This is a genomic window from Kitasatospora herbaricolor, from assembly GCF_030813695.1.
Taxonomy (GTDB): domain Bacteria; phylum Actinomycetota; class Actinomycetes; order Streptomycetales; family Streptomycetaceae; genus Kitasatospora; species Kitasatospora herbaricolor.
This window is the reverse complement of sequence record NZ_JAUSVA010000002.1, coordinates 9,003,823-9,061,493: the sequence shown is the minus strand read 5'-3', so window position 1 is coordinate 9,061,493 and position 57,671 is coordinate 9,003,823. Positions and strand designations below refer to the sequence as shown.

Annotated in this window: 29 protein-coding genes (2 of these 29 only partly in view); 13 read left to right on the top strand and 16 right to left on the bottom strand. The window is 75.2% G+C overall.

Features of this window, described 5'->3' with window-relative positions; all coding sequences use genetic code 11:
* The 11 genes from J2S46_RS38960 to J2S46_RS38910 form a co-directional block, all read left to right on the top strand.
* Positions 1-96, top strand: the 3' end of a protein-coding gene (locus J2S46_RS38960) for a copper resistance CopC family protein (protein ID WP_191291008.1). Its footprint begins 510 nt before the window's first position; the window shows 96 of its 606 coding nt (coding positions 511-606); its start codon lies beyond the left edge, outside the window; the stop codon is at positions 94-96.
* A gap of 356 nt (positions 97-452) precedes the next feature.
* Positions 453-2,138, top strand: coding sequence for an amino acid adenylation domain-containing protein (locus J2S46_RS38955; RefSeq protein ID WP_307352652.1), 1,686 nt, complete (start codon positions 453-455; stop codon positions 2,136-2,138).
* Positions 2,135-2,416: a phosphopantetheine-binding protein gene (locus J2S46_RS38950; RefSeq protein WP_191291010.1), complete on the top strand. Its 282-nt coding sequence runs from the start codon at positions 2,135-2,137 to the stop codon at positions 2,414-2,416. Before J2S46_RS38955 ends, J2S46_RS38950 begins: the two co-directional genes overlap by 4 nt.
* The gene (locus tag J2S46_RS38945; RefSeq protein WP_229912863.1) at positions 2,413-3,783 is read left to right on the top strand and encodes a flavin monoamine oxidase family protein; all 1,371 of its coding nucleotides are present in this window, start codon (positions 2,413-2,415) and stop codon (positions 3,781-3,783) included. The genes J2S46_RS38950 and J2S46_RS38945 overlap by 4 nt, the downstream gene beginning before the upstream one ends.
* 298 nt (positions 3,784-4,081) lie before the next feature.
* Positions 4,082-5,788 (top strand): class I adenylate-forming enzyme family protein, encoded by a 1,707-nt coding sequence (locus J2S46_RS38940; protein WP_191291011.1) that lies wholly within the window; start codon positions 4,082-4,084, stop codon positions 5,786-5,788.
* A gap of 8 nt (positions 5,789-5,796) precedes the next feature.
* Positions 5,797-7,194 (top strand): KamA family radical SAM protein, encoded by a 1,398-nt coding sequence (locus tag J2S46_RS38935; protein ID WP_191291012.1) that lies wholly within the window; start codon positions 5,797-5,799, stop codon positions 7,192-7,194.
* A 127-nt stretch (positions 7,195-7,321) separates the two neighbouring features.
* The gene (locus J2S46_RS38930) at positions 7,322-8,392 is read left to right on the top strand and encodes an ATP-grasp domain-containing protein (RefSeq protein ID WP_191291013.1); all 1,071 of its coding nucleotides are present in this window, start codon (positions 7,322-7,324) and stop codon (positions 8,390-8,392) included.
* The gene (locus J2S46_RS38925; RefSeq protein WP_191291014.1) at positions 8,389-9,639 is read left to right on the top strand and encodes an AMP-binding protein; all 1,251 of its coding nucleotides are present in this window, start codon (positions 8,389-8,391) and stop codon (positions 9,637-9,639) included. The genes J2S46_RS38930 and J2S46_RS38925 overlap by 4 nt, the downstream gene beginning before the upstream one ends.
* On the top strand, positions 9,636-10,949 hold the full coding sequence (locus tag J2S46_RS38920; RefSeq protein WP_191291015.1) for an MFS transporter: 1,314 nt from the start codon (positions 9,636-9,638) through the stop codon (positions 10,947-10,949). The genes J2S46_RS38925 and J2S46_RS38920 overlap by 4 nt, the downstream gene beginning before the upstream one ends.
* A complete protein-coding gene (locus tag J2S46_RS38915; protein WP_191291016.1) occupies positions 10,946-11,821 on the top strand; it encodes an SDR family NAD(P)-dependent oxidoreductase in 876 nt (291 codons plus the stop codon). Before J2S46_RS38920 ends, J2S46_RS38915 begins: the two co-directional genes overlap by 4 nt.
* Positions 11,822-11,829: 8 nt before the next feature.
* Positions 11,830-13,086 (top strand): phenylacetate--CoA ligase family protein, encoded by a 1,257-nt coding sequence (locus J2S46_RS38910; RefSeq protein WP_191291017.1) that lies wholly within the window; start codon positions 11,830-11,832, stop codon positions 13,084-13,086.
* Between the two features lie 67 nt (positions 13,087-13,153).
* Here J2S46_RS38910 and J2S46_RS38905 read toward each other — a convergent pair whose 3' ends face one another.
* Both J2S46_RS38905 and J2S46_RS38900 read right to left on the bottom strand, forming a co-directional pair.
* On the bottom strand, positions 13,154-15,541 hold the full coding sequence (locus J2S46_RS38905; protein ID WP_307352647.1) for an ATP-binding protein: 2,388 nt from the start codon (positions 15,539-15,541) through the stop codon (positions 13,154-13,156).
* Between the two features lie 355 nt (positions 15,542-15,896).
* Positions 15,897-18,893, bottom strand: a complete 2,997-nt coding sequence (locus tag J2S46_RS38900; RefSeq protein WP_191291018.1) for an AfsR/SARP family transcriptional regulator — start codon at positions 18,891-18,893, stop codon at positions 15,897-15,899.
* 163 nt (positions 18,894-19,056) lie between these two features.
* On the opposite strand from J2S46_RS38900, the gene J2S46_RS38895 reads away from it, so the two are divergent.
* Positions 19,057-21,948: an AfsR/SARP family transcriptional regulator gene (locus tag J2S46_RS38895; RefSeq protein ID WP_307352645.1), complete on the top strand. Its 2,892-nt coding sequence runs from the start codon at positions 19,057-19,059 to the stop codon at positions 21,946-21,948.
* A gap of 122 nt (positions 21,949-22,070) precedes the next feature.
* Here J2S46_RS38895 and J2S46_RS38890 read toward each other — a convergent pair whose 3' ends face one another.
* Both J2S46_RS38890 and J2S46_RS38885 read right to left on the bottom strand, forming a co-directional pair.
* Complete coding sequence (locus tag J2S46_RS38890) at positions 22,071-22,748, bottom strand: sigma-70 family RNA polymerase sigma factor (RefSeq protein WP_229912865.1); 678 nt, start codon at positions 22,746-22,748, stop codon at positions 22,071-22,073.
* 203 nt (positions 22,749-22,951) lie between these two features.
* Positions 22,952-23,212: a hypothetical protein gene (locus J2S46_RS38885; RefSeq protein WP_191291020.1), complete on the bottom strand. Its 261-nt coding sequence runs from the start codon at positions 23,210-23,212 to the stop codon at positions 22,952-22,954.
* Between the two features lie 1,079 nt (positions 23,213-24,291).
* Between J2S46_RS38885 and J2S46_RS38880 the strand changes: the two genes are divergently transcribed.
* The gene (locus J2S46_RS38880; protein WP_229912866.1) at positions 24,292-25,236 is read left to right on the top strand and encodes a MinD/ParA family ATP-binding protein; all 945 of its coding nucleotides are present in this window, start codon (positions 24,292-24,294) and stop codon (positions 25,234-25,236) included.
* A gap of 142 nt (positions 25,237-25,378) precedes the next feature.
* On the opposite strand, the gene J2S46_RS38875 is transcribed toward J2S46_RS38880, so the two are convergent.
* From J2S46_RS38875 to eccB, 12 genes are all read right to left on the bottom strand, one after another.
* Entirely contained in the window at positions 25,379-26,782 is a 1,404-nt protein-coding gene (locus J2S46_RS38875; protein WP_191291021.1) for a S8 family serine peptidase, read from the bottom strand.
* Positions 26,779-30,156 carry a right-handed parallel beta-helix repeat-containing protein gene (locus J2S46_RS38870; protein ID WP_191291022.1) on the bottom strand — a complete coding sequence of 1,126 codons (3,378 nt, stop codon included), beginning with the start codon at positions 30,154-30,156 and terminating at the stop codon, positions 26,779-26,781. The genes J2S46_RS38875 and J2S46_RS38870 overlap by 4 nt, the downstream gene beginning before the upstream one ends.
* A gap of 70 nt (positions 30,157-30,226) precedes the next feature.
* Positions 30,227-31,465: a hypothetical protein gene (locus J2S46_RS38865; RefSeq protein ID WP_191291023.1), complete on the bottom strand. Its 1,239-nt coding sequence runs from the start codon at positions 31,463-31,465 to the stop codon at positions 30,227-30,229.
* A gap of 409 nt (positions 31,466-31,874) precedes the next feature.
* On the bottom strand, positions 31,875-32,516 hold the full coding sequence (locus J2S46_RS38860) for a type VII secretion system-associated protein (protein WP_191291024.1): 642 nt from the start codon (positions 32,514-32,516) through the stop codon (positions 31,875-31,877).
* 98 nt (positions 32,517-32,614) lie between these two features.
* Positions 32,615-52,744: a scabin-related ADP-ribosyltransferase gene (locus J2S46_RS38855; RefSeq protein ID WP_307352640.1), complete on the bottom strand. Its 20,130-nt coding sequence runs from the start codon at positions 52,742-52,744 to the stop codon at positions 32,615-32,617.
* 73 nt (positions 52,745-52,817) lie between these two features.
* A complete protein-coding gene (locus J2S46_RS38850; protein WP_191291026.1) occupies positions 52,818-53,117 on the bottom strand; it encodes a hypothetical protein in 300 nt (99 codons plus the stop codon).
* Positions 53,110-53,574, bottom strand: a complete 465-nt coding sequence (locus tag J2S46_RS38845) for a YbaB/EbfC family nucleoid-associated protein (RefSeq protein WP_191291027.1) — start codon at positions 53,572-53,574, stop codon at positions 53,110-53,112. Before J2S46_RS38845 ends, J2S46_RS38850 begins: the two co-directional genes overlap by 8 nt.
* A gap of 38 nt (positions 53,575-53,612) precedes the next feature.
* Positions 53,613-55,817, bottom strand: a complete 2,205-nt coding sequence (locus J2S46_RS38840) for a WXG100 family type VII secretion target (RefSeq protein ID WP_191291072.1) — start codon at positions 55,815-55,817, stop codon at positions 53,613-53,615.
* 124 nt (positions 55,818-55,941) lie between these two features.
* On the bottom strand, positions 55,942-56,361 hold the full coding sequence (locus tag J2S46_RS38835; RefSeq protein ID WP_191291028.1) for a hypothetical protein: 420 nt from the start codon (positions 56,359-56,361) through the stop codon (positions 55,942-55,944).
* A gap of 36 nt (positions 56,362-56,397) precedes the next feature.
* On the bottom strand, positions 56,398-56,685 hold the full coding sequence (locus tag J2S46_RS38830) for a hypothetical protein (protein ID WP_191291029.1): 288 nt from the start codon (positions 56,683-56,685) through the stop codon (positions 56,398-56,400).
* 74 nt (positions 56,686-56,759) lie between these two features.
* Positions 56,760-57,086, bottom strand: coding sequence for a hypothetical protein (locus J2S46_RS38825; protein ID WP_191291030.1), 327 nt, complete (start codon positions 57,084-57,086; stop codon positions 56,760-56,762).
* Between the two features lie 206 nt (positions 57,087-57,292).
* Positions 57,293-57,671: the 3' end of a type VII secretion protein EccB gene (gene eccB, locus J2S46_RS38820; RefSeq protein WP_191291031.1), read on the bottom strand. It continues 1,070 nt past the right edge of the window; the window shows 379 of its 1,449 coding nt (coding positions 1,071-1,449); its start codon lies beyond the right edge, outside the window; the stop codon is at positions 57,293-57,295.

The following is a 57,671-nucleotide window of genomic DNA, read 5'->3' as shown; positions in this document are numbered from 1 at the left end:
GGGCCCTGGAACGGCGCCCTGCTGGTGCTGGACGGCGTCCTGGTCGTCGGCGCCGTCCTGCTGATGGTCCGTCGGCCGCGCCGACGGACCGGCTGACCGCGCGACCGGCGACACCCGCACGGGGCGTCGTCGGCGCCGCCGAGGCCCGCCACCGCCCCTTCGGGGGGCGTGGCGGGCCTCGCGCGCGCCCGGGCCACCCGGCGGGGCACCCGGCGGGCCGACCCCCGCCCCGGGGGCTCTCGGCCCCTTCCGGCTCGGATCCGGACTCCAGCCGCCCCCGCGCGGGCCGGTGCGACCACGGGTTTGACGCCCGGCCGTCATGACCGGCGTGAATTTCCCGCCACGGTTCGGAGTCGACCGACCCGGATCTGGCTGGCCCGGCGACTGCGGAGCGTTCACAACCCGGCCACACATTCTCGCGACAACGGCCTCAACGACCATTGTGGCTACGCATGTTCGAAGGTAGAGTCCCGGTTCTCCGAGCACGGACGGGCGCTCGCGTGCATGACCTTGGGGCGGGCATGTCAACGATTCACGGTATCCATGAGGTCTCTTCCGACTTGATTGACGTGTTCACGGAAAGTGCAATTCGTCATCCGCACCGCCCGGCACTGCTCCACCACGGGCGCGTCCTGAGTTACCGCCGGCTCCACGAGCTGGCGAACACCCTGGCCGGCCGCCTGGGCGAGGAGCCCGGCGTGGTCGCCGTGGCGGCCACCCACACACCGGAAACGGTCGTCGGCCTGCTCGGAGTTCTCGCGGCGGGGGGCGTCTACTGTCCCGTCGATCCGGCATTCCCGTTCGAGCGCCAGCAGGCGATGACAACGGCGGCCGGCTGCCGCGCAATGCTCGCCGAGGAATCCGGCCCGGCCACCCGACTCGGCCTGGTTCCGGTCGAGTTAGGACCCTCGTCGGAACTCCCCGCGAACCCGCGGGAAATGGCGCCGACAAGCAATTCCCGGTCGCACCGGGCCGGCCCGCCGGCGGCGGACATCACGCGCTTACCGGCCCCCGGCCGCACCGGGACCGGCCCCGAGGATCCCGCCTACATCCTCTTCACCTCCGGCTCCACCGGGCGGCCGAAACCCGTGGTCACCCCACGGCGGGCGATCGCCGCCACCGTGCACTCGCTGCGCGGCCTCTTCGGCCTGACGCCCGAGGACCGCGTCCTGCAGTTCGCCTCGCTGAACTGGGACACCTGCTTCGAGGAGATCCTGCCGGCGCTCACCGCCGGAGCCGCCCTCGTCCTCGACGCCGAGGCGCACTCGGGATCCTTCCCCCGCTTCCTGCGCATGGTCGAGCGCGAGCGGATCACCGTACTGGACCTGCCCACCGCCTTCTGGCACGAGCTGGTGCTCCACCTGGCCGAGGAAGGGCTGGGACTGCCCGACTGTGTGCGGCTCCTGGTGATCGGCGGCGAAGCGGCGAGCCCGGCCCGGCTGGCCGACTGGAGCAAGCTGGACACCGGCCGGATCCGGCTGGTCAACACCTACGGCTGCACCGAGACCACCCTGATCACGCACGCCGTCGACCTGCACGGCCCCCGGGCCGCCTCCCCCCGCCGGGAGTGGGACGGGCGGACCAAGGCCCCGATCGGCCTCGCCCTCCCGCACGTGGTCGAACGGATCGGCGAGCGAGGCGAGTTGATCATCGGCGGGCCGGCCGTGGCGCTGGGCTACCTCGGACTGCCGGAGGCCACCGCCGACCGCTTCGCCCTCGTCGACGGGGAGCGCTGCTTCCGTACCGGCGACCGGGTGAGCAGCTCGCCGGACGGCGTCCTCACCCACGAGGGCCGGCTCGACGGCGAGATCAAGATCCGCGGCATCCGGGTCGACCCCGCCGAGGTCGAGGCGCACATCGCGGCCCACCCCTGGATCCAGGCGGTCGCCGTGGTGGCCGCGACCCTCGCCGGCCGGTCCGCCCTGATCGCCTACGTGGTGCCGCGCCCGCACGCCAGGGCCGAGGCCCTGGACACCGAAGTCCTGACGTACCTGCGGGGGCGGGTGCCCGGCCATCTCGTGCCCAGCCGGATCACCGTCGTCCCCGAACTGGTCCTCACCGCGAGCGGCAAGGTCGACCGCGCCGGATCGCACCGCCGCCACACGCCCCCTGAGCAGGTCAAAGGAGACCTTCGATGAGCGTTGACACCACCACCTCCGCCGCCTTTGACGGCGCACCCGACGGCCTCAGAACCGACGCCGACACCGAGGCCGTGGTGACGGTCTTCCGTCGCGTGCTGGAGAACCCGGCCGCCGGGGCGGACTCCGACTTCTTCCTGCTCGGCGGCGATTCGCTGATCGCCACCCGGGTGCTGAGCGCGATCGCCCGAGGCCACGGCGTGGAGCTGTCCTTCGAGGACTTCCTGCTCGCGCCCACCCCCCGGGGGCTCGCCGGAAAGATCGCGGCCGCCCGGTGAGCGCCCGGGACAGCGCCGCTCCCGGGCCGGCCGGCGGCAGACCCGTCGCCGGCGCCGTGGTGGTCGGGGCCGGACTCGCCGGGCTGACCGCCGCGAGCGGCCTGGCCGCCCACGGGATCGAGGTCACCGTACTGGAAGCGCGCGACCGGGTCGGCGGCCGCACCCACGGACTCCAGGTCGCCCCCGGGAGCTGGGCCGACGCCGGCGCCGCCTACCTGGGCGACCGCCACACCCGACTCCACGCCCTGATGTCCGAGTTGGGCCTGAAGAGCACCCCCACCACGATGCTGGGCGCCAGCCGGTTCGCGCTCGGCGCCGACCACGCCACCAGGGACGGCAGGTTCCCGCCGCTCAACGCCGTGGCCCTCGGCGACCTGTTCGAGCTGCTGGCCGACCTCACCGACGCCGTACGGCCCGACGCGCCGTGGCTGACCCCGGACGCCGAACGCCTGGACACCCTGACGGCGGCCGACTGGGCCGAGCAGCACCTGAGCCACCCGGACGCCCGGCTCTTCTTCCCGCTCTTCCTGGGCGAGATGATGGCGGCCGACCCGGCCGACGTCTCCGTCCTGCACATGGCGTTCTACCTGCGCTCGGGCGGCGGCCTGCGCTACCTGAACGCCTTCGCGGGCGGCGCCCAGCAGGACCGGGTCGCCGGCGGCGCCCACCAGATCTGCGAACGGCTGGCCGAGCGCCTCGGCGCCCGGGTGCGGCTCGGCGAGCCTGTCCGGGCCGTCCGGCAGGACGCCCACGGCGTCACCGTCCGCTCCGACCTCGGCGAGCACCGGGCCGACGTGGCGGTCCTGGCCCTGCCCCCGCTGCCGGCCGACGCCGTCGAGCAGCACCCCGCACCGCCGGTGCGCCGGACGAGCGGGCGGACCGCCCGCGGCTGCGCGGTCAAGGTTCACCTGGTGCACCCCGCGCCGCTCTGGCGCGACCACGGGCTGTCCGGGTGGTCGGTCAACGCCGAGGGCCCCCTGCTCTCCACCGTGGACGACTCCCCCGCCGAGGGCGGGGCCGGCGTCCTGACCGGATTCGTCACGGGGGCGGAGGCGCACCGCTTCGCGGCGCTCACCCCCGAGCGGCAGCGCGCGGCCGCGGTCGAGCAGGCCGCCAGGCTGTTCCCGATGCTGCCCGAGCCGGCCGGGTTCCATGTCACCGACTGGGTCAACGAGCAGTACAGCCAAGGCTGTTACGCGGCCCTGTTCGGGCCGGGCGACTGGCTCCGGCACGGCCCGACGCTGACCACACCGCACCAGCGGGTGCACTGGGCCGGCACCGAGACCAGCACCGAGTTCTTCGGCCTGATGGAGGGTGCGATCCGCTCCGGACACCGGGTGGTCGCGGAGATCCTCGGCCGGACCTAGCCCCGGCCCCGCGGCCCACCGAACGACCTTCCCCACCGAACTGCCTTCCACCCGAACCGACCGACCACGGACCCGACCGACCCCGGACGGGCTCCGGGCGTGGCGCGGTGATGCCCCCGCGCGACCCGAACGCGGGCCACCGCCCCCGCCCCCACCGGCCCAACCACCGCACCGCCGCACCGCTCGACCCTCACCACTGGACCACCAGTCCACCGTGGGCTGGTTCTGCCTCACCCAGTCAGCCCGACGCCGGTTCCACAAGAACCCGTGCCGGGCGCCGCATCCCCGGGAGACCGCCATGAGCGAACAGAGTTCCATCGCGCCCCTCGCCGCCAGACGGCAGCTGATGACCGAGGCGACCCTCGGTGCCGGCAATTTCCTGGACCACGCCATCGCGGTGAACCCCAACCGCGCCGTGCCGTTCGCCTACAGCCACCACACCGACCACCGCGGCGCCGTGGTGCTGCGAGGGCACAGCCTGCTCGACCTCGCCGCCCTGCGCGACCGCTACGCCACCTGGTACCGGGCGAACGGCGTGCGCCCCGGCGAGCCGGTCGGCGTGGTGGTCGGCGAGGGCCTGGAGCCCGTCCTGCACTTCCTCGCACTCACCGCGCTCGGCGCCGTGCCCGCCCTGGTCAACGACGCCATGCGGCACGACGTGATGGTGCGCTACCTCAACCACGTGGGCGTGGTCGGCATCGTCGCGGACGACCCCACCCGGCTCGCCTCGGCCTACCGCGAGGACCCGAGGCAGCGCCCGCGCTTCATCGCCATGGCGGCCGAGATCCAGGCCTTCGACGCCGGATCGGCGGCGCTGCCCGAGGACTACCCGTACCGGCACGCCGCGGACGACGTGGTCGGGCTGATCCACTCCTCCGGCACCACCGGCACGCCGAAGTCCACCATGCTGGCGCACCGGCAGTTCTGGGACGGCAAGCAGCCGCGGATGGAGCGCTTCCCGGCGGAGCCGTACGACCGGCTGATGTCGCTGATGCCGCACACCCACGCCGGCGGCCTCAGCTACTTCCTCACCGCCGCGCTGATCGGCCTGCCGACCGTGGTGATGTCGGACTGGCGGCGCTCGGTGGTCGAGCCGGTGATGGAGGCCTTCCTGCCCACCATGGTCGCCTCCTTCCCGCGGACCTTCGTCGAGCTGGCCACCGGCGAACTGCCGGCCAAGGGCGCGGCGAAGGTGCACTCCTGGTTCAACACCGGCGACAGCGCGCACTACGGGCACATCCGGCGCCTGGTCCAGCTCGGGGAGCGCCCGGCGGGTCTGATCAAGCCCTGGCTGCTCCCGCAGCAGCAGGCCGCCGAAGCCGCCCTGCCCGGCTCGCAGTTCATCGACGGCCTGGGCTCCTCGGAGATGGGCATGGCGCTGTTCGGCCAGGTGACCGCGCCCGAGAGCCCCCGGGACGACCGCTGCGTCGGCCGCCCCACCGAGGCGGTGGTCAGGGCCGCCGTGCTGGACGAGAACGGCGACGAAGTCCCGGACGGCACGGTCGGGATGCTCGCGGTGGTCAGCCCCTCGCTGACCCCGGGCTACTGGAACAACCCCCGGCTGACCGCCACCTTCGAACTGGCCGGCCACTGGCTCACCGGTGACGTGGCCCGGCGCGACGCCGAGGGCCGGTTCTACCACCTCGACCGCACGGTGGACGTGATCGACACCGTGAGCGGCCCGGTGTACAGCCTGCCGATCGAGGAGGTGCTGCTGGCCGACTGCGCCGAGCTGGTCCGGGACTGCTCGGTGGTCGGCGTGCCCGGTCCGCCCGGGGAGGGCCAACGGCCGATCGCCGTGGTGCAGTTGCAGGCCGACGCCGCTCAGCTCGCGGCCGAGGAGGTGCAGGAGGCCGCCAACAAGGCGCTGGCGGGGGCCGGTCTGACCCCGCTCGCCGCCGTCAGCATCGCCCGTGCGCCCGCGGACTTCCCGCTCGGGCCCACCGGCAAGGTGCTCAAGCGCGAACTGCGGACCCGCTTCGCCACCCTCTTCACCGGCCAGTAGCACCACCGATGGACCCTCACGTGATCCGGCAGCCGTACCAGTACGTGCGGACCCCGCTGGCCGAGCCGGACTGGCGCCGGCTGCCGGGGTGGCGCGACGTCACCACGGCGCAGTGGCGGGACGCCCAGTGGCAGCGGGCGCACTGCGTGCAGAACCTCCGGCAGCTCCGGGCCGTCGTCGGCGACCTGCTGACCGACCGGTTCTACCTGGAACTCACCGCCGACCAGGAGCAGTTCGCCACCATGTCGATGCTGCTGCCGCCGCAGATGCTCAACACCATGGCGCCCACCGCCCCGACCGAGCCCGGGGCGTTCACCGAGGCGTTCCTGGCCGACCCCGTCCGCCGCTACATGCTGCCCGTGCGCGCGGACCGGCACCCGCGGTGGCCGAGCCATCCCAAGGCGGAGCGCGACTCGCTGCACGAGGCCGAGATGTGGGTGGTGGAGGGGCTCACCCATCGCTACCCCACCAAGGTGCTGGCCGAGCTGGTCTCCACCTGCCCGCAGTACTGCGGGCACTGCACCCGGATGGACCTGGTGGGCAACTCCACCGCGCAGGTCACCAAGGCCCGGCTGGTGCTGCGGCCCCGCGACCGGCAGGAGCAGATGCTGGACTACCTGAAGCGCACGCCGACCGTGCGCGACGTGGTGGTCTCCGGCGGCGACCTGGCCAACGTGCCCTGGCCGCAACTGGAGTCGTTCCTGCTCCGGCTGCTGGAACTCGGCTCGGTGCGGGACATCCGGCTCGCCAGCAAGGCGGTGGTGGGCCTGCCGCAGCACTGGCTGCAGCCCCGGGTGGTCGAGGGACTGCGCCGGGTGGCCGCGGTCGCGGCCCGGCGCGCGGTCAACCTCGCCGTGCACACCCACGCCAACCACGCGCAGTCGGTGACGCCGCTGGTCGCCGAGGCGGCCCGGGCGCTGCTGGACGCCGGTGTCCGGGACGTCCGCAACCAGGGCGTGCTGATGCGCGGCGTCAACGCCACCCCGGGCGACCTGCTGGACCTCTGCTTCGCCCTCCAGGACGAGGCGAACATCCTGCCCTACTACTTCTACCTCTGCGACATGATCCCCAACGCCGAGCACTGGCGCACCTCCGTGCACGAGGCGCAGCTGCTGCAGGAGTCGATCATGGGCTACCTGCCCGGCCACGCCACCCCGCGGATCGTCTGCGACGTACCCCGGGTGGGCAAACGCTGGGTGCACCAGGCGGTCGCGTACGACCGCGAACGCGGCATCTCCTACTGGACCAAGAACTACCGCACCGCCCTCGACGTCCGGGAGGCGGGCGACGCCGGGCCGGACTCGCTGCTCGACCGCCGGCACCCGTACTACGACCCGGTGGACACCCTGCCCGAGGCCGGCCGGCGCTGGTGGTCCGGGCAAGGGTCCGACGGCCCGCGGTCCTGAGCCGGGCCGGCACCTGCCTCCCGCCCCGGCGCGAACCGCAGCCGCGCCCGCACCTCCACGCGCCTCCCCCGCACACACCCGCACGCACCCGCACGCACCCCGGTGACGCTTCTCCGTGAGGATCACGATGACCAAACCCCCGACGACGCGCGAGCCCGACGGCACGGCGCCCGCTCCCGACGGCCCGCTGCGCCGCATGTGCTGGATCTTCCCCGACCGGGAGTCCACCCGGGCCGCCGCCATGTGGCCGGAGTTCTTCTGGAACCTCTACGCCGAGGTCGCCGACAGCCTCGGCATGAGCTGGACCAGGCACGCACCGGACGCGGTGACCGTGGACGCCACCGTCACCGGCAGTCCCCAGGTCTACGTGGACGGCGAGCCGGTGTCCCCGCAGGACACCCTCTTCGTCACCGCGCTGTACTCGCTGCCCTACCAGTCGATGGACATCTTCAACCAGTACGCGCTCTACGCCGTGCTCGAACAGAGCGGCTTCTACCTGCCGTTCCCGCCGCAGGTGTCGCTGATCGGCAACGACAAACTGGCCACCCTGCTGCACCTGGGCGGCTCCCCGGTGCCGCCGATCCCCACCGTCCGGATCGGTACCGGCCGTGACGTCGACAAGAACCTCCACGAAGTGGCGCTCAGGAACGTGACCTACCCGGCCCTGGTCAAGCCGGCCGGGTGGTGCGGCGGCGGCGGGATCAACCTGGCCCGCGGCCCCGAGGACATCCGGGGCCTGGCCAGCCTGGCGCAGGGCGGCGACACCACCCTCGTGGTCCAGCCCTACCTCGGCGACGGCACCGTCGACTACCGGGTGTACGTGGTGGACGGCGAGCCGTACGCCGTGATGAAGCGGATCCCCGGGCCGGGCTCGCCGGTGGCCAACGCCAGCCGGGGCGGCGCCATGGAGTTCCCGCCCGTACCGGACGAGCTGGCCGCGGCCACCGCGTACTTCGCGGAGCGCCTGCCGATCCCTTTCTTCTGCATCGACTTCCTGCACGACGGCGAGCGGTTCTGGTTCTCCGAGCTGGAGCCGGACGGGGTGATCGCGCCCGACTTCGACGATCCGCACCGCACCCTCCAGCGGGACATCACCCGCGCCCGCTTCGCCGCCTACCGCACCGCCCACGCCAAGTGGCTGGCCAACGGCACCGGCACCCGCACGGCAGTGATCGCCCCGGGGACGGTGACGGCATGACCGGCGACTTCTCGCTCCCGCCGGCGGCGGCCGAGCCGCAGCTGCACGTCGCCCGCCGGTCGCTCGGCCTGCTGAAGTCCGTTCCCGGGCTGGCCGCGCGCTACCCCGCGGACCAGGAGGTCCGCACCCTGGACGAACTCGCCGCCCTGCCGCCGATGGCGAAGGACGACCTCAACACCGCCCTCGCGCACCTGGAGCCCCGGGCCGAGCACGGGGCCACCTGGCTGTTCCAGAGCGGCGGCAGCACCGGCGCGCCGAAGGTCGGCCACGCGCCGACCGGCTTCTACATGGCCGGCGTGCACGCGCACTGGCAGCCGCTGGACCGCGAGGACGTCTTCGTCAACGCCTGGGGCGCCGGCCGGATGTGGGGCGCGCACTTCCTGGCCGCCGCGCTGGCCGACCTGTCCGGCTGCCAGGTGATCGCGCTGGGCTCGGTCACCAGGGAGGAGTACGACGACTGGTTGGGCTTCTTCGCCGCCCGCGGCGTCACCGCGATCGGCGGGACGCCCAGCGTGCTGCAGACCTGGTTCGCGCACGCGCGGGCCGCCGGGCTGAAACTGCCGGCCCTGCGCAAGGTGATCTGGCTCGGCGAGGCCTGGCAGCCCCAGCTGGAGCGGGACATGGCCGAGGTCGCGCCGCAGGCCCGGCGCTGGGGGATGTTCGGCAGCACCGAGACCTGGGTGGTGGGCACCAACACCCCGGACTGCCCGGCGGACACCTTCCACACCCTCCCCCGGCAGCTGGTGCACGTCGGCCCGGACGACCTGCTGGACTTCACCACGCTCGACCCGGAGATGCTGAACCCCGTCCTGCGCTACCGGACCGGCGACGCGGGCCGGCTGGAGCCCTGCCCGTGCGGGCGGCCCGGCCGGGCGATGCGGGTGCTCGGCCGACGGGACAGCGTGGTGCAGGTCCGCGGCCTGGGCCTGGACGTGGACGAGATCGTCGGGCGGGTGGAGCGGGAGCCGGGGGTGTCCCGGGCACAGGTGGTGATCACCGAACGGAGCGGCCGGGCCGCCACGGTGGAGGTCCTGCTGCTGAGCGCGGCGCAATCCGCCCCGGGGTCCGCTCCGGACGGCGCCCCGGAGCCCGAACGGCTGCGCCGGGAACTGCTGTCGGCGACCTTCACCCTGAGCACGGCCTTCCAGCACGACCCGGAGTCCTTCCGGGTCCGCCTGGCGGACGAGTTGATCAGCAACGAGCGGACCGGCAAGACCTCCCGGCTCGTGGTCCGGGAGGAGTCATGAGGAAGCCCCGACGCCCGGTCTCCCTGGGAGGCGGGTTCAACCTCTTCTGGGCCGGACAGACCGTCAGCACGGTCGGCGACCGGGTCACCGTGTTCGTGGTGCCGACCCTGATGATCTTCGTCCTGCACGCGAGCGCGCTCCAGGTCGGCGCGGTCGCGATGGCCCAGTACCTGGGGATCCCGCTGCTCGGGCCGGTCGCCGGCGTGCTGGTCGACCGGTGGGACAAGCGCCGGACGATGCTCGTCTGCGACCTGGTGCGGCTGGTGGCGGTGGCGGTCATCCCCCTCGCCTACTGGCTGGACCGGCTCTCCACCCCGCTGCTCTTCGGCTGCGTGGCGGTGATCAGCGGCGCGACGATCTTCTTCAACGTCGGCTACCTGGTCGCCGTCCCCGCCGTCGTGCCCGAGCGGCACCTCGTCCGCGCCTACTCCCGGCTGGAGGGCAGCGGCTCGGTCTCCGAGGTCGCCGGCCCCTCGATCGCGGCAGGCCTCTACAGCGCCCTCGGCGTGGCCGCCCTGCTCGTGGACGCGGCCAGCTACCTGGTCTCGGCCGTCTGCTTCCGAGCGATGCGCCCCTGGGGCGAGAAGACCGTGGCGACCGGGTCCGTCCTGGAACGGCTGACGGCCGGCTTCCGGCTGAACTGGGCCGACCCGGTGCTGCGCCGGGTGGTGATCGCCGCCGTGACCCTCAACTGCGGCGGCCCGGTCTTCGTCACCGTCCTGCCCGTCCTCGCCTACCGCGGGCTCGGCCTGTCCGTCGGCGCCTTCGGCGCGGCCATGTCGGTGGCGGCGGTGGGCGCACTGGCCGGCGCCGTGGTGGCCCCGCGGATCAGCGAACGCCTGGGCACCGGGCGGACGCTGGCCTGGGCACTGCTGCTGCACTGCCTGGTCGGGCTGGGCGTGCTCGCCGCGCCCGCGCTGCCCGCCGCGCCGGTGATCGCCGTGACGATGGGCTGCTACGGCTTCTTCATGTCCTGCATCAACGTCTGCAGCGCGCCCACCCGGCAGTCCCGGATGTCCGCGCAGAACCAGGGCGTGATGCACGCGGCGTTCCGCACCGTCACCTGGGGCGTGATCCCGCTCGCCGCCCTGGCCGGCGGCGTGGCCGTCACCCTGCTGACCGGCCCGCTGGGGATCCTCGACGCGACCCGCGCCGTGATGGCCGGCGGCACCCTGCTGGCGGCCTGCTCGTTCCTGGCCGCCGTCCGGATCCAGCCGCTGCTGGACGCGGCGGCCCGTGACAAGGCGTCGGCCACCGGCCCCGGTCCGGCCGCCGGTACGGAGTCGGCGCTGGCCGACAGCGCGTCATGACGGCGGACCACGGGGTCGTGCTGATCACCGGGACCTCCTCGGGCATCGGGCTGGCCACCGCGGTCGCCGCCGCCCGGGCCGGGTTCAGGGCGGTGGCGACCATGCGGGACCCCGGCCGGGACGCGGCGCTGCGCGCGGCGGCCCAACGGGCCGGGGTCACGCTGGACGTCCGCCGCCTGGACGTCACCGACGCCGACTCGGTCGCCGCCTGCGTGGAGGAGGTCGGGCGCGCCTACGGGCGGCTGGACGCGGTGGTCAACAACGCGGGCGTGTCCAACTTCGACCCCACCCTGGAGATGTCGACGACGGCCGCGCTGCGGGCCAACCTGGAGGTGAACTTCTTCGGCGTGGTCGAGGTGAGCCGGGCCGCGATGCCGCTGCTGCGGGCCGCCCGGGGGCGGCTGGTGACCATCGGCAGCGTGCACGGGATCGTCGGCCAGCCGTTCAACGAGGCCTACTGCGCGGCCAAGTTCGCCGTCGAGGGGTTCATGGAGAGCCTGGCCCCGGTCGCCGGGGCGCACGGGGTGCGGGTCTCCGTCGTGGTGCCGGGCTTCGTGCCGGACACCTCGTTCGGGGTCTTCCCCGACATCGACCGGCGGACCATCCAGGCCGCGTCCGGCCCCTACGCCCCCACCTTCGCCGACTACCTCGACTGGGTCGGCGGCCAGGGCTGGGAGGGCGCCGGGCAGCCGGCCCGGGAGGTCGCCGACGTCGTCGTGGACACCCTGCGCGCCGACCGGCCGGCCTTCCGGGTGCCGGCCGGCGCCTGGGCCGCCGCGTACCTGGACCAGAAGATCACCGACCGGGACGGCAGCGCCGTGCAACGGCTCGCCCGCACCTGGATCGGCCAACCGGATTCCCCCGAAAGGTAGGAGAGGCAGTGCCCGCGAAGCCGCTTCAAGAACTGGTCGACCACGCCCGCACCCACTCGCCGTTCTACGCCGAGCTGTACCGCGACGTACCGCGGACGGTCTCGCACATCACCCAGCTGCCCGTCATCGACCAGGTGGCCTTCTGGGCCGCCAACACCTGGCCGGACAACCGCCTGCTGACCGGACCGCTCACCGACGCCGGCGTCTACAAGACCGGGGGCACCACCGGCGTGCCCAAGTTCTCGCCCTGGTCGCGCACCGAGCACGCCGACTCGGTGACGGCCTTCGGGGCGGGCATGGTCCAGGCCGGGCTGAAGCCCGGACACCGGGTGGCCAACCTGTTCTGCGCCGGCGAACTGTACGGCGGGTTCCTCTACATCGAGAACGCGCTGCACCACGCGCCGGTGGACAACGTCCGCCTGCCGGTCGGCGGCGCCGCCTCCGACGACTGGATCGCCGACCTGATCGAGGGGTTCGGCGTGCACGTCCTGGCCGGCGAGCCGATGAAGCTCAGCGCGGTGGCCGAGTGCCTGGTCCGGCGCGGCCAGGTCGCCGACTCGGTGGAACTGCTGCTCTTCGGCGGCGACCTGCTCTTCGCCGACCTGCGGCCGATCCTGTCGCGGGCCTTCCCCAAGGCCGCCGTCTCCTCGGTCGGCTACGCCTCGGTGGACGCCGGGCTGGTCGGCGCGCCGGTGCCGGGCGAGGACGTCCGGGTGCACGAGGCCTTCCCGAACCGCACGCTGGTGGAGCTGGTGGACGAGGTGACCGGCGAGTCGGTGACCAAGCCCGGGGTGCCCGGCCGGGTGGTGGTCACCAACCTGTTCCGCACCCTGATGCCGATCCTGCGCTACCCGACCGGCGACCGCGCCGAGTGGGTCGACCCCGGGCGGCAGCGGTTCCGGCTGCTGGGCAGGTCCGTCGAGGGTGCCCGGGTCGGGACGGTGGCGATGCCCACCGAGGAGATCCGCGCTGTGCTGGTCGCCGCCGACCCGGAGCACGTCATCGCCGGCATGCAGATGGTGCAACGCCGCTGGGACGGCCGGGACGGCCTGATCCTGCGCCTCGGGTACACCGAGGAGCCGCCCGCCGGCCTCGCGGAACGGCTCGTCGAGGCCGTCTACACCGCCCGGCCGCTCTACCCGGCGGAGGTGGCGTCCGGCGCCGTCCACCACCTGACCGTCGAATGGGTCCCCCGTTCCGAGCTGGTCACCAACCCGCGGACCGGCAAGCTGCAGCAGGTGCTGGACGAACGCCCGCCGGTCTGAGCGGGTACCAGGACGGGCCCGCCGGGCGGCGGCTCTCGCCCGGCGGGCCCGTCAGGTGGTGCGCCCGTCAGGTGGTGCGCCGGTGGCCTCCCCGGCCGCCTTCGGCGGTCAGGTCGGCCAGCGCCGTGGTCAGCAGCTCGCGGGCCTCGTCGGCGCGGTCCAGCTCGATCAGGACGGTGCCCAGCTCGGTCAGGGTCTGGGTCATGCTGTCGGGCTGGCCGGCGTCCTCGAAGTGCCGCAGCGCCTGGCGGTAGGCGTCCTCGGCCTCGGACCACTGGTGCAGCGCGGACCGGTCGAGGCCGGCCTCGTGGGCCGCGAACGCGGCCAGCAGATGGGTCATGTGCGAGGGGGAGTCCGCCAGCCAGTCCAGGACCTCGGCCAGGACCAGCCGATGGGTCTCCAGCGCCTCCCGGGGCCGGCCGGACTCGCGCAGGCAGGCTCCGACGCACCGCAGGGCCACCACCCGGCCGACCTCCGCGGAGCGGCCGGCGAGCGTGGCGAACACCTCGGCGGCCTGCCGGTAGGCCTCGATGGCCTCCTCGTGCCGCAGCAGCCGGCGCAGGGCGGTGGCGCAGTAGGCCAGTGCCCAGGCCTCCTGCTGGGCGTCCCCGATCCGGCGGGCCAGCTCCAGGGCCTCCCGGGCGACGGCCAGGCCCGGCCGGTAGCGGTGCAGGCAGATGACGTGGGCCCAGGCCAGGTAGTTCAGGTGGACGGCCTGCGCGAGCCGGTCACCGACGGCCCGGGCCGAGTCCACGGAGAGCTGGAAGACCTCGGCCCAGACGTCCCAGCGCAGAACGCTGTCGGAGAACCAGTGCATGGCCTCGGCGGTGTCCACCACCTGCCGGTGCCGGCCGGTGGCGTTCGCCCGGTGCAGGGCGGCGAGCCACTCGGGGTGCTCCTCCTCCAACCAGCGCCGGGCGTCGGCGAGGGTCGCGGGGGCGGTGGCCGGGTCCGGGTCCCCCGACGGGCCGGTCTCGGCGCGCTCGACGTCGAAGCGCCGGCCCGCCGCCGCGGCCCGGCGGAGCAGCCGGTCACCGGCCCGCTCGCGGGCGGCGTCCGCGGCCTCCCGCCCGTCGTCGGCGAGGAGTCGCTCGCCGGCGTAGAGGCGGACCAGGTCGTGCAGGCGGTAGCGCCCGGGCGTGGCGGCGGGTTGCATCAGCCCCGCGTCGGCGAGCAACTCCAGCTGCCGGTCGGCCTGGTGGGCCGGCAGGCCGGCGTAGGCGGCGACGGTGTCGGCGGTGAAGTCCTCCCCCGCGGTGAGTGAGCAGCGGCGCAGGACCAGTGCGGCGGCGGCGGGCAGTTTCCGGTACGAGAGTGCGAAGGCGGTGCGCACCCGCAGATCGCCGGCCTCCAGCACGTCCAACCGGTGCTCCTCGGCCGCGAGTTGCCGGACGAGGTGACTGACGGGCTGGTGCGGGCGGGCCACCAGCCGCTGCCCGGCGATCCGCAGGGCGAGCGGCAGCCGGCCGCAGAGGCGGGCGAGCTCGGCGGCGGCCTCGGGTTCGGCGTCGATCCGCTCGCGACCGGCTATCCGGGCCAGCAGGGCGGCCGACTCTGCCGGGGCGAGGACATCCAGCGGGAGGCGGTGCACGGACTCCAGGCCGGGCAGGACGTGGCGGCTGGTGATGATGGTCAGGGCCGGTCCGGAGCCGGGCAGCAGGGGGCGGACCTGCGCCTCGTCCGCGGCGTTGTCCAGGATCAGGACGAGGCGGCGCTCCCGCACCAGGGTCCGGAACAGGCCCGCGCGTTCCTCGGTGTCGGTGGGCACCGAGCGGTCGGCGACGCCGATCGCCCGGAGGCACTGGGCGAGCGCCTCGCGCGGCGTGAGGGGCGTCGGGGCCATGCCGCGCAGGTCGAGCGAGAGCTGGCCGTCGGGGAACAGCGGAGCCAGGGTGTGGGCGGCGTGCAGGGCGAAGGCGGTCTTGCCCAGGCCGGGCTGCCCGTAGGCCAGCACGATCCGGGGGTGGGCGGGATCCGCCTCCTCGGCCAGCTGTCGCAACCGGGACAGCGCCTCCTCCCGGGCGGTGAAGTCGGCGATGTCGCGGGGCAGCGCGAGTGCGGAGTGGACGGCCTCCCCGGGCACCCCCGCCCCGCCCTGGGGGTCGGCCTCGGGACCGTTGCCGGGCGCGGCCGCGGGTGTGCCCGCGGGCGGGTCCTCCGGGTGGGCGGGGGTCCGCCGGGGGCGTCCGCTCCGGGCGGCCCGGTCGAGCAGGGCGGTCTGCTCCTCGTCCAGCCGCAGCGCGGCGGCCAGGGCCTGCACGGTTCGGTGTTGCGGTCCGCGGGTGCGGCCGCGCTCCATGTCGCCCAGCGCGCGCAGGCTGACCCCGGCCGCCCGGGCCAGCTCGGCCTGCGTCAGGCCGGCCAGCGCCCTGAGGCGGGACAACAACAGGCAGAAGTCGTCCGCCGGGGCGGAAGTGCCTGCGGGTATGCCTGTCGGGTTGCCTGTCGCACCCATCGCCGCCCCTGTCGCCACGGTGTCGGCCCCAGCACCGAACACGTCCAGCTCGGACAGTATGCACTGGTCAAGATCGTGCCGTTGACCCGGTCCGGCGGCCCGGCCGGCGGCCCGGCGGCGCCGCCGGGGCGGACCTGACGGTCCGTCCGGTCCGGTGCGGCGGAGGCGGAAAGCCGTGGGCGGCTGCACCGCCGGCGCCGGTTGCGCCCGGTACTTCCGCCTGTGGTTCTGCCTGTCGCGGCCCCCGAGGGCGGATGGATCCGCCTGTCGGGCCCACGAGGGCGGATGGATCCGCGTGTCGGGACGGCCGCGGGGGTGGCGGTCCTGCACCGGCCGGCGGTACGCGGCGCGGGGGTCAGCGATCCGCGCCGGTGTCGGCCCGGCGCTCCTCCGCCACGGCTTCGGCGGTGCTGCCCAGGGTGTGCAGGACGGTGGCCAGCAGGGCGTGCGAGCGGGCCTCGACGCCAGGGTCGGCCTGGGTGCGGCCGAGGGCGAGGGCCAGCCGGACGGTGGTGAGGGCGTCGCCGTGGCGTCCGAGTGCGTGGAGCGCCTCGGCCCGGGTGTGGGTGGCCCGGACGGTCTCGGTGGCGTCGGGGCGGGCGGCCAGGATCCGGACGGCCTCGTCCGCGTGGGCGAGCGCCGGTCCGGGCGCGCCGCCCGCCAGCTGGGCGCCGGCCAGTTCGTCGAGTGCCCGGGCGAGCAGGCGGTCGTCGGGCAGCGCGCGGGCGCGGGCCACGACGTCCACCAGCAGTGGCACTGCGCGGTCCGGCCGGCCGGCTCCGACCAGGACGTCGGCCGCCCGGGCCCGGCAGTGGTGGCGCAGCACCGGGTCGGCGATCCGGTCGGCCGCGGCGAGGGCCTGGTCCAGGAGTTCGACGGCGGCGCGGACGTCCGGCCGGTCGGCGAGCAGTACGGCCAGGTCGGTGGTCAGCCGGGCGACGGCGGCCGGGTCGGCGCAGGCGCGCGCGGCCCGCAGACCCGACTCGGCGGTGGTCCGCCACTCGGCGCGGCGGTCCGCTGCCTGCGCGTAGAGGGCCCCGGCCCGGTGGGCGAGCCGCCAGGCGGCGACGAACCGGCCGTGCTGTTCCGCGCGCAGCACCAGGCCGCGGACGGCGGGCTCCTCCCGGCCGAACCAGTCGGCGGCCTCGCGGACGGCGGCCGGTGGGGGCGCGGTGCGCCCCGGGGGCGGCGAGGCGGCCGGGGCCAGGGGACGTAGCCGGGTGACGGCGGCCAGGGGGGTGACGGCCAGGGGGGCGGCGGCGGGCCGGCCGGTGGTGCTGCCGGCGCTGCTCGCGGCGGTGGCGGTGGCGGTCAGATAGTGCTCGATCAGCCGGTCCAGGGCGGCCAGCCGCCGGTCGGCGGGAAGCTCGGCGGCCAACCCGGCGCTGTGCAGGCGGACCAGCTCGCGCCGGGCGAACAGCCCGGGTGCGCTCTCCTCCACCAGGTGGACCGCGTCGAGCCGGGCCAGCAGCCGGCGGGCCTCGACCGGGGTCACCTCGGCGAGGGCCGCGGCGGCACCCGGGTCGACGACCACGCCGGGGTGCAGGCCGAGCAGGGCGAAGAGCCGCGCCGCCGCCGGCTCCAGGGTCCGGCAGGTCAGGTCGAGGGCCGCCCCGACGCCCGGCGCGCCCAGGCCGGGCCGGGACGGCCCGGTGGAGGCGGCACGCTCGGCGGCGAGCTCCGCCACCAGGTCCTCCAGGGCCCAGTCCGGACGGGCCGCCAGCCGGGCCGCCGCGAGTCGCAGCGCCAGCGGAAGGCGGTCGCACAGCTCGGCGAGTTCGGCGGCGGCCCGAGGCTCGGCCGCGATCCGGGCCGGGTCCGTCGCACGGCCCAGGAGTTCCCGCGCCTCGGCGGGGGTCAGTACGTCCAGCGGGACCGGGGTGGCTGCCTCGTGCACCAGCAGGTCGCGCAGTCTGCTGCGGCTGGTGACCACGGTGACGGGCCCGGCCCAGGCCGGGTCGGCGTCGAGGGCGGCGTCGGGCAGGGCGTCGGGCCGCCGATCGGGCAGGGGGTCGGGCAGCGGGTCGGGCAGCAACGGGGCCAGCTGTCGGTAGCAGCGCGCGTTGTCCAGCACGATCAGCGTCCGACGCCCCGTCAGCAGTTCGCGGTAGCGCCGGGCGCGGTCGTCCAGCGAGACCGGCAGGGCGCTCGCGGCGACCCCCAGAGCGATCAGGAACCCTGCCAGCACGTCGGCCGGCTCCCGGGGGCCACGCTCGTCGAAGCCGTGCAGGTCGGCGTAGAGGCGGCCGTCGGGGAAGCGGTCGGCGGCCCGGTGGGCCCAGTGCTGGACCAGGCTGCTCTTACCGACCCCGGCCGGTCCGGTGACCAGGACCGGGCGGGCCTCCGAGCCGGTGGCGACCGCCGCGTCCAGCCGGCCCAGCTCGGCCGCCCGGCCGACGAACCGCCTTCCGGTGCGGGGCAACTGGGACGGGACGGGGTGCGGAGGCCCGGTGGTCGTCGGGGCCGGCAACGGGGCCGGGCCGGCGGCCGCCTCAGGCCCGGCGGAGGTGGGGGCGTAGGTGGGGGCGGTACGGGACGGGGGCCGCCCCGCGACCCGCTCGCCGGCCAGCCTCAGGGCGGGTCCCGGGGCGGTGGACAACCGGGCCGTCACCCGGTCGTACCAGTCCCGGGCCTCGGCCCGGCGCCCGGCCTGGTCGAGGCAGTCGACCAGGCGGAGGGCCAGCCGCTGGTCGGCGGGCCGGGCCGGGACGGCCTCGATCAGTTCGTCGACCAGTTCGGATCCGCGGTCCAGCCGGCAGAGGCCCTCGGCCAGCCGGTCCAGGGCCCGCACCCGCAGGGCGGCCAGCCGGGGCGCGGCCCGTCGGCGCAGCAGGGCGGAACCGCAGTCGGTCAGCGCCGGACCGCGCCAGAGGTCAAGCGCCGCACGCAGCAGCGCGAGTCCGGGGTCCTCGGGCCCGGTGGGGCGGTCGGCCGGGCGGTCGACCGGGCGGTCGGCCGGAAGGGAGCCGGCCGCGTCCGGGCGGCCGGGGCACACGACCCCGGCCCGGCGGCAGAGTCGCTCGAAGCGGACGGCGTCCACCTGGTCCGGCGCCCCGGTCAGGGTGTAGCCGGCGCCGCGGGTGGCCAGTACCAGGCCGCCGCCCAGCAGTCGGCGCAAACCGGCGACGTGGCCCTGCAGCGCGGCGCGCGCGGTCACCGGCGGGGTACCGTCCCAGACCAGCTCGACCAGTCGGTCGGTGGGGACCACCTGGTCCAGCTCGACCGCGAGCGCGGCCAGCAACGCGCGGCGCTTCGGCGCCGAGGGTGTGACCGTCGTGCCGCAGTCCTGGCGGACGGTGACCGCACCGAGCAGTTCGATCCGCATGCAGCCCCTCGCGCGTGTGTCGGCCACCGGCCATCCTGGCGGATCCGGTCGGGAATCGGCCGGCCGCGGCCCTCGGACTGCCCGAACGGGCAACGGTCCGTTGCCCGTTCGGGCAGTCGCCGGCCGGCCGGGGTTCCGGCGGGGACGAAGGGCGCGGATACACTGCAGCCCGAGATCAGGCTCGACCGCCGTGGGGGCGACTGTGGGCGACCGCGTGGGCATCCGGGTGCTCGGCCCGGTGGAGCTTCGGACCGCTTCCGGAGGGTTCGTCGCCCTGCCCGGCGCCCAGCGGCGGGCGGTGCTGGCCGTGCTGGCGCTCCGGCTCGGCCGGGTCGTCCCGGTGGAGCGCTTCTTCGAACTGCTCTGGGGCGAGGAACCACCGGCCCGGGCCAGAGCGGCCCTGCAGGGGCACGTCGCCGCCCTGCGCAAGTCCCTCGTCGGCACCCCGTTCGAGCTGGGCACCCGGGCGCCCGGCTACCTGCTCACCGGCCCGGCGGACCAGGTGGACGCGCTGGAGTTCGAGGCGCTGGCCGCGCGGGCCGGGGAGCACGCCGGGCGGGCCGGGCCGGACGCGGAGGCCGAGGCGATCGGGCGGCTGGAGCGGGCGCTGGGTCTGTGGACCGGCGCCGCGCTGGTCGACCTGCCCGACACCGAGCTGCGCCGTGCTCTGGCCGGCCGGCTGGAGGAGGCCAGGACCAGAGCCCTGATCGGCTGGGCCCGGCTGCGGCTGCGTCAGGGCTCCGGGGCCGCGGCCGTACCGGCCCTGGAACTGCGGGTGCGGGCCGACCGGCTGCGCGAGGACGTGGTGGCGCTGCTGGTCCGCTGCCTGCACCAGGCGGGCCGGCCCGCCGACGCGCTGGCGGCGTATCACCATGCCAGGCAGTCGCTCGACCGCGAGCTGGGCATGGTGCCCGGTGCGGAGCTCCGGGCAGCGCTCGCCCAGGTGCTGGCCGAGGAGCCCGCCGCCGGGCCGGGGCCCGGTCGGCCGCCGACCGCCGGCGCCGGGCCCGCGAGCGGTCCGGCCCCGGGCCGCGGGACCGGACCGGTCGAACCGTCGACGCCCTGCCAGCTCCCGCGCCGGCCCGCGGGCTTCGTCGGACGGGGACCGGAGTCGCGCTGGCTGGACCGCGAGTGCGGTCCCGGACGCACCGGTGACGGACTGGCCGTGGTGGCCGGGCCGGCCGGCGCCGGGAAGAGCGCCACCGTGGTCCGCTGGGCGCACGGGGCCGCCGAGGGGTTCCCGGACGGCCGGCTCTTCGCCGACCTGCGCGGTTTCGACCCGGCCGGCCCGGCGGACCCGGTCGCGGTGCTCGGCCGGTTCCTGCTCGCCCTGGGCGTCCCGGAGTCGGCCGTCCCGGAGGACCGCGCGGGCCGGAGCGCCCTCTACCGCGCCCGGACCGCCGACCTGCGGCTCCTGGTGCTGCTGGACAACGCGCACAGCGCCGGGCAGGTCGCCGACCTGCTGCCGGCCGGGGCCGACTGCGCCACCGTCGTCACCAGCCGCAGCGCCCTGGAGGACCTGGTGGTGGCCGAGGGCGCCGCCCTCCTGCGGCTGGGGGCGCTGCCCGGCGGGGACGCGCTGCGACTGCTGGAGCGGAGCCTGGGCCCCGAGCGGGTCCGCGCCGAGGCCGCCGCCGCCGACCAGCTGGCCGAACTCTGCGACCACCTGCCGCTGGCCCTGCGGATCGCGGCCTCCCGGCTGGCCGCCCGCCCCGACTGGACGATCACCGGCCTGGTCACCGAGCTCGCCGACGAGCACACCAGGCTGTCCGCCCTGGAGACCGACGGGGCGGTCGGCATCCGCGGCGCCCTGCTGCTGACCCACCGCCACCTCTCCCCGCCGGCCGCCGCCCTGCTCACCCTGCTGGCCGTCCACCCGGGCCGGGAGGTGGACGCCCCCGCCGCCGCCGCACTGCTCGGTGCGGACCTCGACGCCGCCCGCGCCGCGCTGGGCGAGCTGGCCGCCCACCACCTGCTCGGAGAGAGCGCGCCGGGGCGCTGCAGCAGTCCCGGCCTGGTGCGGGCCTTCGGCGCCGAACTCCTCGCCCGACAGCCGCCCGGGACGGGCCGGCTCGCCCTCGGACGGCTTCTCGACCACTACGTGTCGGCCGCCCGGCACTGCGCGGAGCTCCTGGAACCGGTGCAGGACGACCACAGCGGGCGGGCGCACCCACCCGGCGGCCTGCCGGCGGTGGCCGACCCCCGTGGCGCGCTCAACTGGTTCCGGGCCGCCCGGCCGACCGTCCGAGCACTGGTCGACCGTGCCGCCGAGGTCGACCCCGCGCGTGCCTGGCGCCTCGCCCTGTGGTCGAGTGCCTTGTACGCCGGGTCCGGCCGGCCGGGCGACTGGCTGGACTGCCTGCACGCGGGTGAACGCGCCGCCGAACGGTGCGGGGACGGCGTCGCCACCGCACTGCTGCGGGGTGCCGCGGCGCACGCGCTGATCGCACTGGAACGCCCGGCGGAGGCGGACGCAGCGGCCCGGCGGGCGCTCGCCGCCACCACCCCGGCGGACGGCCCCGCGCACGTCCGCGCCCTGGCCGCCCGGTCGCTCAGCACCGCCCTGCTCGGGGACCGCGCGGCCGCCACCCGGGCGGCGGCGGCCGCGGTGGCCCTCGCCGAGGCGTCCGGCTCCGCGTACCTCACCGCCCACGCCCTCGACCACGCCGCGTCCGCCGCCCTGCTGGCCGGCGACCCTCAGGGCGCGCTGCGCCGGGCCCGGGCGGCCAGGGCCCGGCTTCCCGGCCACCCGGTCACCACGGTGCACGCCCGGTCGATGCTGACCGAGGCGCACGCGCTGCAGGCCCTCGGCCGGGCCGAAGCCTCCGAACTGGCCTGGGCACGGCTGCTGGTCACCTGCGAGCAGGCCGGATTCGCGCACCTGCGGGCCGTCTCGGAGCAGTCCTACGCCGCTTTCCTGCGGACCTTGGGCCGCGAGGCGGAGGCGGTCGGGCGCCTGCGGTCGGCCGTCGGGCTGTTCCGGCCGCACGGGCATCGGACGGGTTCCTCCCCCGGTCGGACGCCCGCCCCGGCCGGGCGCTCAGGACGCGGCGGCACCTCCGGGGCGGCCGGCGCGGCCTGACGGTGCGGCCTGGTGGTGCGGCCTGGTGGTGCGGAGCCGCCGAAGCGGCGACGCGTCCGAAGGGACGGACGTGTCCGGCCGGGCAGCGGCCGGGACGCCCGCGGGCCGGTCCCGGTGCCCCATCAGGCAGCACCGGGCAGCGCCGTCGGGGCGGGCCCGGCGCCGGCCGGTACGGCGGGGGCGGACGGCTCGACCGGCGCGTAGCCGGGTTCGGCCGCGAGGAGCGGACGCAGCGCGCGGATCGCGTAGAAGTTGCGCGACTTGACCGTGCCGGACGGAACGCCCAGCCGCTCGGCGGCCTCCTGGACGGAGCGGTCCTTCAGGTGGAGTTCGACCAGCACCTCCCGGTGGTGCGGCTGCAGCCGCTCCAGCACCCGCTCGATGTCCCGCAGGGCCACCGCCTCCGCGTACGGGTCGGCGACCGGCGGCCGGTCCTCCAGCATGTCGCCGGACACCTCCTGGGCGCGGGCGGCGGCCATCCGGTAGTGGTCGATGGCGATCCGGCGGGCCACGGTGAACAGCCAGGGGCGGCTCTGCTCCGGCCCGGCGGCGATCGCCTCGGGGTGCTGCCAGGCGCGCAGCAGGGTCTCCTGCAGGATGTCCTCGGCCTTGCCGCGGTCGCCGTTGGTCACCCGCTGGAGGGCGCGCAACAGGTAGCCGCCGTGCAGCCGGTAGAGCTCGGCGAGGGTCCCCGGGTCGAGGGTGGGGCGCGCGGCGCCCGGGTCGGCCGCGGCGGGCGGCGGGGCTGCGGGGAGCGGCGGGGCTGCGGGCACGGGCTGGTCGGGAGCCTGGATGGACACGCACTACCTCACGGAATCCGACGGAGTCTCGGTGCGGGCCGATCGGACGGCCCGACGGGACGGGGTGGAATCCCCGGCCCGGCACCGGTACGGTCCCGGGCCGCGCCAAGATTGCGCCAAGCCACCGCCAACGCCCCGGCCAACGTCCGGCTGGCTCCGGGACCGGGGCCGCCGGGTGGACGGTGCCGGGGCCGCCGCGCCGGTCAGGCCCGGTCGAGCGCCCGCAGCAGGGCCTGGACCCCGTCCTCGCCGCGGTGCTCGATCAGCACCGCGACCCACTCGGCCACGGTCTCCCGGTCCGCGGCGGACCAGGCGGGAGCCGACGGGTGCTCGTCCACCACCAGCGCGGTCGCCAGCCGTAGCAGTTCCGGCCGCGGGGCGGGGCAGGACCGCACCGACGGCAGGTCGGGCAGTACGAGCCGCCGCACGGTCGAGATCACCTCGATCGCGGAAGCCTCGGGCACGGGAAGCAGCGGCGGCCCGGCGACCGGTTCCGGCTGTCGGCCCGGCGGGAACACGATGAGCCGCCGCGGATCCCCTGCCGACCCGTCCCGTGACATCGGTGCCTCTCTGCGCGCTCGGTGCGGGACTCCCGCTCGTCGGCCGGCCCGGCCCGTCGTACCGCTCCGGCGTCCGCCCGGGCCCCGGCCCGTGAGACACCCCGCCTGGTGGCCGCCGGTCCCGGCTGGTGGTCCACCCGCGCTCGGACGGCCTCCGCGACTCCTCGCAGGCCTCTGCATGTCGTCCTCCAGGAAGTCGCCGGCGGTTGCCGTCCTGCCCAGCTCCACGGACCGGCCACCGCCGGCGGTTCACCGCGCGGCCGGGTGAACCGCGCCGCCGGGCCGCGCCGTTCTCCTGATCGGACGGCCCGTACGGCGGCCAGGTGGAGGCCGTCCGTACCGACAGGCGGAGCAGGGCCGACGTGGCGACAGGAGGCGGACGCGTGGCGGCCGAAGAGAGCACCTCAGTGGTACAGGTCCGGCGGCTGGCCGAAGGCCCCGACTGGGATCTCGCCCCTGACTACACCCCCGATCACACCCTCGACCACACTCCCCTTGTCCGGCCGGGCGCGGCTCCGCCGGCCACCGGGCCGGCCGCCGGGCCGGCCGTCGGATCCACGGGGGCGGGCGCACCGGCGTCCGGCGGCGGACCGGCGCCGCGGCCGACCTGGTCGCTGCCGCTGGACGCCATGGGCACCGTGCTGGTGCCGCCGGAGGCACGACCGGGCGAGACCCGAGCCGACCCGGCTGCCGCGGTGGCGCCGGCCGCGCCCACGGCCCCGGCCGGACCGGCCCCGGGCCTTCTCCCACCGGTTCGGCTCCAGCCGCCGTCCCAGGCCCTGATGCCCGCTCCCGCACCCGTTCCGGCTCCGCCCCTGCCGCCGGCCCCGGCCCGGGTCGCCCTGCCGGGCGTCGTTCCACCCACGGTTCCACTCACAGTTCCGCCCGTCGTCCTGCCCACCGGCCCGGCGGCCCCCGTCACCGGTCCGGCACTCGTCAGCGGCCCGGTCGCCGTGGCGAGCCCGGTCCGGCCGGAGCCCGGAGTGGCACCCCGTCCGGCGCCGCAGCGCGGGCTCCGGAAACGGGCACTCTCCTTCGGCCAGGGTCAGAAGGAGCGTCTGCGGGCCGAATCCGCGATCCGCACCCCGCTGCTCCGCAGTTTCCGGATCGCGGTGCTCAGCCTCAAGGACGGCGTCGGCAAGACCTCGACGACCATGGCGCTCGGCTCCGTCCTCGCCGAGGCCCGCAACGACAGGATCATCGCCCTGGACGCGGACCCGAACGCGGGTACCCTCGGCCGGCGCGTCCGCCCGCAGACCACCGCGACCGTCCGCGACCTGCTGGCGGCGGCCCCCTCGATCAACGGGTACATGGACGTCCGCCGGTTCACCTCGCAGGCCCCGAGCGGCCTGGAGGTCCTGGCCGGCGGCCCGGGCCCGGCCGGCGCCGGCCTCGACGGCGAGGCCTACCACCGGCTGATCGAGCTGCTGGGCAACCAGTTCCCGGTCGTCCTCAGCGACACCGGTACCGGCCTGACGCAGGACTCCATGGGTGGCGTCCTGGACCTCGCCGACCAACTGGTCGTCGCCGCCACCACCAGCGTCGACGGCGCGAGCAGTGCGAGCAGCACCCTGGAGTGGCTGGGCGCCCACGGCCACGGCGAGCTCGCGCGGCGCAGCGTGACGGTGGTCTCCGCCATCCGCGGGCCCGGCCGGCTCGTCGGGGAGGCGGACCTGGTGGCCCACTTCGCGGCCCGCTGCCGCGCCGTGGTGGTGGTGCCGTTCGACGAGCACCTGTCCACGGGCGGGGAGTTCGACCTGGCGAAGCTGCGGCCGAGGACCCGGCGGGCGTATCTCGACCTCGCCGCCGCGGTCTCCGAGGGCATGGCGGTGCCCCGGCCCGGCACCGACCACCGGCCGGCCGCGCTGCCGCCGGACCGGTCCCACCCCGCCCCCGTCCTGCGGCCGGCCGCGCTGGACCGGGTCTGACCCGTCCGCGCCGGGCGGCCCGGCCGGGGCCCGCCCCCGCATGTCGTACAGGCAGCCGACCGGGCCGGCCCCGGGAGCGGAGCCGGACCGGTCGGATCCGGCCCGACCGGGCTGTGCCGGAGCGGGTTGTGCCGGAGCGGGTTCAGCTGGTCCAGCGACCGGGCTGCCAGCCGCGGCGCCTGCCGTGCTTGAGGACGTACCCGAGGCCACCGACCAGGGCCACGCCCCCGAGCACCCCGCCCGCCACGGCCACCGCCTGCCCGTCGGCCGGCCGCGCGGCCGGCGGTCCGACGGCCGCGACCGCCGTCCCCGCCCGGGCGGGCGGTTGGGCGGCGGCGCCGTTCCGGGCGCCCGGCAGCAGCGCGCTGACGGCGGCCAGCGGGTCGACCGTCCCGTAGCCGAGCCGGGCGTCCGGCAAGGCGGTACCGGGGTGGTAGGCGGTGGCCTTCAGTCGGTCGAGCAGCTGAGCCGCGGTCAGCTCGGGCCGGTAGCCGAGGACCAGCGCCGCCGTCCCGGCCACGACGGCGGTGGCGAAGCTCGGTCCGGATCCGGTGAAGTAGCCCTTGCCGCCGGGGCCGACGCTCATCAGGGCGTCCCCGGGGGCCACCAGGTCGACCCGGCCGCCCGGTCCGGCGGCCTCCGTCCCGGCGGCGCCGCCGTCAGAACCGCCACCGTTCGAGACGGCACCGCTCGATGCGGCGCCGTTCGAGACAGCCCCGTTCGGGCTGAGGCCGGCCACCGCCAGCACCTCCGGGTACGCCGCCGGGAAGGCCCGGCCGCCGGACGCGCCGGAGCTGGTCGCGTCCGGCCCGGCCGGGGCGACGACCAGCGCCCCCCGCTCGCCCGCGTACCGCACCGCGCCCGCGAGGTCCTCGCCGCCCACCGGGACGGGCACCGCCACCGCGATCACCCGGGCCCCGCCGTCGGCGGCGTCCCGGATTCCCTTGGCCAGCAGGGCGGGCGTGGTGATCCCGGCCTCGTCGGTGACGGCCACCGCGAGGATCCGGGCCTCGGGGGCGATGCCCGCGAAGCCGGTGCCGTCCTGCCGCCGCGCGGCGATCAGCCCCGCGAGGAAGGTGCCGTGGCCGACGCAGTCCCGCCCCGCGTCGCCGGGGCCGTACTCGCGCGGGCCGAGGGCGAGCCGGCCGTCCAGGACCCCGGACGCCGCGTCGACACCCGACCCGACCACCGCGACCGTGACCCCGGCCCCCCTGCTCAACTGCCAGGCCGCGTCCGGGCGCAGGACGGTCTGCGCCCACGGGGTCCGCCCGGTGCCCTTGTCGGAGGGCTTGGTGCACCCCTCCGACCGGGCCGCGCCGGTGCTCTGCCCGATCACGGGGAGCGACATCGGATCGGCCCCGCCGGACGCGGCCGCGGGCCCGGCCGGAGCGGCCGAGGCGGCCGGGGCGCTCCCGCCGGGGGTACCGGTGGCGGCCGCTGCGGCGGGGGCGCCCCGCACGCCCTGAGCAGCCGCGCCCGCCGCCGCGGCCGGTGTCAGCAGAGCCGAGCAGATCAGCGCCACGGCGGCCGGCCGGCGGCGCCTCACGCCGGACTCCCCTGCCGCAGCTGCGGGATGTCCCGCGGCAGCAGCAGGCTGAGTTCGGACAGGTCGCCGACGTCGAGCCGGGCCAGCCGGCCGGCCTGCCGGGTCACCATCGCCTCCAGGGTCTGGCGGGCGAACCGGCCGTTGCCGAAGGTGCGGTCCCGGGGGACGGCGGCGCACAGCTCGCCCAGCGCGGTCAGCGTCTCCGGGGCGCAGACGTAGCCGGACTGCTCCGCCTGCAGCCGGATGATGGTGACCAACTCCTCGGGGGTGTAGTGCTCGAAGGCGACCTGCTGCGGGAACCGCGAGGCCAGGCCGGGGTTGGAGCCGAGGAAGCCCTGCATCTCCTCGTGGTAGCCGGCCACGATCACCACGACCTCGTCGCGGTGGTCCTCCATCAGCTTCATCAGGGTGTCCACCGCCTCCTGGCCGAAGTCGTTGCCGCCGCCGCCCCGCGGGGTGAGGGTGTACGCCTCGTCGATGAACAGCACGCCGCCGCGGGCGCGTTCGAAGGCTTCCTTGGTGAGCTGGGCGGTGTGCCCGATGTACCGTCCGACCAGGTCGGCCCGGGCGGTCTCGACCAGTTGGCCGCCGGACAGCACGCCCAGCTCGGCGAGGATCGCGCCGTAGAGGCGGGCCACCGTGGTCTTGCCGGTGCCGGGCGGCCCCGCGAAGACCAGGTGACGGCTGATCGTGGCGGTCGGCAGGCCGGCCTCCTCCCGGCGGCGGGCCTGCTTGATCAGGTTGACCAGGTCCTCGACCTGCTCCTTGGCGGCCGACAGGCCCACCATCGCGCGCAGTTGGTCCAGCAGGTCGGTGCGGGCCTCCTCGGCGCCGCCGCCCGCCCGCCGGACGGCCGCGGCGGCCTCCTCCCCGATGTCCTCGGGGACGAACAGCGCCAGGTCCGCGTCGGCGACCTCCGCGAGGTCGGCCAGCCGGGACGCCTGCCGGTCCACCATCTCCTCGAAGACCTTGCGGGCCGCCCGGCCGTTGCCGAAGTCCGGGCCCTTGGGCATCCGCTCGAAGTGGGCGCCGAGGGCCTCCCGTGCGGTGTCGGCCAAGGCGTAGCCGTGCCCGGCGGCCGACCGCTCGACGATGGTGACCAGCTCGTCCGCCGCGTAGTTGCGGAACACCACGGTGCGGCTGAACCGCGAGGCCAGACCGGGATTGGAGCCCAGGAAGTCGCGCATCTCGTCGGAGTACCCGGCGACGATCACCACGATGTCGTCGCGGTGGTCCTCCATCAGCTTGACCAGGGTGTCGATCGCCTCCCGGCCGAAGTCGGGGCCGGTGCCGCCCGACCCCGCCGAGAGCGTGTACGCCTCGTCGAGGAAGAGCACCCCGCCCAGCGCGGACTGGAAGACCTCGGTGGTCTTGATCGCCGTCCCGCCGACGATCGAGGCGACCAGGTCGGCCCTGGCCACCTCGGTGAGGTGGCCGCTGCGCAGGACGCCCAGCTCCGCCAGGATGGCGCCGTAGAGACGGGCGACGGTGGTCTTGCCGGTGCCCGGCGGGCCCGCGAAGACCAGGTGACGGCCCATCGGCACGGCCGGCATCCCGGCCAGCTCGCGGCGCTTGGCGAGCTTGTTGAGGTTGACCAGGGTGGCCACCTGCGCCTTGACCCCCTCCAGGCCGACCAGCGCCTCCAGCGCGGCCTGCGGGCCGTCCGGGTCGAGCGGGGGCGCCTCGGCCGGGGCCGCGCCGGCCGGCGGCCGCTCACCGGGCTCCGCGGCCACCGGCGGGGCGGACGGCCCGCGGTCGCCCCCGGCGGGCGGGGTGCCGTGCGCGTCCGCCCGGGCGTTCTCCCGGCTGGTCAGGTTCTCCACGGCCAACCGGTCGCTGGCGATGGTCTGGCGCAGTCCGGAGCCGCGGTTGCCGGCGACGGTGCAGCCGGTGATCCGGATCGCCTCCTCGGACTCCGCCCGCAGCCCGTCCACGGCGTTGTCCGCCATCTCGCAGCCGTTCAGCGTGGCCCGGGCGCCCGCCGCCAGCAGCACGCCGTGCCGCCGGTTCCCGTGCAGCCGCGACCTGGCCATGGCCAGCTCGCCGCCGTCCTCGACGCGCACGCCGTCGGTGCCGCTGTCGGACACGTCGCAGTCGCGCAGCGAGACCACGCCCTGCGCCCCGACCTCGACGCCCACCGTGCCGGCGCCGCGCACGGTGGTGGCGCCGACCTGGATGTTGCCGCCGTCGGCGATCCGCAGCCCCGCCCCGCCGGTCGAGGAGACGGTGCAGGACTCCAGCCGGCCGCGGCCCTCCCGGAGCACCTCGACGCCGTGACCGCGCACCTCGCTCACCTCCAGCCGGCGCAGCAGCGGGTTGGCGCCGTCGCGCACGCTCACCCCGGCGCCGGCCGCGCCCCGGACCTCCAGCCGGTCGAACTCGGCGGCGCTCTCGCCGACCAGTTCGACCCCCGCCGCTACGCCGTCGCGGACCAGCGTCCGGGTCAGGGACGGGCTGGAGGACTCGTCCACCTGGATGCCGGCCTGCTCCGCGCCAACCACCTCGCAGTCCTCGAAGGTGCCCCGGGAGCGGGCGGTCACCCGCAGTCCGTGGCCCTTCGTCCGCTCGGTGCGGCAGCGCCGGAGCAGCGGGTCGCTGCCACCGGCCACCACGATGCCGTGGCCGCGGGTGCCGCTGACGGTGCAGTCCTCCAGCACCACGCGGGTGGCCGAGCTGAGGTAGACGCCGATCGAGGTGTCCCGGACGGTGGTGCCCAGCACCCGGGTCGAGCTGTTCTCCTCCAGTGCGATGCCCGGCTTGTCGGTGGCCGATATCTCGCAGTTCTCGACCGAGCCGCGGCCCTCCCCGTTGGCGCAGACGCCGTTGCCGCGGGCGTCGCGCAGGACGCAGTCCCGGATCACCGGGTTGGCCCGCTCGCCGATCACCACGGCGGAACTGCCGAGGTGTTCGATCACGCAGTCCTCGATGACGCTCGTCCCGCCGGACGTCTCGACGATCCCCGCCCCGGCCGGGTTGACGATCCGGCAGCCGCGCATCGCCAGCGAACCCTGCCCGCGGGTGAGCACCGCCGTCCAGGAGTTGCCGGCCACCTCGCAGTCCTCCAGCGCGGCCTGCCCGCGCGGGACGTCGACGGTGGGCAGTTCCTCGTCCCGGCCCTGGAGGACGAGACCGGTCAACTGGACGGCCTCGGCCACCACCTGGACCACCGCACCGCGCCGGGGCGAGATCCGGACGCTGCCCCGGGCCTCCTCGGCGGTGATGGTCACCATCTTGGTGATGACCAGGTTCTCCTCGTACCGGCCCGGGCGGACACTGATCACCGCACCACTGCGCGCCGCCTCCAGCGCCTCGCCGATGGTGCGGTAGCCGCCGTCGCGCTGCTCCGCGCACACACTGAGCACATGGCGCGTCATCGCGCTCGTTCTCCTCCGTCGTTGATGGGATTCCGGGTGGGGGCGGTGCCGGGCACCGCCCGGCGGCCGGTCAGCCCGTGCAGTTGGCCCGGACGGCGGACGCCGCGTGGTGGGCGAAGGTCTTGGTGCCGTCCTTCCAGTCCTCGCCGCGGGTGTGCAGCATCACGGCGATCTTCCCGTTGGTGGCGGGGTAGGTCCCGACCGCGACCCACGAGCCCCTGGAGGACGTCTGGTTGACGACGAAGTGGTTGATGGTGCCGCTGCCCGGCTCCGACTTGGACTGGACGGTGTAGTAGGACGGGGACCCACCGACGTCCTTGATGTCGCCACTGGCCGGGACGTACACGGAGAGCTTGCAGCTCCCGTTGACGACCGGCGCGGTGTTGAAGGTCCAGACGACCGAGTTGCCGTCGTCCTTCTCGGCCGCCCCGGACATCGGCAGCGAGGCGTACTTGCCGTTGCAGCCGTCCGCCGCGTAGCCGCCGGAGTTGGTGACCCAGCCCTCCTCGCCCTTCTCGTACCGCCCGTACTGCTGGGTGGTGGTGGTGTTGCCGGGCGGGCTGCACCACAGGCCCGCGACGGCGTTGTAGACCGGCGCTGCCGGCGGGGCGGGCTTCGCCGCCGGAACCTGGGCCGGGGCCGACGGCTGGGTCTGCGGCTGCGGGGCCGCGCCCCCCGTGCCACCCGCCGCGGCCGCGCCACCCGCCGCACCGCCGCCGGCGGTGCCCTGGCCGGCCGGCTGCCCGGCCGTGCCGGGGTTGCCGGTGGGCCCGGAGGACTGCGCGGAGCCCGGCCGGCCGGCCGGTTGGCCACCGCCGACCGCGTTCTGCTCCTGGCCGGTGCCACCGGCCGCGCCGGGGTCGGCGGTCGGCGCGCCGGGGAGGGCCGGCTCGACCGTGGGACCGGTCCCGGGGAGCGGGGCGGGGAGCGTGACGTTGCCCTGCGCGTCCACCCCCGGGACGAATCCGTCACCGCCGCCGTCCTGCTGGGTGTACCCGGCGGGCGGCGGACCGTCCGCGCCCGGGTGGGGGTCGTCGCCGCCGAAGCGGCCGATGCCCAGCGGCACGCCGATCAGCACCAGGCCCGCGATGACGGCGGCGGCCACCATCGGTCGCGGGATCCGGCCCGGCCGGCCACCCTCCGGGTCCGCCGCCTCCTGGACCGGGCCGGTGACGACGCCGCTCAGTGCCTCGGCTGCGGACGCGGCCTCGGCGACGCCACCGGACCCCGTTCCGGCCGGGGGCTCGGTCGGGGCGGCGGACCCGGTCGCGGTCGCCGAGGCGGCGGGGGTACCGGGTCCGGCCGGCAACCCCGTCTCGAGGGCGGCGCCGGCTCCGGGGCCCGCCGGTGCCTCGCCCGCCGCGGCCGGTGGAGCCGGTACAGCCGGTACAGCACCGGCGGCGGGCACGGCCGTCGAGGACTCCTCGGCGGGCCTCGCCCCGCCCGCGCCACGGCCCACACCCTCACCTCCGCCGGCGGCACCGACGGCACCGACCGCCGGGGCCGGAGTCCGCGCCGCCGGCACGACCCAGGCCACTGCCGGCAGCCGGTACCCCTCCGCCGCCGGCTCTTCCGGCTGCTTCCCGGTGTTCTGGTCCTTGCCCACCCTGGCCCCCTGGCCTTCGATGACAACACGTGTGGGAGGCCCGCCCCCGACAACCAGCAGCCGGACGACGGACCGTTCCTCCCGGTTCGACGGACGGCGGGGTCCGACGGGTTCAGCGGCCTGCCCGGTCGAACGGACGGAGGGGCAGCCCGGGACCTCCCGGCCGTGCGGCCAGCGCCGTCCGCAGCAACGCGGGCTCCAGCCGCATCACCACAGGGGCGCCGGGGTTGAGCACCAGGCGGCAGCCCGGCGGCAGCCACTCCAGCAGGTCGGCGGCGCCCAGCAGGGCGTGGTCCGGGCCGCCCGCGGCCGTCAGCCACGACCGGGCCGTGAAGACGACCGCCACCGTCTCCCCGTCCGGCAGGTCGATCCCGCCGACCCCGTCCCCGCCGTCGAGCGGCACGGCGACCTGCGCCGACGCCAGCGCGCGGTAGACCGCCTCGGGCGGCCCGTACCCGGTAGCGCAGGACTGGACGGCGGCGTCCACCGGATCACTGGGAGCGGGCCAGTCCAGCGCGAGCGGCGACTCGCGGTACTCCTCGTTGGCGGCGAACTCCGCGACGCCGCCGTCCTCGTCCGCGCGCCACCGGCCGATCACGGCCCAGGCCGGCGGCGGCCCCTCCCCCACCCAGGTGGGGTCGACCATGCCGATCCACCGGCCGGGGGCGGCTCGGGCGGCGGCCCGGATGTGCGGCGGCACCTCCGACATCTCCGACACCTCCGACACGTCCGACACCTCCGACACCTCGGTCACCGCCGGACTCCTGTCCACTGTGCACTCGTCCGCCTCCCTCTTCCACGGACGCCGCCCGGCCCGGCGTTCACCTGCGGCGCCGGCCCGCTCCGGGGCCCCTAGCCGAGGACGAAGGTCACCTCCTCGCCGGACTCCCAGCCGTCGTCGCCCTCGTCGTCACCGTCCTCCGCAGCGTCGTCGTCATCCTCTTCGTCATCGTCGTCGTCGCCATCGTCGTCGTCGCCATCGTCGTCGTCGCCATCGCCCGGCCCGTACGGCACACCGACCGGCAGGATGAAGGACACCTCCTCACCGGACTCCCAACCGTCGTCCGGTTCCGCATCGTCCGGTTCCGCATCGTCCGGCGAGCCGGCCGAGGGAACGCCCGGCGGCAGGAAGGGCAGCAGGAAGGGCACCTCCGCAGCGGACCCGGCCCCCGGTTCCCCGGTCGGGCCGTGCGGCCCTCCGCCGCCACTGAGGGGCGGTGCGCCGTCCTGGAGGTCGACCACCTCGGTGTCGTCGAACAGGAAGAGCAGATCGTCGAATGACTCCGAGTCGGACTCCTCCTCGTGGGCGGGCGCCGGCTGGGTCTCCACGGGGATCGGGGCCGTCCCGACCGGGGTGGCGGTCGTGGCGACACCGGCGGCGGGCGGCACCACCTCCTCCGCCTCGATCAGGACGTAGTCCTTGGCACTGTCACCGCTCGGATGCGGCATCAGGGTGCGCCCGGTCACCCGGAAGCGCGCCCCGGGCAGGAGCAGCACCTCGGCCTCCCCGCGCTTCTGGGAGAACGGGGTGATGTCGCGCCCACTGCCACCGCGCAGCCGGAGCATGTACACCACGCGGTGGCGGTACGCGCCCACCGGGTCCTTGGTGGCGAAGGTCAGCGCCGTGGTGAACTTCTTGCTGGTGCTCGCGTAGGTGTCGAACTCGAGGTGCTCCTTGGCGAAGAACTTCGCCACGAACGCACTCAGGTTGCGGTCGCTCCCCCATTCCCAGGCCCCGCGGTAGACCGTCATCTCCCGGGCGACCGGCAGGGCGTCGAGAGCCTCCATCAGCATGGCGGCGTGGAGCTTCGACTCGGCGACCACCGAGGGCAGCAGCTGGGTGATCCTGCGGTCGAGCTTGGCGTCGACGGCCTGCTGCTCGGCCGGGTCCGTCAGGCCGCGCTCGTCCATGAGCGCCTTGACCTCCCTGTCCAGGAAGAAGATGTTGGTCTCCACGAACGACTGCGCGGAGTGCTTCTTCCTGATCATGTCCTTCAGGGCCAGCCGGGTCGCCGCGGCCACGACGTCGATGACCGGCAGCCCGCTCCCGAACCCGCGGGTCCGCTCCACTACCAGGTTGATCAGGATGTGGTCGTTCCCGGTGTAGGCCCGGACCGCCGCGAACTGGGCCGGCCCGAAGCCGGCGAGCGATTCGCGCATCCGGGGTACGGGGATCCCGTGGTCGGCCAGCCAGCTCAGCACCCGCCGGTCGGTGGGCGCGGCACCGGGCGCGGGGTCGAGCTGCGCGCGGTAGAAGTCCTCCGCGTCCCTGAGGCTGGTGGTGCTGAGTCCGTAGAGGCCGCCCTTGACGCCCTTCACCGCGAGCCGGTCGCGGTAGTGCCGCTCGTGCGGCAGCAGGCCCATCGGGTCGAGCTCGCGCAGCCGCTCCTCGGCCAGGTCGGGGCCGAGCGCGTCCAGGCTCCGGTACATCGACACCGCGTCGGTCAGATCGAAGGTCCTGCCCTCCACACCGTTGAACCCGGCGATCTGGACGCCCCGCAGGATCTCGTACAGCGAGTGGTCCCTCTGCAGGAGCATCCAGCCGATCAGGCCGATGACGAAGTCCTCCCGGCGGGCCCCCTCGACGTTCAGCCAGTCGAACGCGCTCAGCATCCGGGCGGCCGTCCCGGACAGGCCCCCGATGGCGGGCATGCCCCGTGCGTCGAGCTCGCGGTGCCAGCGCGAGTCCGGGTCCAGTCGGAACCGGGCGGCCCCCTCGATCGATCCGAGCGGGAACTCCGGCCCCTGCCGCTCGGGGATCGGGTCGTCCGGCTCCAGGGTGTTCGCGGCGACGGCCTCCTCGATCTCCTGGAGTGTCATCTCGGTCAGGTCCGAGGCCCGGAGGTCCATCCGGCCGGAGACGTGCGCCGTCACGGTGGTCCTGACGTTCCCCTCGGCGTCGGGGGCGGCGGTCCGGACCTGCGCGTCGGAGACGGTCTGCCACTCCGGGAAGATCCGGGCGGTGTCCAGCTCCCCCTGCGCCGTGAGCGGGAGGGTGTCGACCTCCCGGCTCTCGACCAACGAGATCGGCAGCACCTCCCGCTCCCGGAGCAGCGCCAGCTCGCGCCGGCTCAGGCCGATCCCGGCCCGCCTGAGCCGACCCGGCGTCAGCCTGGCGGGGGAGGTCATCTCGTCGGCGCGGCGGGTCCGGATGACCTGGCTGCGGCCCAGTTCGGCGGTGTCGCCCACCGGGTCGGCGCTCCACCGGGTCAGGTTGCCCAGGGCGAACGGGTCGTCCGAGTAGTTCCCGGCGTGCTGGGGGGAGAAGACGTCCAACACCCTGCGGACCGTGCGGCGCTCCGCGCTCAGCAGGTGGTCACGGTAGGACCGCAGCCTCGCCACGTCCAGGCCCAGGGCCTGGGCCGTGAGCATCTCCGGCTCCTGGAACACCGTGACGAGCAGCTCCTTCAGGCCGCCGATGTACGGTCGGTCCCCGTCGGGCCGGTAGTAGGCCCCGTTGTAGAACGCGGTGTACCTCTCCCGGGGGTTTCCGGACGCCATCATCTTCCTGGTGGCGCGGACGGTGAGGGCCGCGTGGCCGATCTGACCCGCGCTGGTCACGTCGTCCCTGGTGAAGACCTCCATGAGGTGCAGGTCCTCGTTCCAGTCCGGGCCGTGGTGGTAGGCGAGGATCGCGGCCAGGTGCCGGAGGGCGAGGCCGACGGCGGAGCCCTCCCGCGCCGCGACGGAGGTGGCCAGCTCGGCCACGCGCTGCTCGAAGGCCTCCGCGCGCTCCTTCCACCCCGGTTGGTCGGCGACGGGGTGGCGGGGGAACAGCCGCTCGGGCCCGGCCATACCGAAGACGCGTCCGGGTTCACCGGTGGCCGGATCGTGGAAGAGCGTTCCGTCGTACTCCCCGTCACCACGGATCTGGTCGTACCCGGCGTCCTCGGCGTACGCCCAGACACCCGCGGTTCCGGAGACCTCCGGTGCGTGCTCCGGGAATTCGCCCAGCTGCGGGTCGATCCATCGCAGGACGCCACCGCCGGTGTGCAGCAGCGTCCGGGCGTGGCCGACCTGACCCTGCTCGGCGAACAGGACCAGGGCCCGCGCCCCCGGGCCGCCGCCCCGGACCAGGGCGACCACCTTCTCCAGGGCCGTGGCACCGGAGCCGTAGTGCCAGGGCGGTCCGAGCCGCCTGGTCACCTCGCGGACGGCGTCGCGCTCGGGCATGCCGTCCGGGCGGGTCCCGGCGGGGTGCGGGTCACCGTCCATGGTGTCCCACAGCGCCAGGTTGGCGTCCACGCAGTTGACGGTCGATCGGTCGGGGTTGATGTGGCCGAGCAGGCCCTCGGTCAGCAGGGGGGTGGTGCCCCGCAGGACAGGCCCGTCCGGCGCGGTGTCGAGCCAGGCCTGCTCCTGCTCGCCGGTCGGCGCGACCAGGCCGCGGTCGGCCGCCGGGGTGACGTGGCGGTCCATGGTCTGCAGGCGCTTGGGCTCGGGCCGGTCCTGGTCCTGGTCCTGGTCCTCGGCGCGGTCCCCGGCGCGCCGCTTGACCGCGGGCACCAGCACGCTGAAGACGTCGTCGCCGGGAGACCGGCGGGAGGCGGCGGACCGGCGGGAGCCGCCGGCGGGCCGGTCGACGGGGCCGGCGGGCCGGGCCGGCAGCCCGGTCGGCGGGTGCCCGGCCCCGGGCTCCTGGTTCACCGGGACCGGCGGCAGGGGCTTCTCCACGGACGCCTCCTCGGACCACGGATCCTCACCCTCGGGGAGCGGCGGCAGGGGCTTCTCCGCAGGCACGTCCTCGCTCCAGGGCTCCTCCCCCACCGGCAGCGGCGGCAACGGCTTCTCTCCCGCCGGCGGGCCGGCCGGCACGGCCTGCTCCCCCGGCGCGCCCTGGGCGGTGTCCCACCCGGGCTCGCCGACGACGCCGACCCACGCGCTCCCGACGGCGCCGGGCGCGTGCCGCCGCGGGTCGCCGGCGAAACCGCCGAGATGGGCCCGTCCCGGCCTCGTCGTCGACGGCTGCTCCGGCTCGGCCGTCCCGAGGACCGGCCGCTCCAGCCCCGGCACGAAACGGATCAGTGCCTCGCCGCCCGCCTCATGGCTCTTCACGATCTTCTCGAAGATCGACCTGTCGAAGGCCGACTCCGGCTGCCAGAACATGTGGGCACCGTGCTGGACCCCCATGTCCTGCCCGACCATGTCCTCGACGGCCTCGCCGTACTCGTCGGCCCCGATCCGGAAGCCCTCCGCGTCCTGCAGGTCGAAGATGTCGTGATCACCGGTGATCGGCTTCCAGGCACCCTGCCTGTCCCGGCCCTGGACCACGCCGTCCACCACCCGGAACTCTCCGGCCAACGACCGCATCACCGGGGCGAGTTCGGCGAACTCCACGGTCCGCTGGTCGAAGCGCGCGAGGACCCGGTTCCACAGCCCGTCCCCCATCCCCGCCGGACGCTCCGGGAGCACCGGCCGGAAGAAGCCCACCAGGCCCTTGTCCTCGGCCTTCGCCCCCAGCCAGATGTCCTCCTCGTTGACCGTCTTCGCCTTGATCGCCTTCGGCTTCGGCAGTGCCCCCGCGTCCAGGTGGGGCACCGAATCCGGATTCGTCGGCCGCACCTCGATGACGATCCCCCGCCGGTCCGCCACCCGCTGGAACTTCTCCTGGTTTCGGACGGGAACCCCGAGGACCCTCTCCGCGTACTGCGGTGACACCTCGACGAACCGCACGTCCTCGGCCACATGACGCACCCGGCCCCGGCCGGACGGCACCGTCCCCACCCGCACCGTGCCCGCCTGCGCCGGGTCCGTCCGCACCGGATCCGTCCGACCCGGGTCCCCGGCCCCGGGGGCCGCCGGGCCGATCGGCCCCGGTGAGGCCGGACCGGTGGGGCGGCCGGTGCCGTTGTCCGTGGCGTCGAGCACGTCGGCCAGGTCCAAGCGGTGATCGGGTCGGTAGTGCGGGTTCGGGACGAAGGTCACCGGCGTCGCGTAGCGGCCGGGCGCCTCGCCCCACCCGGTTCCGTCCACCACCTCGGCGCCCACGATGAACTTGCTCCGGACACCGCCGGGGAACGCGACCTCGTCCTCCAACTCGGCCAGCCCGGAGTCGGGGAACGTCCGGCGGACGTCGATGCCGCCCGGGGCGTCGATCAGGAAGCGGTAGGCCGTGCCCCATTCGTCGAACCGGCCTGCCTCCGAGCGGGTGGTGCTCACGAAGGCCGAGGGCGTGTTGGCGTTCTTGTACTCCTGGAGGGTCGGGAACTGGCCGGGGGCGCGCGGGACGAAGCCCTGCTCGAAGATGTCGCCGAGGTGGCCGAGGGCGCGCTCCGACTCCCAGCGGAACAGCAGGCTGTCGTCCACCCGCCACCGGAGCGGGGTGCCTGCGTCGTCCGCCACCAACTCGGTGTCGATCGTGTCGAACGCCGCCGCCGTTGCGTCGCCCGGTTGGAGGTCGTCGACCACCGCCGCACGCACCTCGGGGACGAATCCGATCCGCAGCTCCCCCGCGGACTCCTGGTCCAGCTCCACGTTCCGCCGCCGGAAGGCGGCGAGGGCCTGCGGCCACAGCTCGACCGGGCCCTGCGCGGGCTCCGCGGCCTGCTGGTGGAAGCGGAACCAGCCGTCCGGGCCGTACTCCCCGTAACGGTGGAAGGCCCCGTGCTCGTCGAAACCTCCGTACGGGTGACGGTAGCCGTGCTCGTCCGTCATCTCGTAGATGTGGAAGTAGCCGTACTCGTCGAACTCGCCGTACCCGTCGAGACTCTCGTGCCCCTGCCGCTGCGAGGGGTCGCCGCCGTTCCCCGGGGTGTTGTCCGGCGCCCCGGCACCCGGGCCGCCGGACCGCAGGGCCGGAACGGGTGATCCCGACGGACCGCCCGTCGCCGGCGCGGAGATGGCGCCCCAGCCGCCGGGGCCGCCCGGAACGAAGGTTCGGAACTCGCCTTCCGCGCCTCCCGGCGCCGGCTTCACGTAGAGCGTCGGCGGTTGCCCGGGCCCGGCGCCCGGCGCCGCCGCGCTGACGCCGGTGCGCCCGGTCGGGGCGTGCACCGGCAGGCCGATCACCTCCGCGACCGCCTGGGCGTGCTCGGCCGACTCGCAGCCGAGCAGCACGATCGAGGCGGGCCTGCCGCTCGCCGCGGCGGCCCGGAGGGCGGCGACGCTCGGCCGGCGGCGCAGGAGGCCGGCGACCTGCCCTGCGCCGACCCCGCTCACGCCCGACCCGTCGGTCAGCCGGAGGTCGAAGCCGGCCCGGTCGGCGTGCCCGGCGTAGAAGTACGCGTGCTCCGGATCCCAGGGGACCGGCCGGACCGCACCGCCCGACGGCTGACCGGCCGCCGCCCGGAGCTCGTAGGTCCCGAGCGCGCGCAGCCTGCGGTAGGCGCCCTCCCGCAGCGCCCAGTCACCGTCGTGGAAGACGGCCCGTCCGATCGAGCGGCCGTGTTCGTCGGTGATCGTCCGGGTCCGGATATCCGCGTCGGGGATGCTCCGGCCGTCCGGGGCCAGCACACGGCCGGCCGGGGCCGGGCCGCTCCCCCCGCCGACATCGGGGGCAGCGCCCGGGCCGACGTTCGGGTCGGTGTCCCGGGCGGTGTCCCGGCCACCGCTGTTGTCGGTCCCGGGCTGCTCCGTGCCGGGGTTCGGCGGATCACCGGCCGACTCCGCGGGTGTCTTCGGTGCGTCGGCGGGCTCCGGGACGGGGCGAGGTGCCCGGGCCGGCGTCGGCCCGGGCCACCGGCGCCCGTACTCCCGGTCCACGGCCGTGAAGTAGGTGTCCCCCGGTGCTTCGACCGTCCTGGCCACCTCCGCCTTCGGGACCGACACCACGAACGGGACCACCCCGGTGGAGACCGCCGCCTCGCCCGCGCGGTGGAAGGCGAACCGGAAGGCCACATGGCCCTCGAAGTGCACCAGCGGGACCGGCACCTTGGAGTTGGCGATGGTCCGGCCGCCCGCGGACCGCTCCCCGCCCTGGCGCCGGCGGTAGCCGCCGCCGAGGAGCACCGACGTGGAGAACTTGCTCCGCAGTTTCGAGAACTCGGCGCCGACCTGCCCCATCACCTGGAGGTGGCGGGAGGTGAGGACGCGTCGGCTGCGCCGACCGGAGGCCTCGCCGACCAGCGCGACCTCCGCCCCGGCCTCCTCCCGGAGATGGGCGAGATCGACCACCTCGGCCGTCACCGACACCCAGGCGCTGCGGCCCTTCACCTGGAAGGGCGTTCCGACGAGTTCCCCGCCCGCCGTCAGCCTCGGCAGGGCCGCCGTCAGCCGCTCGCGGCCGAACTCGGCCATCACCCGCTCGGAGCGCCGTCCGCCGCCCGCCACCTTGCTGTCCCAGGCACCCTGGAAGTGCCTGCGCCCCTCGGTGTCCAGCAGACTGCGCAGCGACCCGACGTCCGGCAGGTCGCGGATCTCCTGGGGCGCGAACCCCTCCGTCCAGACCCGGGCCGGCGGGACGGAGTGCGTCCGCGGGCCGGGGTCCGGCAGCGGGGCGTAGCCCCGCCCCGCCGGCGGGGGGCCGTCACCGGCGGTGACCGCCGGAGGGGCCTCGAAGCGGAGGTCGGCCCCGTTCGCGGCCGGCCCGGTCTCGGCCGTCTCGACCAGCGCCTGGAAGCCGACCCTGGCGTAGCCGAAGGCGTTGCGACGGACGGCGAAGGAGGACCTGGTCATCGGGGCGATCTGGTCGGGGGTCCGGTCGCTGCGCGGCCCGGGGCCGGGCTTGCGCCTGACGGAGGGCCGGGCGATCTGCTCCTGGTGACGCGCCTGCTCGGCGAGGTACCGCTCGCGCAGTTCCTCGCTCCCGGGCCGGTCCCCGAGGTCCCGGATCCGCTGGTCCAGCCGCCTCAAGTCCGCCGTCCACCTCGCGAGGACGGACTCGTCGATCCGCTGCTGCTGCTCGTCGAGCAGGGGTCGCAGCGCCGCCCGGTGCTCGGCGTCCAACTCCTCGTTCGCGACCCGGTACGCCTCGGGGCCGAGCTCGTCCGCGCGCTTCGCCAGGTCCTTCTGGCGGGCCGCGAACGCCCGTTGGATCGCGTCGATCCGGCGCTGTTCGTCCCGGGCCGGAGCGGGGACGGACTTGTCCACGGCCCTGTCCCAGAGGCGCAGGTTCCGCCGGAACTCCAGGTGGAGCAGGGCGGTCCCCTCGAAAACGCTGCCGGGAACCTTGGTCTTGGTGCCGACCCCCGTGCCCACGGCGCTGGAGGTCTCCGCGATGTGGTCCCGTCCGCCGACGTGGCTGAGCGTGCCACCGGCCACCACGGCGGCGGGCAGCACCCCGACCGGGTCGGAGGTGCCGACGATCCGGAGGGCGGTGGCCTGGCTGCTACCGCGCGTGTAGGCGGTCAGGCCGTCCGTACCGCCGCTGGAGTGGCCGGTGGCGCTCCCGCTGTTGAACTCGGTCGCCTTGGTGTCGGCGACGTGCACCATGTCCTGCACGCTCGCCCGGACGGTCACGGTGCCGCCGCGCACGGCGATGGTCCAGCCCTGGCCGGCCATCAGCGGCCGCAGGCGCTGCTGGAGGGCCTCGGCGGTGAACTTCGGTGCCAGCTCCTCCTTGACCCGGCGCCAGTTCCGGTCCGAGCCGAAGACCTCCCGGCCGGTGGCGTCCACCTGGTCCAGTACGTGGCCGGCGCCCGGCCGGCGAGGCGGGGCGGGGGCCGCGGGCAGCGGTTGGAGCGGGACGTCCCCCGGCTGCTCCGGCTGCGGGTCCGCGTCGACCCCGGGCCGCTCCGCCCCGGGAGCGTGGACCGGCACCACAGCGGTGTGCTCCGGCGGACGGATCGGGGAGACCCGGAGGACGATGTCGGTGGCACCGAGCACCAGCGAGCGCATCACCCGCTGCGGGGCGTGACGCGGCTCGGCCGGGGCCGGCTTGGCCTTGGCCCCGGGGGCCACCGCCGACTCGCGGAGCGGGAACGCGAACTCGCCCCCGGTCGTGGCGTCCAGGGTGTGCCGGATCGCCCGGTTCCCCGGAAGCCCGAAGGTACGGGTGAGGTCCACGTCGACCGTGAACGTCAGGTCGCCCCGGAAGACCGCCGCGGCCTCGACCGTCTTCCCCTTGGACACCGCGTTGCTGCCGATGTCCCGGGTGCCGCCGATGACCCCGTCGGAGTTCCAGGCGTGGCTCAGCGCGCCCTGCAGATGGGGAACCTTGCCGGCGAGGGCGATGCTCCATGTCGTCCTGGCCCGCTCGTCGTGCATCAGGCCGGTGGACGTGGTGGTCTCGGTGCCGACCTCGAACTCGAAGTCCTTGACGGACTTCAGGTACGTCAGGCCGGTGACCGCCGCACCGGTGATCCGGATCTCACCCGTCACCCCGCCGGCGGAGACCGCGGCCCCCCAGCTGCGGCCGCTGGTGAGCGCGGACGCCATCGGCCGGAGCGCGACCGCGTCGAAGTACGGCATCAGGTCCGCGGCGACCCGCTCCCAGTGGGAGCCGAAGACCGGGGCCAGGGACTCGCGGAGCCTGTTCACCACGGCGAGGCCGTCGGTCAGCGTCAGGACGGCGTCGGAGGACCCGAGCTGCCGGTTCCGGGCCACCCGTTCCGGTGGCAGGGGAGGCTCGGCGGTCTCCTCGGCAGGCTTCGTGGCGTCCTCGGCGGGCTCGGGGGCGCCGTCGACAGGCTTGGGGGTGTCGTCGGCGTGCCCGGGCACCGGGGCCACGACGGGATCCGGCCGGGTGAAGACCTCCTGTTTCGCCTGCGGTCCCTCCGTCAGGTAGGACGCTGCCCGGGACTGCGGGACCGCCACCACGAACCGCACCTCGGGGTGGGGTCCGGCGGCCGCGGCGTCCAGGCCGCCCTGATCGGCCAGCCGCACGTTCAGCCGGGCGGTGGCGAGGTACACCGCCATCGGCTCGGGGAACTTGGCACTGGACACCGTGCTGGAGCCGGCCGCCGTACGGTCACCGGTGCGCCACCGGCGGGACCCGCCCCGACCGGCCGAGGCGGACGCCCATTCGCCCGCGGGGAAGTCGTGGTGGAGCCCGCCCTGGATCTGACCGCCCAGCGTCAGGCCGGTGATGTCCCGTGCGGCGTCGCCCACCGCGGTCTCGTTGAGGATGTTCAGCTCGGCGGTGTCGATCGTCCGCAGGAACTCCAGCCGCTGGACCCGGGCGGTGGCCTGCACCGTCGTGTCCGCGTGCCGCGGGCGGCTGAGCAGCGGGCCCTGGAGCGGGAGGTCGCGGGTCATCGCGGGCAGCGAGGCCGCCAGCCGCTCCCGCCGGAAGGTGTGCCGGACGGCCTCGCGGAACCCAGCCCATCCGTCCTGCCGGAACGCCCCCACCCCCAGTTCGTCGAGGGCGGTGTGCAGGTCCCGGCCCTGCTCCACCCCTGCGGACGGGCCCGTGCCGGCCAGCACGTCCAGCACCACGGCGCTCTCCGGCAGCCCGCCCTGCCAGATCTCCGGCCCGGGCCGCCACGCGGTCGATCCGGGCGGCAGCGCGGGCGACACCAACGGACCGGGTACCACCGGCCCCGGACGGAAGGGCGTCGACACGTCGGCGGCCACCGAGTCGGCCGCCTCGGCCAGCACCTGGAAGCCGAGCAGACCGGTGGCACGGGTCCCGTGGTCGCCCGCGGACCCGCCGTCCGGCCGGTACTCGAAGGTGAGCACCGCCCGGCCGTCGAAGACCACCCCGGCGGCCTTCACCTTCACGGCGTTGCCCGCCCGCAGCGTGACCCGGTCGATCGCGCTGCGGTCGTGGCCGAACTGGCCGGAGCCGCTCCCGGTGACGCCGAACGGCAGCTGACCGAAGTCGGTGTGCTTGACGGACGGCGCCCCTGCCACGCTCAGGCTGTCGGTGACGGACGCGACGACGGTACGGGTCACGTCGGTGCCCGTGTTGAACTCCGTCGGCCCGGTGGTGCGCAGCTGCGTCATCTCCGAGACCCGGGCGAAGACCAGCACGTGACCCCGCTCACCGGACAGCAGGATCTCCACCGGCTCGCCGTTCATCATCGACTTCAGCTCGGTGCGCAGGGTCAGCAGGTCCAACCGGCCGAGGATCTCGGCGCGGACCGCCGCCCAGTCCCCGCCGAAGGTCTCGGCGCCGAACGCGTCCAGGGAATTCCGGGTGGTGCCGGCGGGCAACGCGGCCGCGGGGGCGGCGGCCGCGAGCAGCCGGGGGACGCCGCCGCCCGTCCGCCGCCCGTCCGCGTCGATGATGTGGACGCTCTTGACCACGTCCGTCCCTCCGAGCGCCAGCGACTGCTGGACGCGCAGCGGCGGGAGGTAGTGCCGCTGCCCGGGGGGCGGCACGGCATCCGCGGACTCGGCGGCCGGCACCACGACCGGAACCGGCAGGTCGATCCGGAGCCGGTGCCGATCGGCCGCGCCTCCCGGCCCCACCGGCAGGCTCTTCCCGTCCTTGCGGACGCCGGAGAAGTCGATCCCCAGGCGGATGTCGGCGTCGATCCGCAGGGCGGGCTCCGGCGTCTTGCTCCGGGAGAAGGTCCTCCCCCTGCTGTCGACGGTGGCGGCCTTGCTGCGGTCTCCCACCGCGCCGAGCTGCCCGGCCATGCTGGTCTCCGGGGCGTTCGGGGTGAACTTGCCCCCCAGCAGCAGCCCGCCGCCGAACCGTCGGCGGCCCTCCTCGAAGGATCCGGTGGTGACGAAGGAGTCGCTGCCGTCCTCGAACTCGAACTTCTTCTCCTCCTTGGTGGTCACGGCCCGGACGACCGTGGCCGTGACCTGGATGTCGCCCTTCCAGCCGTCGAGCTCGAACGGCAGCGCGAGCAGTTCGCCCTGGGTCAGCGACGCCAGGACCGGCTGCAGGGCGTCGAGGTCCAGTGCACCGGAGAGCTGGTCCCGGACCGCCCCGGCCAGCCGTCGGCGCTCGGCGACCGACTGCGCCTCGGCCTTGATCAGCCGGTCCCGCGCCCGGGTGACCCGTTGTTCCGCGGAGACCCGCCGGGGGCCCGCCGGTGGTGCGGCGGACAGTCGCTGCTCAGCCTCGGCCACCTGGTCGCGGGCCTGCCGCTCCGCGGCCGGCAGATCCCCGGCCAGCGCCGCCGTGAGGGAGGCCACGACCCGGTCCAGGACCCGGTCGGCGGGGCCGGGGATCGGCAGGACCCGGTCGCCACCGCCGAGCTGGCCGGCACCGCCGTGGGTGAGCCGCTCCGGCGGGGCCGACAGCGCAGGCTTCTCCGCCACCTGAGCGGGCGACGGCTCCGCCGTCGGCACCGGCCCCGCCTCCGGCCCGACCTTCGGCACCGACGCCGGGACGGGCGGTTCCGGCACCGACGGCACGTCCGCGCTCGGCAGCGGCTCGGGCCGCGGGACGGGCCGCAGCGCCGAGTAGTGCGCCTCGTCGCCGGCCTGGCGGTAGAGCAGCACCGTGCGGCGATCGGCGTCCGGCAGGTAGTCGACATGGTGTCCGCCGCTGTCGAGCACCCCGAGGTTGAGGCCCAGCGCGGCGGCCGCGATCCGGGGCACCTCGTCGAAGAAGGGCGTGTTCCACAGGTCGCGGTCGCGGATGGCCAGGTCGACGGCCTCGCTCGGCCGCATGTCCCGCAGCCGCTCCGGGCCCAGGTCCCGGAGACCGGAACGGGCGAGCCTGGGGTTCGTCGCGAGGAGGCGCTCCCAGGCGCCGCTCCCGGGGTCGCCGAGCAGCAGGGCGGCGTCCCTCCGGACCGGGGCGAGCAGGTCGGGGTGGGTGGGCGCCGGGCCCGTCCCACCCACCACGTCCCAGAGCCGGCTCGGGGCGAGGTCCATGACCAGCGCGTCCAGGGCCGACTGCCCGGTCGCGTCCGCGGCCTCGCGGTGGACGGCGGCCTCCGGCCCCCGGTACCAGTGCAGGACGGCCTCGCGCAGCCCGTCCACGTCCAGGTGCTGGTGCTCCCACCCACCGAACTGCCGGTACGCGCCGACCAGCAGGGAGGTGAAGAGGCAGTCGCCGTCACCGGGCACGGTGAGTGCCTCGTAGGGCTGCCCGGCGACGGCCAGGCCGGCCCTGTGGACGCCTCGCTCGCGGGACGCGACCTCCGCCACCGGCCGGGTGGGCGAGCCCGGGGCGCCGGGCCCGGCGGACGCCCCGGGCTGGGGCAGCCGCGGCGCCCGTGGGGCGTGGTGCGGGTGCTCCGGGACGGTCCCGGGGGCGGCGCCGGTGGGCGCGGCGGCGGCCGGGTGCCCGGCGTTCGCCGACAGCGCCCGGTACCGGTCGAACGTCAGCTCCCGGACGAAGGGGCCTGAGCGAAGGACGTCCTCGATGCGCCGGACGTGCCGGGGCAGCACCTCGAAGCCGTCGCCGTGGGCGGCCGCTCCCATGACACCGGGCTCGCCGGGGAACCGCTCGGTCCGCCGGAGGGCCGTGGAGCTGTCCGCGTACTCGTCCGGCAGGCCGAGGAAGTGCATCAGTTCGTGCACCAGGACGCCGCGGGTGCTCCGCGCGTACCAGAGCAGTTGGTCGCTCCGGCCGGCGCCGGGGGCCACCCTGACCGTCCGGTGGGCGTCCGTCAGGCCGTCGGCCCGCTCGATCCTCAGGTGGAACTGGGCCCCGTCGGACAGCGTGAACCGGCCGTTGACGTGCTGGTCGACGGCGGACAGCGCCTCGTCCCAGAGCCGGTCGACCTGCTCCGGGGAGGTGCTCGTGCCGTCCTGCGCCTTGAGGTCCAGCCGCAGGGTGAACTCCCGGACCCACCGGCCCGGCCGAGCCTCGAAATGCCGCACGTCGTAGTCGATCCGGGTCATCGCGCCCCGGAGGTCCCCGAGCGGCCGCTCGCCGCCCGGCGCCCTGGCGGCGTACTGCGCGGGCAGTGAGGGTCCGGCGATCGCACCGCTCCCCGGCTGGCCCTCCACCAGCGGGTCGAAGCGGGTGGTGGACATCCGTGCCGGCCGGGCGAAGCGCCGCACGGCGGCCCAGGCCTGCGGCGGCAGCAGTGCCGGACCGGTCCCGGGCGGGGGCGCGACCGTCGCCGGGGAGGCCTGGGAGGCCTCCGCGGCCACCAGGGTGGAACGCGCCGTCTGCGCCTCCGTCCAGGGCTCTCCGGCCGGCACGGCTTCCCCGGTGTCGGCGGTCGGCCCGCCGACCGTGACGGGCATCGGCGGCTGCCCGGCGGGCGCGTTGTCGTTCTGCTCCCGTTCCTCCGCGGTGAGCGGTGGCTGGTCCTCGCCCCAGCACTCCACGGGGAAGCCGGCGGCCATGGCGAGGAACTCGTCCTCACCGAGGTAGAGCGAGTGCTCCTTCGGGCCGTCCATCCTGATCTGGAGGTGGGTGCCGAACACGCGGTGGATCGGGAGGGTCTGCATGGTGAGCCAGAAGGTGCCGCCTTCAGGATCCTTGTACGGGGTCAACAGGCTGAAGGACTCGGCGGGACCGCGCCGGATCTCCACCGGCCGGTGGTTCCTCCTCGTCGGGCCGGGCTCGTACTGCTCCGCCAGGGCCTCGATCGTGCGCTGCTCCAGCCGGATCAGCCGGACCGTCCCCGCCTGCCGGTCGACCCGGGGCATCCGGACGGTCCGCAGCATCTCGTAGGTGAAGACGTGTTGGGCGGCCAGGCTCCGCAGAAGGACGGGGTCGTAGCTGAGGCCGAGGACCTCCTCCCCGCCGATCTCCGTCCGGAACCCCGGGGTCTCCCGCAGCCGGCGGTCCAAGCCGTTCAGCCAGAAGTACGCATCGTCCAGGTGCTGCCTGCCCGGATTGCGGAAGTGCGCGAACAGGACCTTCGCCTGCAAGGATTCCGGTGAGGACGAGGTGGCCGACTGCGCCTCGCCCCAGGCGTAGAGGTGCTGCCTGTTCCCGCCCGCCTTCTGGTCGAGCCAGGTGTAGAACCGCATCGAGGCACCGTCCGAACCCCTCAGCGACCTCCCCGGATCCGCCGGGGACGCGGGCGCGGGCGGCAGCGGTGCGCCGGGATCGACGAGGCCGTTCACCACTCCGACGGGCCGGGCCGACAGCTCGTGCGGGAACCGGGCGGGGACGTCACTGGCACGGAACAGCATCTGCAGCCGGAGGAACTCGCTGATGTAGGCGGGCGTCCAACCGTCGTCACTGAGCAGCTCGTACGTGGCCAGCAGCGTTTCGGCGGCGTCCCGCCCGGCTCCGTCGGTGTCCTTCTCCTCCCGGGCGCGCTCGACGATCCGCCGCAACCGCCGACCCACCTGCTCGGCCGCCCGCTCGTAGACCGCCGCCATCCGGTCCAGTTGAGCGTCGTCGGTCACCTCGGCCAGGTCGTAGTCCCACACCATCGCCTCGTGGCCCTGGTACAGGATGAACGCAGGCAGGTGGTCCCCCGCGCGCCACAGCCGGTCGGCCGTGAACGCCCCCTCGATCGGTGGCTCGTCCAGGAGCGGTGGCAGTGGCAACAGTTGAAGCGGTGTGAGCTCGGGAGCGGACGGTTCGGAAGCGGACGGCTCGGGAGCCGACGCCTCGGAAGCGGACGGCTCGGGAGCCGACGCCTCGGAAGCGGACGGCTCGGGAGCCGACGCCTCGGCAGCGGACGGCGCCGGCGACGGGGGCCGCACGGCGGTGGCCGGCTGGTCGAGCGCCGGAGCGGGTACCGGCGACGGCAGTACCGGCGGCGCGGCGCTCTGCACGGCCGGGGCCGGGTGCGCGGGCTGCTGCTCCGGCGTGCCCGGGTCGTCGTCCCAGGTGTCGTCCTCGGACTCGGCGTCCGAGTCCTGCCGCATCCGAGGAGGCAGCGGCAGCAGTGGGTTCGGCGGAGCCTGTGGCGCCGTCCACCTGGTGTCCGGGGTCTCAGGCTCAGGGCGGGAGGCTTCGGCGTGCGGGGGCGTGAGGTGCAGGGGCGTGGAGCGGGAGTCCCGGCCCGGCTGGTGGGCCGCCCCTGGCCCGCGGCCGGTCCCGAGCGGATCGCCGTGGACCCCGCGGTCCAGGCCTGGCGAGGCCACCGGAGCGGGGAATCGCGGCATCAGGCCGCGGGCCTCCAAAGACTCGACGCGGACGCCCAGTTCAGCCGCCAGCTCGTGCCAGGCCCGGGCCGCCGCCGCGTCGGCGGGCGTCCGGGAGCCACGACTGCCGGAACCCCGGCCGTCCCCGTCACCCTGGGCCGCGAACTCCTCGGCACGCCGGGCGATCCGCGCCTGCGCGTCACGCAGCGTCAGATGCTCCGACCGGCCCGAGTCGCCACCCGACTTGTCCCTGAGGTCCTGCAGCAGCAGCTTCCAGGCCTGTTCCTGCGCGGCCTGCCGGGCGGCCTCCCGCTGATCCGTGCGGGCCGCTTCCTCGGCCGCGGCGCGGGTCCGCTCCTGGAGGGCCTCCCATCGGGCCTCGGCCTGCGCGGCCCTCCGTGCCTCGGCGTCCGCCTGCTGCTCGGCCTTCGCGGCCGCGGCCTCCCGCGCGTCCTGGGCCAGCTTCTCGGCGTGCTCGCGGCCCTCGGGGGACGCCTCGTAGTCGTTCCGCCGCTGCTCGGTGGCCGTGTGCCGCCGGTCCCGGGCGGCCGCGTCGGGCGTGCCGCCGGGCCGCGTGCCGTCCGTTCCGCCCAGGCGCTCGCCCCCGGACGGAAGGACGGGCCCCTGCTCCGCCGCCGGGTGCTTGTTCGCCCGGGTGTCCTGCGCGGCCTCACCGGCCTTCCGCCGGATCTCGGCGTCACCGTCCGTCAGGCGGTACCCCTCGCCGGGGAAGGACTCCGGTTTCGGGGCCGGCTTGTCGGCGGCCGGCGCGTCGGTCGCGGGCTTGTCGGCGGCCGGCCTGTCGCCCGTCGGCGCCGGCTCCACCCGCGTCTCGCTGCCCGTGGACCGGTCGCGGGACTTCGTCCCGCCGGCACCGCTGCCGGAGCCGTCGCCGCCGCTCCGCGGGGATCCGTCGGACCCGGCCTCGGCTGCCTCCTCCTCGGCCTTGCGCCTGACCTCGTCGAAGGTCACGATCCGCGGCCTCTTCGGGCCGTTCTCCGCGCCTCCGGTCTTCGCCGGGCCGGGCGTGTCCGCCGTCGGGCCACCGCTCTCCCGTACGTTCCTCCGGCGGTCCAGGAACGCCTGCGCCCCCTCCGAACGCGGACCGGACCCACCACCCAGGGCGGCACCGTCACCCGCGAAGGGCACGAACGGCTTCTCCTCGTCCCCCGCCGAACGGCCACCCTCCCGCAACGTCTCCTGACGATCCAGGAACGCCTCCGCCCCCTCCGAACGCGGACCCGACCCACCACCCAGCACCACACCGTCACCCGGGAACGGCCCGTCCCCGGCCCCGTCCCCCTCACCCCTACCCCGGACCTCGTCGAACGTGACGATCCGCGACCCCTTCGGGCCGTCCCCCTCACCCCCGGACCTCGCCGGGCCGGGCGTGTCCGCCGTCGGGCCACCGCTCTCCCGTACGTTCCTCCGGCGGTCCAGGAACGCCTGCGCCCCCTCCGAACGCGGACCGGACCCACCACCCAGGGCGGCACCGTCACCCGCGAAGGGCACGAACGGCTTCTCCTCGTCCCCCGCCGAACGGCCACCCTCCCGCAACGTCTCCTGACGATCCAGGAACGCCTCCGCCCCCTCCGAACGCGGACCCGACCCACCACCCAGCACCACACCGTCACCCGGGAACGGCCCGTCCCCGGCCCCGTCCCCCTCACCCCTACCCCGGACCTCGTCGAACGTGACGATCCGCGACCCCTTCGGGCCGTCCCCCTCACCCCCGGTCCTCACCGGGCCGGGCGTGTCCGCCGTCGGAGCACCGGCCGCCCGCAGCTGCTCCTGCCGCCTCAGGAACGCCTGGGCCGGCGACAGGACCTCCTCGACGGCGTTCCGGAGATTGCCCTGGGCGGCCTGGCCGGCCTGGGCGTCCTTGTTGGGCGGGGTCGGCTCGGGCTTCGACTCCGGCTTCGGCTGGGGCTCAGGGTTCGGCGCCTTCGGGCCGGGCTTCGGCTCAGGCCTGGGGTCCGGCCCGTTCGAGCCCGGGTCCTTGGGGCCGGTCGGGCCGCCCTCGGTCCGCGGCGGTGTGCCACCGCCGCCGCCACCGTCCTTGGGCGGGTGGCCCGGGTTCGGACCCGGCCCCGGGTCGGGGTTCGGGCCGGGGCCGGGCTTCGGCGCGGCGTTCTGCGCGGAGTCGTGCCCGGCGTTCTGCGCGGCGTTGCGTGCGGCGTTGCGTGCGGCGTCCGGGTCAGGCTTGACGGTGGATTCCGGGTGCGGCCGCTGGCCGCCGCCGGGGCCGCCGCCGGCAGCGGACGCCCCGGGCGCGGCGGACGTCGCGGTGGAACCGCCGGTGCTCCTGGCGCCGTCGCCCGCGTTCTTCCGCGCCTCGCTTCCGGCGGCGCCACCGCCGTCACCACCGCCCGAGGACTCGGTGCTGCGCCGGGGTGCCGGCTCGGGGATCCTCGCGCTGCCCGTGGTGTCCTTGGGGCCGGCGGCGGACTTGTCGCCGCCGGACTCCGTCACGACGCCCGGTTCGGGGGCCTGCGGCTTCGCCGCTCCGCTGCCGGAGCCGGCGCCGCGGTCCGACCCGGACGCGTCCGAGCCGCCCTCGGTCCGGTGGCCGGAGGGCGGCGCGCCGAGCGATGTGGTGGAGCCGGCGGCGTCGTCGCCGTGGAGGTGCAGGGAGCCGCCCGGGACCTGGTCGTGGCCCCCGGGCCGGGGCACCGGAAAGGGCGCGGGGTGCCCCGCCACGTTGCTGATCGCCGACAGCAGGGTCAGCGGGTGCATCGCGCCGTAGTACTTGCCGTTCGCGGGGTTGATCTGGGAGCTGTCGAGCCCCCGGACGAAGTCCACGTACTTCGTGGTCAGCGGCGAGGCCAGCCCCATGATCATGTGGCGGGCGCCGCCCATCATGAAGCCGCCGAGGAAGCTCATCCCGCTGGCCGACCACTCACCGTAGTAGATCTGGTTGAAGAAGCCCTCGGTGAGGTACTGGTTGGTCCCCATCTTGATCTGCTCGCCGAGGACGTGCCCGAGGACGAACATGGTGTTCATCCGGTCGACCCGGCCGGCGAGTTCGGGCAGCTTCTCGGCCAGCGCCCGCAGACCCGCCGACGGGGCGTGGCTGCCGCCCTCGGCGATCTCGCGCAGGGCGGTGCCGAGGGCCGTCCGACCTGCGGCCGACTTGGCGCCGTTCTCCGCGAAGGTCTTGCCGAACCTCTCCCCGAGTTCCCGGGCCGTCCTGGTGCCGAGCTCCTTGCCGAGCCCCTTCTCGAAGACCTTCCCGAGGTTCTCCGCGAACCGCGCCCCGGCCGCGGCGCCGACCTTGCCGCCGGCGCCGAAGCCCTTCCCGAGATACCGGGAGTTCTCCTTGAGCAGCTTGCTGATGTTCTTGGCGAACTCGGAGGCCGCCTCGTTGGCGACCAGCCGCCCGGCCTCCTTGCCCAGGCCCTTGGCCGCGCCGCCCGCGGCACCCCCGGCGGCGCCGGCCCCGAGCTCCTTCACCAGGTTGCCCAGTTCCTTGGTCACGAAGATCTTGGCGAGGCCCGCGCCCAGCAGCTTGCCGAGCCCCATGCCCAGCAGGTGCAGCGGACCGGCGACGGCTCCGCTGATCGCGCCCATGATCGCGGCCTGCTTGGTGAGGTCCTTGTCCCACTCGTGCCGGTTGCCCTGGCCGAACTGGATCCCCTGGAGGATCGCGTCCATGACCAGGCCGCCCACCACGCCGAAGAGGGTGTGCGTCACGATCACCTGGACGAGCTTCTTCAGCAGGTTGATGATGATCGTCTTCACGACCTGCTTCAGGCCCTCGGCCGCGGCCATCGAAGCCCCGAAGGTGAACGGGAAGAAGGCGATCGCCAGCGCTATCTCGACCAGCAGCTGGACGATCTGACCGATGATCATCCACTTGGTGTACTCGACGGTGTTCGCGACCTTGCCCGCGAACTCCCCCAGCTCACCGGCGAGCTGCCCCGCCGTGGCGAGGTAGTCGGTCCCGTCGTCGCCGACGAACCGCCCCATCTCGCGGGCGAACCCCTCGGCGGCCTCGCCCTCGAACTGGCTCCGGCACCTCGCCACCAGGTCGACGACGTACCCCCGCAGCTTCGGCAGATCCTCGGCGAGCGCGGCGTAGTCGTCCCGGACGTCACGCAGCAGGCCTTCGTCGGACTCCGGCCACGGCATTCCGGTGAGGATGTGGAAGAACGTCGCGACGCCGGGCGAGACCTGGATCGACGAGTGGGCCATGACGGGGAGCCTCCGACTGCGAAGCTGGCTGGTGCGGGCGGGAAGGGCGCCGGAGTCTGCCTCCGGGGGCCGGTCAGGCCAGGTCGGCGGCGTGCTCGTCGGCCGCGTCGAAGAGGTCGGCGGTACTCTCGCCGTGCTCTCCGACGCTCAGCAGCTTGAGCCTGATGCTCTCGACCAGCTGACTCAGACTCGCGGTCGGCTTGTCGACCTTGTCGTGGTACTGCTTGCCGATCTGGTCGTGGCCACCTCCCCTGACGTTCTTGTCCCCGACGTCCTTGAGCTCGCGCTCGATCTTCCCGACCAGCGCCGCCATCTCCGGGAACCTGGTGAACTCCGTCTTCAGGTCCTCAAGCTTCTTCAGCCGCTCAGCCATTGAACTCGTCCTGCTTGTCCGGACGCCGGGCCTCGCCGGCGCCCGGACGCATCGCGGTGAGCGGCGCCAGCAGGGCGTCCAGATCCATCCCGCCCGAGCCGGAGAGCAGTTCGTCCTCCCGTTCGCCCGTGAAGGCCAGCCGCAGCGACTCGCCGACCCCGTCGAAGGAGCGCATCGCCCTGGCGACCTGCTCGCCCATCCGGGCCTGGGCCTCGTTCAGCACGTCCTTCAGGACCGCCGCGAGGTGCGCGGGGGCCATCTCCTGGTAGGCGGTGGTGTGGAAGGTCAGCGCGAGCACCTGGCCCTGCGCGCCGACCTTCGCGGTGACCAGCCGGTCCTTGGTGGTCACCGAGGCGCTCGACGCCTGCAACTCCCTTGTCATCGCGGCCATCCTGGCCTGCTGCTCCTCCAGGGAAGCCATCGCCTGGGCGAGGTGCTCCTCGAACGAGAACTCCATCTCCCTGCCCTTCTCGACTGTGGAAACGCGGAACCGGCTCAGCGGCCGATCACGCCGTGGACCGCACCGGTGTCGGTGCCCCAGACCTCTTCGTCCTCGGACAGCCAGGTGGTCCGCTGGCGGTCCTTCTCACCCTGTCCGCCGCCCATGCCGCCACCCATCGGCGGGACCATCGGCATGCCGCTGCTGCTGGTGTTCACCGTGCGGCCGCGCATCACGGCCGCCTCCTCGGCGGCCAGCGCGGAGGCCTTCTGGGCCGCGGCCCCCGAGGTGGCGGCCTTGCCGCCGGGCGCCGTCCCCCCGCTGTTCTCGATGGCCTTGGCGCTCAACCCGCCGCCGGAGCTGACCAGTCGGGGCCCCGCGCCCGAGCCGAGGCCCTCGCCGGCACCCCCGCCGCCGAACGACCCGGCGTACGGGCCCAGCGAGCCGCTCCCGGTGCCACCGCCCGTGGCGCCGCTCCCGTAGTCGCCGAGGGACCCGAGGTCCAGGTTCCACGAGGGGAGGGTGGACGGTGGCCGGCCGACGCCGGTGTCACCGCCACCGCCACCGCCGCCCGAGGTGATCGCGTCGACGGCGTGCTGCCGGTCGAGGTACCGCTGGGTGAGGTCGGCGACAGGCCGGCCGGTCGAGTCCAGCAGCGTTCCGTCGGCGGCGACGGAGCCGCCCTTCGCCAGCACCACGGGGTTGCCGTCGCGGTCCAGCACCTGCTTGCCGTCGGGGCCGACGACCGAGCCGTCCTCCCGGACGGTCGAACCCTTCGGCACCTTGGCGTTGGACCCGTAGATGCCACCGCCGGTGCCCGGCGGGATGTCCGAACCCACCGGCACGACGACCGGCTTGCCGTTCTTGTCCTTGACCGGCTGTCCGTTGCCGTCGTACACCTGACCGTTGGCGCCGATGTACCCTCCCGGGGGCAGCAGCACGGGCTTCCTGTCGGCGTCCAGGACGGGCTTGTTGTCCTTGTCGAGGATCGGCGTCCCCGTGCCGTTGCCGCCGGTTCCCCCGCCGCCACCGCCGAGCACCGGGGGCGGGGGGAGATGGGTGTTGGAGCCGTTGCCGCCGGCACCGCCGTCCCCCGAGCCGCCGCTGCCGCCGCCCGCGCCACCGGTCAGGTCCAGCTTCTTGTCGTTGCCGCCGCCGCCGCTGCCGCCGCCGAGATCGGGGTCGCCGGCACCGGGCCCCTTCCCGGAGTCGGGTCCGCCCTTCGTCGGGTCCGGCACCGGGGCCGGGGGCAGGTCCAGGCTCACCGGCCGGTACCCGAAACCGAAGTCCGCGTTCAGGGTGTTGTAGGCCGCCTCCAGCGCGGCCATCGGGTCCGGCGACAGCGCCAGGCGCTCGTCCACGACCCGGGGCACCCTGCGCTTGTCCAGGCAGCGCTCGACGTCGGCCAGCCAGATCTCCTTCGCCCGCAGCTCCAGCTTGTCGTAGAAGTCCTGCTGCCGGGGGTCGCCGAGCGCCGTGCTGACCGACTGGAGGTTGCCGAGCGAGTCGATCTGCGGCGTGACGTTCTGCAGGGTCTCCGTCAGGGCCTGGAGGATCGCGTGGGACGGCCACAGCGTCCCGCTGTCCCACCACGACTGGTGGACGTACTGGAGCCCCCGGACCGCTCGGTCGATGGCATCGGCAGACGCGTAGAGGTCCGCCTCGAACGGCGACCTGTGGAGCTGGAGCCGGATGGTCTCCAGCTCCAGCGCGTACCGGTCGAGGAGCGTCTTGAACTCGCCGGCCGCGTCCCCCTGCCAGCTGCTGTCCGGCGCGTCCAGCGACCCCGCCCACTCCTTCACCCGCGGTTCCCAGGTGCTCAGCCAGGCGTTGACCTTGGTGAGCCCCGCCGCGGCGGCCCGCAGGCTCGCCGAGTTGACCGTGTCGTTGCCCCGGCCGCCCGGCATCAGCGGGGCGAAGATCTCGCGGTGCTGGTTGATGAACTTGGACAGCGGCTTGTCCGAGTCGTTGCCCCAGTCCGTGTAGTTGACGCTCAAGGTGATCGAGTAGTTGTAGTGCTCCTGTCCGATGGAGAAGTTCCACGCCCACCAGACGTCGGGGGTACCCACCCCGGCGTGCTGGCCGTCGGCGGCTCCCCCGTTGGCGTAGTAGCCCGAGCCCCACACCATCTTCATCACCGGCCGGAGCCACGGCTTGTCGGGCGAAGGTCCCGCGACCTCCTCCCTGGTGACGATCTTCGCGGTGCGCTGAGCCTCGGAGGCGAACGTCTTGAGGACGTCCTCCCATCGCATCGTGCCCATGGGCTTCGCTGTCTCCGATCAGATGAGGCTTGCGGGGGGAAGGGGGCCGGCCGGTGGTGGTGCGGAACGCGGCGGGGTCCGGTGAGCCCTCGGGCCCACCGGACAGGTGACGACCGGGCCCTGGTCAGCCGGACTTCGTCGGCGCCGACGAGACGACCTTGTTGAGGATCTGCATCATCTCGGCGGCCGTCATGGCCTCCTCGTGGGCGGCGTCCATGATCTCCAGGGTCTTCAGGATCTCCAGCTGGGCGTCGGTCATCTGCAGACCGGCCTTCTTGAGATCCGCGGCCAGGCCCTTGGCCAGGGCCCCGAAGTTGGCCTTGACGTTCCCCGCCGCGGGGAACGTGGCCGCGTGGCCCGTCAGCAGAGCAGTGAACTCGCCCGCCTCGACCCCGCCGAAGGCCAGCATCGCCTGGTAGCCGGGATCGGCGGCCAACTCCCGCAGGAAGTTGTTCAGCTGGACGTTGGCGAAGTACTCCAGGTCGTCGTGGTTCACGCTGAGCGTGTGGTGGAGATCGACGTTCCCCGGCCCGGGCTCAGCCATCGTGCCCGCCTCGCGCGTGGTCGCGGTCCACCGCGGTCACCCGATGCCCGCGCCGGCGCGGCGGTCGGCGTCGCGCAGCAGGCCGTGCATCTCGCGCAGCGCGCCGGCGGCCCGGGTGATGTCGTCCGTCATGTCCTTCTCGTTGTTGCTCAGCGTCGTGCGGAACTCCGAGGCCGCCGTGGCGAGAAGGCCGGACAGCTGCGCCTCAGCCGTGCGCAGGGCCGCGACGCAGTTCTCCATGCTGCTGTGCATCCGCGCACCGGCCTGGCTGAGCGCGTCGGCCGCCTCGTCGATGTTCGCGTGGTTGAGGGCGATGTTCGCCATGGGTCGATCCTTTCGTTCGGCCGCCGGCCGGGCCGGCGGTGACGGCCGGCCGGACGGCTACGGGGAGGGGACGGTCAGCTCGGGTTGAGCACGCCCTTGACGTGGCTCGAATGGACGCTCCAGTTGCCGCCGACACCGTTCGCGTCGTCGTGCGCGGCGTTGATCTGCTGGTGCCCGCTGGTGAAGCTCGACTGGAAGCTCTCGTAGGCCGCCTTGAGCTGGTTGTAGCGGCTCGTCCAGTCGTCGATGTTCTCCTGGTAGCGCGTGCTGCAGGCGGCCTTGAAGTGGTCGTGGACCTCGCCCTTGATGGCGACGATGTCGGCGAGCGAACTGCGCATGTCCGCGATGCGGTCGTCCAGGGTGCGCAGAGTGGTGCGGACGACACTGTCGTCGGTCGTCAAGCTGGGAGGAGTGGACACAGGGTTCCCTTCGACGGTTCGGGTGCACGGCCGGCGAATGCCGCGGGAGGGGCGGTGGCGTCCCCTCCCAACACCTTCAACGGGGCTGCGGCGGCGGAGGGTTCAGCAGGGCCGCGGGATCGTCGTCCCGGTCTGCCGGAGCCGCCCCCGTTCCCTTGGGGACCGGCTGCGGATCGACGGCGGCGATGTCACCGCGCGCAGGCCGCGCCGGCGGTGCGGGCGGTGGGGACCGACCCGCCGGTCAGGACGGCCGGGTCGAGGCTGGGCCCGGTGGGGAGCAGGGTCAGCAGGGCCTCGGGGGCGGCCGAGGGGACGACGGCGCCGTAGCCGAGCTGCTGGGCGGCCGCCGCCGAGGCGAGCGGGTACTTCACCCCGGCGTCGGTGACCAGGTAGAGGGTGCCGCCGACGCCGGCACTGGACAGGGCCCGGACCAGGGCGCCGCCGCCGGGCCGGACGGCGATGCTGTCGGCGCCGGCACAGGCCGGGTCCACGCCCGGCTGGGCGGCCGGCGGCGCGCCCGCGACGGCCTGGTCGTCGAACAGGACGACCGACGTGGTCGGCGCCTGG

What these genes read in the sequence shown, in the direction of transcription:
- J2S46_RS38845 (WP_191291027.1), bottom strand. Translation starts at nt 53,574, where the DNA reads ATGGAGTTCTCGTTCGAGGAGCACCTCGCCCAGGCGATGGCTTCCCTG.
- J2S46_RS38915 (WP_191291016.1), top strand. Translation starts at nt 10,946, where the DNA reads ATGACGGCGGACCACGGGGTCGTGCTGATCACCGGGACCTCCTCGGGC.
- J2S46_RS38920 (WP_191291015.1), top strand. Translation starts at nt 9,636, where the DNA reads ATGAGGAAGCCCCGACGCCCGGTCTCCCTGGGAGGCGGGTTCAACCTC.
- J2S46_RS38840 (WP_191291072.1), bottom strand. Translation starts at nt 55,817, where the DNA reads ATGGGCACGATGCGATGGGAGGACGTCCTCAAGACGTTCGCCTCCGAG.
- J2S46_RS38950 (WP_191291010.1), top strand. Translation starts at nt 2,135, where the DNA reads ATGAGCGTTGACACCACCACCTCCGCCGCCTTTGACGGCGCACCCGAC.
- J2S46_RS38925 (WP_191291014.1), top strand. Translation starts at nt 8,389, where the DNA reads ATGACCGGCGACTTCTCGCTCCCGCCGGCGGCGGCCGAGCCGCAGCTG.
- J2S46_RS38870 (WP_191291022.1), bottom strand. Translation starts at nt 30,156, where the DNA reads ATGACGCGCCATGTGCTCAGTGTGTGCGCGGAGCAGCGCGACGGCGGC.
- J2S46_RS38830 (WP_191291029.1), bottom strand. Translation starts at nt 56,685, where the DNA reads ATGGCGAACATCGCCCTCAACCACGCGAACATCGACGAGGCGGCCGAC.
- J2S46_RS38930 (WP_191291013.1), top strand. Translation starts at nt 7,322, where the DNA reads ATGACCAAACCCCCGACGACGCGCGAGCCCGACGGCACGGCGCCCGCT.
- J2S46_RS38855 (WP_307352640.1), bottom strand. Translation starts at nt 52,744, where the DNA reads ATGGCCCACTCGTCGATCCAGGTCTCGCCCGGCGTCGCGACGTTCTTC.
- J2S46_RS38935 (WP_191291012.1), top strand. Translation starts at nt 5,797, where the DNA reads ATGGACCCTCACGTGATCCGGCAGCCGTACCAGTACGTGCGGACCCCG.
- J2S46_RS38835 (WP_191291028.1), bottom strand. Translation starts at nt 56,361, where the DNA reads ATGGCTGAGCCCGGGCCGGGGAACGTCGATCTCCACCACACGCTCAGC.
- J2S46_RS38940 (WP_191291011.1), top strand. Translation starts at nt 4,082, where the DNA reads ATGAGCGAACAGAGTTCCATCGCGCCCCTCGCCGCCAGACGGCAGCTG.
- J2S46_RS38850 (WP_191291026.1), bottom strand. Translation starts at nt 53,117, where the DNA reads ATGGCTGAGCGGCTGAAGAAGCTTGAGGACCTGAAGACGGAGTTCACC.
- J2S46_RS38955 (WP_307352652.1), top strand. Translation starts at nt 453, where the DNA reads ATGTTCGAAGGTAGAGTCCCGGTTCTCCGAGCACGGACGGGCGCTCGC.
- J2S46_RS38905 (WP_307352647.1), bottom strand. Translation starts at nt 15,541, where the DNA reads ATGGGTGCGACAGGCAACCCGACAGGCATACCCGCAGGCACTTCCGCC.